General features: G+C 70.6%; 51 protein-coding genes, 1 other RNA gene and 3 pseudogenes (2 of these 55 running past the window's edge). 28 read left to right on the top strand and 27 right to left on the bottom strand.

Features of this window, described 5'->3' with window-relative positions:
• A protein-coding gene (locus ACWD6R_RS06445) for a MauE/DoxX family redox-associated membrane protein (protein WP_451817679.1) crosses the window boundary here: on the top strand, positions 1-493 show its 3' portion. The gene continues 410 nt to the left of window position 1, outside the view; the window shows 493 of its 903 coding nt (coding positions 411-903); its start codon lies off the left edge, out of view; the stop codon is at positions 491-493.
• A 131-nt stretch (positions 494-624) separates the two neighbouring features.
• Here the strand turns inward: ACWD6R_RS06445 and ACWD6R_RS06440 are convergent, their stop codons facing one another.
• The 4 genes and pseudogenes from ACWD6R_RS06440 to ctaD form a co-directional block, all read right to left on the bottom strand.
• On the bottom strand, positions 625-2616 hold the full coding sequence (locus ACWD6R_RS06440) for a glycoside hydrolase domain-containing protein (RefSeq protein WP_451817678.1): 1992 nt from the start codon (positions 2614-2616) through the stop codon (positions 625-627).
• A gap of 1445 nt (positions 2617-4061) precedes the next feature.
• Positions 4062-4217: pseudogene (locus tag ACWD6R_RS06435) on the bottom strand (transcriptional regulator); the annotation flags it as partial.
• Between the two features lie 81 nt (positions 4218-4298).
• Positions 4299-4619: a hypothetical protein gene (locus tag ACWD6R_RS06430; protein ID WP_451817677.1), complete on the bottom strand. Its 321-nt coding sequence runs from the start codon at positions 4617-4619 to the stop codon at positions 4299-4301.
• 53 nt (positions 4620-4672) lie between these two features.
• The gene (gene ctaD / locus ACWD6R_RS06425; RefSeq protein ID WP_451817676.1) at positions 4673-6484 is read right to left on the bottom strand and encodes an aa3-type cytochrome oxidase subunit I; all 1812 of its coding nucleotides are present in this window, start codon (positions 6482-6484) and stop codon (positions 4673-4675) included.
• Positions 6485-7094: 610 nt separating this feature from the next.
• On the opposite strand from ctaD, the pseudogene ACWD6R_RS06420 reads away from it, so the two are divergent.
• Positions 7095-7475: pseudogene (locus tag ACWD6R_RS06420) on the top strand (GAF domain-containing protein); the annotation flags it as partial.
• Positions 7458-7703 (top strand): ATP-binding protein, encoded by a 246-nt coding sequence (locus tag ACWD6R_RS06415; RefSeq protein ID WP_451817721.1) that lies wholly within the window; start codon positions 7458-7460, stop codon positions 7701-7703. The pseudogene ACWD6R_RS06420 and the gene ACWD6R_RS06415, both read left to right, overlap by 18 nt.
• A 14-nt stretch (positions 7704-7717) precedes the next feature.
• Here ACWD6R_RS06415 and ACWD6R_RS06410 read toward each other — a convergent pair whose 3' ends face one another.
• Entirely contained in the window at positions 7718-8356 is a 639-nt protein-coding gene (locus ACWD6R_RS06410; protein ID WP_451817720.1) for a LuxR C-terminal-related transcriptional regulator, read from the bottom strand.
• On the opposite strand from ACWD6R_RS06410, the gene ACWD6R_RS06405 reads away from it, so the two are divergent.
• A complete protein-coding gene (locus tag ACWD6R_RS06405) occupies positions 8336-8767 on the top strand; it encodes a hypothetical protein (RefSeq protein ID WP_451817675.1) in 432 nt (143 codons plus the stop codon). The genes ACWD6R_RS06410 and ACWD6R_RS06405 overlap by 21 nt on opposite strands.
• On the opposite strand, the gene ACWD6R_RS06400 is transcribed toward ACWD6R_RS06405, so the two are convergent.
• Positions 8718-9422, bottom strand: a complete 705-nt coding sequence (locus ACWD6R_RS06400) for a vitamin K epoxide reductase family protein (protein ID WP_451817674.1) — start codon at positions 9420-9422, stop codon at positions 8718-8720. The genes ACWD6R_RS06405 and ACWD6R_RS06400 overlap by 50 nt on opposite strands.
• Complete coding sequence (locus tag ACWD6R_RS06395; RefSeq protein WP_451817673.1) at positions 9419-9898, bottom strand: hypothetical protein; 480 nt, start codon at positions 9896-9898, stop codon at positions 9419-9421. Before ACWD6R_RS06395 ends, ACWD6R_RS06400 begins: the two co-directional genes overlap by 4 nt.
• 241 nt (positions 9899-10139) lie before the next feature.
• Here ACWD6R_RS06395 and ACWD6R_RS06390 point away from each other — a divergent pair, with 241 nt between their 5' ends.
• Positions 10140-10646: a pyridoxamine 5'-phosphate oxidase family protein gene (locus ACWD6R_RS06390; RefSeq protein WP_451817672.1), complete on the top strand. Its 507-nt coding sequence runs from the start codon at positions 10140-10142 to the stop codon at positions 10644-10646.
• A 313-nt stretch (positions 10647-10959) separates the two neighbouring features.
• Here the strand turns inward: ACWD6R_RS06390 and ACWD6R_RS06385 are convergent, their stop codons facing one another.
• Both ACWD6R_RS06385 and ACWD6R_RS06380 read right to left on the bottom strand, forming a co-directional pair.
• Positions 10960-12009 carry an aldo/keto reductase gene (locus ACWD6R_RS06385; protein ID WP_451817719.1) on the bottom strand — a complete coding sequence of 350 codons (1050 nt, stop codon included), beginning with the start codon at positions 12007-12009 and terminating at the stop codon, positions 10960-10962.
• A gap of 120 nt (positions 12010-12129) precedes the next feature.
• Positions 12130-12813 carry an NAD-dependent epimerase/dehydratase family protein gene (locus ACWD6R_RS06380; RefSeq protein ID WP_451817671.1) on the bottom strand — a complete coding sequence of 228 codons (684 nt, stop codon included), beginning with the start codon at positions 12811-12813 and terminating at the stop codon, positions 12130-12132.
• 188 nt (positions 12814-13001) lie between these two features.
• On the opposite strand from ACWD6R_RS06380, the gene ACWD6R_RS06375 reads away from it, so the two are divergent.
• Entirely contained in the window at positions 13002-13598 is a 597-nt protein-coding gene (locus ACWD6R_RS06375; RefSeq protein WP_451817670.1) for an MBL fold metallo-hydrolase, read from the top strand.
• Between the two features lie 38 nt (positions 13599-13636).
• Here the strand turns inward: ACWD6R_RS06375 and ACWD6R_RS06370 are convergent, their stop codons facing one another.
• Positions 13637-14482 carry a hypothetical protein gene (locus ACWD6R_RS06370; RefSeq protein WP_451817669.1) on the bottom strand — a complete coding sequence of 282 codons (846 nt, stop codon included), beginning with the start codon at positions 14480-14482 and terminating at the stop codon, positions 13637-13639.
• A gap of 60 nt (positions 14483-14542) precedes the next feature.
• Here ACWD6R_RS06370 and ACWD6R_RS06365 point away from each other — a divergent pair, with 60 nt between their 5' ends.
• Both ACWD6R_RS06365 and ACWD6R_RS06360 read left to right on the top strand, forming a co-directional pair.
• Complete coding sequence (locus ACWD6R_RS06365) at positions 14543-14968, top strand: hypothetical protein (RefSeq protein ID WP_451817668.1); 426 nt, start codon at positions 14543-14545, stop codon at positions 14966-14968.
• Positions 14969-14997: 29 nt separating this feature from the next.
• Positions 14998-16184: pseudogene (locus ACWD6R_RS06360) on the top strand (dihydrofolate reductase family protein).
• A gap of 156 nt (positions 16185-16340) precedes the next feature.
• Here the strand turns inward: ACWD6R_RS06360 and rnpB are convergent.
• Together rnpB and ACWD6R_RS06350 are read right to left on the bottom strand one after the other, a co-directional pair.
• An RNA gene (rnpB, locus tag ACWD6R_RS06355) (RNase P RNA component class A) lies at positions 16341-16742 on the bottom strand.
• 53 nt (positions 16743-16795) lie between these two features.
• Positions 16796-17365, bottom strand: a complete 570-nt coding sequence (locus ACWD6R_RS06350; RefSeq protein WP_451817718.1) for a Uma2 family endonuclease — start codon at positions 17363-17365, stop codon at positions 16796-16798.
• A 179-nt stretch (positions 17366-17544) separates the two neighbouring features.
• Between ACWD6R_RS06350 and ACWD6R_RS06345 the strand changes: the two genes are divergently transcribed.
• Both ACWD6R_RS06345 and ACWD6R_RS06340 read left to right on the top strand, forming a co-directional pair.
• Positions 17545-18288 (top strand): MerR family transcriptional regulator, encoded by a 744-nt coding sequence (locus ACWD6R_RS06345; RefSeq protein WP_451817667.1) that lies wholly within the window; start codon positions 17545-17547, stop codon positions 18286-18288.
• A complete protein-coding gene (locus ACWD6R_RS06340) occupies positions 18285-19142 on the top strand; it encodes a hypothetical protein (RefSeq protein ID WP_451817666.1) in 858 nt (285 codons plus the stop codon). The genes ACWD6R_RS06345 and ACWD6R_RS06340 overlap by 4 nt, the downstream gene beginning before the upstream one ends.
• Here ACWD6R_RS06340 and ACWD6R_RS06335 read toward each other — a convergent pair.
• On the bottom strand, positions 19093-20535 hold the full coding sequence (locus tag ACWD6R_RS06335; protein WP_451817665.1) for an RNB domain-containing ribonuclease: 1443 nt from the start codon (positions 20533-20535) through the stop codon (positions 19093-19095). The two genes, ACWD6R_RS06340 and ACWD6R_RS06335, sit on opposite strands and share 50 nt — an antisense overlap.
• A 313-nt stretch (positions 20536-20848) precedes the next feature.
• Between ACWD6R_RS06335 and yaaA the strand changes: the two genes are divergently transcribed.
• Complete coding sequence (gene yaaA, locus ACWD6R_RS06330; protein WP_451817664.1) at positions 20849-21649, top strand: peroxide stress protein YaaA; 801 nt, start codon at positions 20849-20851, stop codon at positions 21647-21649.
• A 73-nt stretch (positions 21650-21722) separates the two neighbouring features.
• On the top strand, positions 21723-22346 hold the full coding sequence (gene eda, locus ACWD6R_RS06325) for a bifunctional 4-hydroxy-2-oxoglutarate aldolase/2-dehydro-3-deoxy-phosphogluconate aldolase (protein WP_451817663.1): 624 nt from the start codon (positions 21723-21725) through the stop codon (positions 22344-22346).
• Between the two features lie 313 nt (positions 22347-22659).
• Here eda and ACWD6R_RS06320 read toward each other — a convergent pair whose 3' ends face one another.
• The 4 genes from ACWD6R_RS06320 to ACWD6R_RS06305 form a co-directional block, all read right to left on the bottom strand.
• Positions 22660-23886, bottom strand: coding sequence for a bifunctional RNase H/acid phosphatase (locus ACWD6R_RS06320; RefSeq protein ID WP_451817662.1), 1227 nt, complete (start codon positions 23884-23886; stop codon positions 22660-22662).
• On the bottom strand, positions 23886-24629 hold the full coding sequence (locus ACWD6R_RS06315; RefSeq protein ID WP_451817717.1) for a zinc ribbon domain-containing protein: 744 nt from the start codon (positions 24627-24629) through the stop codon (positions 23886-23888). The genes ACWD6R_RS06320 and ACWD6R_RS06315 overlap by 1 nt, the downstream gene beginning before the upstream one ends.
• Positions 24626-25471, bottom strand: a complete 846-nt coding sequence (locus ACWD6R_RS06310; RefSeq protein WP_451817661.1) for a Nif3-like dinuclear metal center hexameric protein — start codon at positions 25469-25471, stop codon at positions 24626-24628. The genes ACWD6R_RS06315 and ACWD6R_RS06310 overlap by 4 nt, the downstream gene beginning before the upstream one ends.
• A 109-nt stretch (positions 25472-25580) precedes the next feature.
• Entirely contained in the window at positions 25581-26624 is a 1044-nt protein-coding gene (locus tag ACWD6R_RS06305; protein ID WP_451817660.1) for an ABC transporter substrate-binding protein, read from the bottom strand.
• Positions 26625-26828: 204 nt separating this feature from the next.
• On the opposite strand from ACWD6R_RS06305, the gene ACWD6R_RS06300 reads away from it, so the two are divergent.
• Positions 26829-28160 carry a hypothetical protein gene (locus ACWD6R_RS06300; protein WP_451817659.1) on the top strand — a complete coding sequence of 444 codons (1332 nt, stop codon included), beginning with the start codon at positions 26829-26831 and terminating at the stop codon, positions 28158-28160.
• A gap of 401 nt (positions 28161-28561) precedes the next feature.
• On the opposite strand, the gene ACWD6R_RS06295 is transcribed toward ACWD6R_RS06300, so the two are convergent.
• Genes ACWD6R_RS06295 through ACWD6R_RS06285 form a run of 3 tightly spaced genes read right to left on the bottom strand, consistent with a single transcriptional unit; the run spans position 28562 to position 31523 of the window.
• Positions 28562-29509 (bottom strand): 3-oxoacyl-ACP reductase, encoded by a 948-nt coding sequence (locus ACWD6R_RS06295; RefSeq protein ID WP_451817658.1) that lies wholly within the window; start codon positions 29507-29509, stop codon positions 28562-28564.
• A 34-nt stretch (positions 29510-29543) separates the two neighbouring features.
• Positions 29544-30620 carry a Zn-dependent alcohol dehydrogenase gene (locus ACWD6R_RS06290; protein WP_451817657.1) on the bottom strand — a complete coding sequence of 359 codons (1077 nt, stop codon included), beginning with the start codon at positions 30618-30620 and terminating at the stop codon, positions 29544-29546.
• A gap of 30 nt (positions 30621-30650) precedes the next feature.
• On the bottom strand, positions 30651-31523 hold the full coding sequence (locus ACWD6R_RS06285) for a MaoC/PaaZ C-terminal domain-containing protein (protein ID WP_451817656.1): 873 nt from the start codon (positions 31521-31523) through the stop codon (positions 30651-30653).
• 308 nt (positions 31524-31831) lie between these two features.
• Between ACWD6R_RS06285 and ACWD6R_RS06280 the strand changes: the two genes are divergently transcribed.
• From ACWD6R_RS06280 to ACWD6R_RS06265, 4 genes are read left to right on the top strand one after another with little or no spacing between them, the layout of a single operon-like run.
• Positions 31832-32782: an ABC transporter ATP-binding protein gene (locus ACWD6R_RS06280; protein WP_451817655.1), complete on the top strand. Its 951-nt coding sequence runs from the start codon at positions 31832-31834 to the stop codon at positions 32780-32782.
• Positions 32782-33504: an ABC transporter permease gene (locus ACWD6R_RS06275; protein WP_451817654.1), complete on the top strand. Its 723-nt coding sequence runs from the start codon at positions 32782-32784 to the stop codon at positions 33502-33504. Before ACWD6R_RS06280 ends, ACWD6R_RS06275 begins: the two co-directional genes overlap by 1 nt.
• Positions 33501-34736: a sensor histidine kinase gene (locus ACWD6R_RS06270; RefSeq protein WP_451817653.1), complete on the top strand. Its 1236-nt coding sequence runs from the start codon at positions 33501-33503 to the stop codon at positions 34734-34736. Before ACWD6R_RS06275 ends, ACWD6R_RS06270 begins: the two co-directional genes overlap by 4 nt.
• 5 nt (positions 34737-34741) lie before the next feature.
• The gene (locus ACWD6R_RS06265; RefSeq protein ID WP_451817716.1) at positions 34742-35374 is read left to right on the top strand and encodes a response regulator; all 633 of its coding nucleotides are present in this window, start codon (positions 34742-34744) and stop codon (positions 35372-35374) included.
• A 47-nt stretch (positions 35375-35421) separates the two neighbouring features.
• On the opposite strand, the gene ACWD6R_RS06260 is transcribed toward ACWD6R_RS06265, so the two are convergent.
• From ACWD6R_RS06260 to ACWD6R_RS06250, 3 genes are read right to left on the bottom strand one after another with little or no spacing between them, the layout of a single operon-like run.
• Positions 35422-36948 carry an MFS transporter gene (locus tag ACWD6R_RS06260; protein ID WP_451817652.1) on the bottom strand — a complete coding sequence of 509 codons (1527 nt, stop codon included), beginning with the start codon at positions 36946-36948 and terminating at the stop codon, positions 35422-35424.
• Positions 36945-38195 (bottom strand): lipid-transfer protein, encoded by a 1251-nt coding sequence (locus tag ACWD6R_RS06255; RefSeq protein WP_451817651.1) that lies wholly within the window; start codon positions 38193-38195, stop codon positions 36945-36947. The genes ACWD6R_RS06260 and ACWD6R_RS06255 overlap by 4 nt, the downstream gene beginning before the upstream one ends.
• A 17-nt stretch (positions 38196-38212) precedes the next feature.
• Positions 38213-40387, bottom strand: coding sequence for an acyl-CoA dehydrogenase (locus ACWD6R_RS06250; protein WP_451817650.1), 2175 nt, complete (start codon positions 40385-40387; stop codon positions 38213-38215).
• Between the two features lie 520 nt (positions 40388-40907).
• On the opposite strand from ACWD6R_RS06250, the gene ACWD6R_RS06245 reads away from it, so the two are divergent.
• The 4 genes from ACWD6R_RS06245 (at position 40908) to ACWD6R_RS06230 (ending at position 44628) form a co-directional block, all read left to right on the top strand.
• Positions 40908-41495: a class I SAM-dependent methyltransferase gene (locus tag ACWD6R_RS06245; RefSeq protein ID WP_451817715.1), complete on the top strand. Its 588-nt coding sequence runs from the start codon at positions 40908-40910 to the stop codon at positions 41493-41495.
• 21 nt (positions 41496-41516) lie between these two features.
• Positions 41517-42467: an N-acetylmuramoyl-L-alanine amidase gene (locus tag ACWD6R_RS06240; RefSeq protein WP_451817649.1), complete on the top strand. Its 951-nt coding sequence runs from the start codon at positions 41517-41519 to the stop codon at positions 42465-42467.
• 209 nt (positions 42468-42676) lie between these two features.
• A complete protein-coding gene (locus ACWD6R_RS06235; protein ID WP_451817648.1) occupies positions 42677-43498 on the top strand; it encodes a hypothetical protein in 822 nt (273 codons plus the stop codon).
• 116 nt (positions 43499-43614) lie between these two features.
• A complete protein-coding gene (locus tag ACWD6R_RS06230; RefSeq protein WP_451817647.1) occupies positions 43615-44628 on the top strand; it encodes an LLM class F420-dependent oxidoreductase in 1014 nt (337 codons plus the stop codon).
• A gap of 142 nt (positions 44629-44770) precedes the next feature.
• Here ACWD6R_RS06230 and ACWD6R_RS06225 read toward each other — a convergent pair whose 3' ends face one another.
• The 4 genes from ACWD6R_RS06225 to ACWD6R_RS06210 all read right to left on the bottom strand — a co-directional run bounded on the left by ACWD6R_RS06225 (position 44771) and on the right by ACWD6R_RS06210 (position 48782).
• On the bottom strand, positions 44771-45322 hold the full coding sequence (locus ACWD6R_RS06225; protein ID WP_451817646.1) for a hypothetical protein: 552 nt from the start codon (positions 45320-45322) through the stop codon (positions 44771-44773).
• A gap of 205 nt (positions 45323-45527) precedes the next feature.
• Positions 45528-46616 carry a prenyltransferase gene (locus ACWD6R_RS06220; protein WP_451817645.1) on the bottom strand — a complete coding sequence of 363 codons (1089 nt, stop codon included), beginning with the start codon at positions 46614-46616 and terminating at the stop codon, positions 45528-45530.
• Positions 46613-47380 carry a class I SAM-dependent methyltransferase gene (locus tag ACWD6R_RS06215; protein ID WP_451817644.1) on the bottom strand — a complete coding sequence of 256 codons (768 nt, stop codon included), beginning with the start codon at positions 47378-47380 and terminating at the stop codon, positions 46613-46615. The genes ACWD6R_RS06220 and ACWD6R_RS06215 overlap by 4 nt, the downstream gene beginning before the upstream one ends.
• 70 nt (positions 47381-47450) lie before the next feature.
• Positions 47451-48782 carry a glycosyltransferase family 4 protein gene (locus tag ACWD6R_RS06210; RefSeq protein WP_451817643.1) on the bottom strand — a complete coding sequence of 444 codons (1332 nt, stop codon included), beginning with the start codon at positions 48780-48782 and terminating at the stop codon, positions 47451-47453.
• A 228-nt stretch (positions 48783-49010) separates the two neighbouring features.
• On the opposite strand from ACWD6R_RS06210, the gene ACWD6R_RS06205 reads away from it, so the two are divergent.
• From ACWD6R_RS06205 to ACWD6R_RS06175, 7 genes are all read left to right on the top strand, one after another.
• Positions 49011-49619, top strand: a complete 609-nt coding sequence (locus ACWD6R_RS06205; RefSeq protein WP_451817642.1) for a TetR family transcriptional regulator — start codon at positions 49011-49013, stop codon at positions 49617-49619.
• Positions 49620-49930: 311 nt separating this feature from the next.
• A complete protein-coding gene (locus tag ACWD6R_RS06200) occupies positions 49931-51178 on the top strand; it encodes a substrate-binding domain-containing protein (protein ID WP_451817641.1) in 1248 nt (415 codons plus the stop codon).
• A gap of 3 nt (positions 51179-51181) precedes the next feature.
• A complete protein-coding gene (locus tag ACWD6R_RS06195) occupies positions 51182-51973 on the top strand; it encodes an ABC transporter ATP-binding protein (RefSeq protein ID WP_451817640.1) in 792 nt (263 codons plus the stop codon).
• Complete coding sequence (locus ACWD6R_RS06190) at positions 51970-52722, top strand: ABC transporter ATP-binding protein (protein WP_451817639.1); 753 nt, start codon at positions 51970-51972, stop codon at positions 52720-52722. The genes ACWD6R_RS06195 and ACWD6R_RS06190 overlap by 4 nt, the downstream gene beginning before the upstream one ends.
• Complete coding sequence (locus ACWD6R_RS06185; protein WP_451817638.1) at positions 52722-53609, top strand: branched-chain amino acid ABC transporter permease; 888 nt, start codon at positions 52722-52724, stop codon at positions 53607-53609. The genes ACWD6R_RS06190 and ACWD6R_RS06185 overlap by 1 nt, the downstream gene beginning before the upstream one ends.
• Positions 53606-54757: a branched-chain amino acid ABC transporter permease gene (locus ACWD6R_RS06180; protein WP_451817637.1), complete on the top strand. Its 1152-nt coding sequence runs from the start codon at positions 53606-53608 to the stop codon at positions 54755-54757. Before ACWD6R_RS06185 ends, ACWD6R_RS06180 begins: the two co-directional genes overlap by 4 nt.
• On the top strand, positions 54754-55632 hold the 5' portion of the coding sequence (locus tag ACWD6R_RS06175) for an alpha/beta fold hydrolase (protein WP_451817636.1). Its footprint extends 30 nt past the window's final position; only the first 879 of its 909 coding nucleotides appear in the window; the start codon lies at positions 54754-54756; its stop codon lies beyond the right edge, outside the window. The genes ACWD6R_RS06180 and ACWD6R_RS06175 overlap by 4 nt, the downstream gene beginning before the upstream one ends.

The raw sequence follows: 55632 nt of genomic DNA, 5'->3' as shown, positions 1-55632 counted from the left end.
CTGGTGGTCGGCGGTCTCCGAGCGGCCGGCCGGTTCCCTTGCCTTCCTGGCCGGGGCGGCGGCGGTTCTGATCGCCCTCTCGGCCGACCTCGACCGGTGGTGGCTGCTGCCACTGCGCCGGACGAGACTGCGTGTCTTCGGACACCCGCTCCTCGGCACCGCCGCCGGGAATCAGGTGCCGGTCGCGGCGAGTGTCGAACTCCTGGAGGACTCCCTTGCCTGGCAGGCCGCCGCACCGGTGGTCCGGTCCGCCTTGCTGGACCACTGGGAGGACAACGGCTGGCGCATTCTCCAGTACTCGGGTGTGTACGGGGCCCGAGAGAACGCGCGCCCGGTCACGGTGGTGTTCGCACTCGACGCCACGGCCGGCCGCGACACCGGCGGCGACCCGGTCGTCCGTGTCAGCTACGTCGACGCGGACAGCGGGGAGGCGGTGGCCGTGGACGAACTGGGCGCGGTGCCGTCGCGGAAGAGCCTGCCGATGGCGGGCTGACGCGACGGACGAATCACCAGCCCGCGCAGACCTCCGGAACACAGTGCACAGCAGCGCCGGACCGATAGCCGGGTCCGGCGCTGCCTGGTTCGGGACCGCCTCCTGGTTGCCGTTGTCGAGAGGGTGGTCCCTCACCAACCGCCGGAGATTTCGACGCGGGCGTTGAGGCCACCCTTGCCGTTGCCCTGGTAGAGGTAGAGCTTTCCGGTGGCACCCGGCTGGGACTTGATGGCTTCCAGGTCACCCGTACCGTCACCGGTGAAGTCAGCGCCGGCGTAGTCCGAGATCCCGTTCCATCCGCCGGAACCGATCTCCGTACGGGAGGGACCCGCGTCGATCGTGCCGTCGCCGTGGCCCTTGTAGAGGTAGAGCTTCCCGGTGGATTTCTCGGTGGCGACGATGTCGTCCCTGCGGTCCCTGTTCATGTCACCAGGACTGACGATCTTGTCCATGCCGTTCCAGCCACGGGAGCCGATCTCCGTCCGGGAGGAACCTGCGGCGATCGTGCCGTCGCCGTGGCCCCGGTAGAGGTAGAGCGTCCCGGTCGACGTCCCGACACCGCCGAGGTCATCCCTGCCGTCACCCGTGAAGTCGCCGACGAAGGTGTTGCTGATCCCGTTCCAGCCGCCGGAACCGATCTCCTTACGACGTCCCGGACCACTACCGGTACCGGGGTAGAGGTACAGCTTTCCACTCGCGACCTCGGTGCCGACGAGATCGTCCTTGCCGTCCGAGTTGAGGTCACCGACGGCCAGATTCGCCATGCCGTTCCAGCCACCCGTACCGATCAGCACCCGCGAGGTCAGGGTTCCCTTGCCCGTACCGGGGTATAGCCACAGATTGCCCGTCGACACCTCAACGGCCACCAGGTCCTTCCTGCCGTCCCCATTGAAGTCACCGGCCGTCAGATTTGTCATACCCGGGTCGCCCGTGGTCACAGCCGCGCCGACGTCGACGTAGTTCCGGTCGATGTTGATCGTCGTCCCGCTGTACGACTCGGTGACATTGCCCGCGTACTGGTGAACACGCTGGTGCTCGGACCAGTACCCGGCGGGGATGTTCACGTCGGCGGTGTCGGCTTTTCCGTTCCAGTTGCCGGACCAGACCACGTCCGGACGCTCCAGCGTCGTGGACGAGTAGACGGCGGAGAGGTCCTTGATGCCACTGGAGGAGGAGCTGTACACGCCTGACCGGTAGCGCAGTTCGTGCAGACGGTCGGACCAGCCGGAGAGAAAGTTGAGGACGTTGGTGCGGTACCCCGAGGAGTACGCCTCCATGTCGGTGTAGAGCACCGTGCCGGGAACGAATCCGAGCCCTTGTGCCAGATCGACCGCCGCGTCGGCGGCCGACCGTCCCTGGCTGGTCGCGTTTAAGGAGGAGATACTCCCCGCTTGGAGGCCCGCGTAGACGGGGAGCAGATGCCAGCCACGGCCGCTCTGCTCGGCCACCCATGAAGCGGTGAGGTTCGGCTGGGAGCAGGCCCGGCTCGGTCCGCCCATGTAGATGCCCACCCCTCTGTAGGGCGAGGACGCCCAGTCCGCCATGGCGCCCGAGGAGGGTGCCGAGCAGGCATCGAAGGCTTTGCCGGTGTAGCCGGTGCCCGGGATCGCGGAAGCGGCGGCCGCGAAAGCCGGCGCCCGGGGGGCCGGAACTGTCTGTGGCTCGGCCGTGCTGCTGGTGGTGGCGGAGCCCAGGATCTTCTCGATCGCTGCCGTCGACGAGCCGTAGCTGACGGTTGCATAGACGCCGGCGCCCACGAAGGCCAGCCGTACTTCGCGGGACTCGCCGGCCGGGAGGACGCTGGGAGCGGGGGAGCCCGCCGGAACGTTCACGGTGGGCACATCCTCTCGGGGTGCAGCTCCGGTGAACGGCTCCAGCACGATCGCATCGGTCTTCGCCGCGATCAGGTGGCTGGGGCAGAACTGCTCGGCTCCCGGATGCCCCAGGTACACGGCGTGCTGATCGAGTCTTACGCAGGCGTTCGGGTCCGTCTCCAGGTCCACCAGCCTCCACCCGGCCGGAACGTCGATGGAGAGTCCCCGGTACTCGACGTGGGTGAGCCGTTCCGCCGCCGAGGCGGTAGCGGAGTGCTGGAACATGGCGGTCAGTCCGATGGCGGCCATGAAGACACAGGCTGAACGGCACAGATGACGGTTCTTCATTCTCTCTTCCAGAAGTCGGGCCGATGTGGCACGGCCGGCGCGGTCGGGGCGTGGGAGCGCACAGAGGCAGGGCGGAGCCGCAGTGAACTCGGACCCGCCAGGTGGCGTGCCACCAGCCGCCGGTGCCGATGCGGGCGTTGAGGCCGCCCGTGCCGTTGATCTTGTAGGGGTAGGGCTTTCCGGTGGCGCCCGGCTGGGATTCGAGGGGCTGCCAGGTCACCCGTACCGCCACCGGTGAAGTCACCGCCGTCGTAGTCCGAGATCCCGTTCCAGCCACCGGAACCGATCTCCGTACGGGAGGAACCGCCATCGATGGCGCCGTCGCCATGACCCTTGTACAGGTAGAGCGTCCCGATCGACGTCTCGACACCGCTGAGGTCATCCCCACCGTCACCCGTGAAGTCGTTGACGAAGGTGTTGCTGATGCCGTTTCAGCCGCCGAAATCGATCTCCGTAGGACTGCCCTACCCCGCTACCGGTACCGGGGTAGGGATAGAGCTTGCCGCTCTCCACCTCGGTGCCGACGAGATCGTCCTTGCCGTCCCTGTTCACGTCACTGACAGCCAGGTTCACTGTTGTCCGCGCATCCCTTGATCGGCCGGCCGGCCTCACCATGTTCGCAATTCACTCGATAGGCCGGGCCATCTGCGCGCTCTCAGCCGGAAGTCGCGATCGAGGTGATGCTGCGCCGACAGGAGGAGGACCTGGTCCGCCGTCAGCAGGACCTGGCAGCCGCGAAGCCGGCGGCCGTCCGCGCGATCACCGCGCGTGCGGAATTGCGCCTCGCGCCCGCTCGACGAGGAAGCGATGAGCCGCGGAATGACTGTCCTGACTGGCCGGGGGTCCCGCCTGCAGCGCAACTTGGTCTTCGGGTTCATGTCCCAGCAGCAGTGCGTGATGATGTCGGTCGACTCGGTCTTCAGGACGCCCACCCTGCTGCCGACTGCTGTGTTCGACGCAGCCAGGCACCGGTTTCGCAGGGACGGTGATCATTGCACGGGACGCAGCTCTCGACGTGATCGAGGAGTGCCCGGTACGTGGTGCGCTGCGTCTCAGTCGGCATGGGCGCCGCAACCCGGCTCATCGGGTCCGCTCCGGTTCACGGGAAGCGCAGGCGGTGACGTCGGGGCAGGCGCGGGGGAACCACCAGTAAGGGTTGGCACCCTTCGGCTTGTGCCGCCGCTCCCCCAGGTTGACCGCGGTACCGGTGGACAGTCCCGTCCCGCACCATACGCAGCACCAGCCTCGCTGCTGTTGCTCGCTCAGTTCACTGACTGGCGGTAATTCCCTCACGGCCATGGCGTCCCCGGCTTGTCGGTGATCAGGTACGAGACCACCGTGACAGGCGGGGAGGGGCTCAACGCTCACAGATTCGTGAGCGTTGGCAGGTCAGGGCGTGAGCGTGACTACAGACCGATCCAGGCGGCCATGTGCCCGAGGCTGTCCGGGGTGCGGCGCGAGACGTGCACCAGGCCCTTGATGGTCTCCCGGGCGCCAGGGTGGTACCTGGTCTGTTCCGGGGCAGCGTGCCGGGCGTCGATGACGCTACTCAGCGCGGCCTGACCTGGGACTTGCTCAGCCGGGTCACGCTGAGGGACTCGGCGAGCTTCTCCACCCGTCGGGTAAGGGCGCGAACGCGTTGATCAACGGAAGAGCGCGGCCCAGCGGGCCTCCTCTTCACGCTGCTCCTGGCCGTGACGCAGCCGCGCGCGGAAGGCCAGGGACACCGTGGTGGTGGTGCCCGCGACCGCCACCAGCGCGGCCGCGGGCAGGGTGGCCGGCATGAGCATCAGGAGCATCGTGAGGGCCGCCGATCCCCACCCGGCCAGTACAGCGGCCGCAGCCAGCCGGCGGGAGCGCGGCCGGTCCTGTCCGGCACGCAGGTCGATGCAGGCGGGCAGGTACCAGACGTTGCCCGATACGCAGAGCACGGCGACGCCAAGCGCCAGAACACCATGGGACATCGGGCAGCACTCTCCTCAGGGGCGGGGCTTGCGGTGGTGGACGGGGTCAGGGGTCAGTGCGGTACGGCAGGGTCGAGTGCGGCGATCTCCGGATGGTGCAGATCGAAGGCCGGGGACTCGCTGCGGATTCGGGGCAGTGCGGTGAAGTTGTGCCGGGGAGGAGGACACGACGTGGCCCATTCCAGGGAGCGGCCATAACCCCATGGGTCGTCGACGGTTGTCTTCTTGCCGTACTGAGCGGTCTTCCAGATGTTGTAGAAGAAGGGGAGGAACGACAGCCCGAGCAGGAATGAGCCGATGGTGGACAGGGTGTTGAGGGCGGTGAAACCGTCGGCGGCGAGATAGTCCGCGTATCGGCGGGGCATTCCCTCCGCACCGAGCCAGTGCTGCACCAGGAACGTGAGGTGGAAGCCGGCCGTCAGCACCCAGAAGTTGATCTTCCCCAGACGCTCGTCGAGCATCTTGCCGGTGAACTTCGGCCACCAGAAGTGAAATCCGGCGAACATCGCGTAGACGACCGTACCGAAGAGTGTGTAGTGGAAGTGGGCGACCACGAAGTACGAGTCGGTGACGTGGAAGTCCAGTGGTGGTGAGGCCAGGATGACTCCGGTCAGTCCACCGAAGACGAAGGTGATCAGAAATCCGGTGGCCCATAGCATCGGCGTCTCGAAAGACAGCGATCCCTTCCACATCGTGCCGATCCAGTTGAAGAACTTCACTCCGGTCGGTACGGCGATCAGGAAGGTCATGAAGGAGAAGAAGGGCAGCAGCACACCACCGGTGGCATACATGTGGTGGGCCCAGACGGTGACGGACAACCCGGCAATGGCTATCGTCGCGGCAATGAGACCGACATAGCCGAACATCGGCTTTCGGGAGAAGACCGGAATGATCTCGGAGACGATGCCGAAGAACGGCAGAGCCAGCACATAGACCTCCGGGTGCCCGAAGAACCAGAACAGGTGCTGCCACAGAAGTGCACCCCCGTTGGCGGCGTCGAAGATGTGCGAGCCGAACTTCCGGTCCATCTCCAGCGCCAAGAGTGCTGCGGCGAGGACCGGGAAGACCAGGAGAATGAGTAGGGCGGTCAGCAGTACGTTCCAGGTGAAGATCGACATCCGGAACATGGTCATTCCCGGGGCACGCATGCAGATGATGGTGGTGATGAAGTTCACCGCTCCGAGAATGGAACCGAAGCCGGACAGTGCCACGCCCATGATCCACATATCGGCACCGATGCCCGGCGAGTGGACGGCGTCGGAAAGCGGGGCATAGGCGAACCAGCCGAAGTCGGCGGCACCTTGAGGGGTGAGAAACCCTCCCGCGGCGATCAGTGAACCGAAGAGGAACAACCAGTAGGCCAGCATGTTCAGCCGCGGAAAGGCCACATCGGGTGCGCCTATCTGGAGCGGCATGAGCCAGTTGGCGAATCCCGTGAACAGCGGCATGGCGAACAGCAGCAGCATCACCGAGCCATGCATCGTGAATGCCTGGTTGAACTGCTCGTTGGACATTATCTGCGTCCCGGGACGCGCGAGTTCGGCGCGCATCACCAGCGCCATCGCCCCACCGATCAGGAAGAAGACGAACGCGGTGACGAGATAGAGCGTGCCGATCTGCTTGTGGTCGGTCGTCGTGAGCCACGAGACGACGATCCGGCCGCGCGAGGAACGGCCCGGCAGATCGGTGCCGGGCTGCGTCCTGCCGGACTGAGTCGTGCCCGCCCGAGTGGGCCGGCGACCGGCCGGGGTGCCCTCCGCGTCGACGGTGACGGCCCGTGCGTCGGCGGGGTCGGCCCCGGGGCCGGGGGGCTTGGGGCCATATGCAGGGGCGGCCTGATTGCCCTGCGATTCCATTGCGTCCACCGGACCGTGTCCTCCAGCTCTGGCAGTTCTCCGAACGCGCCCCGGCCGCACGCGGACGGCTCCAGGGAGCGGTCGGGAAGGTCCGGCGGATCACGAGGGGACGGACCGGACCTTCCCGACCGCACCATGCTGGTCGCGAGCGGCGACGCTCCCCCAGGGACCGACGGGCACCTTCCACGGGGCCGACCGGCCCTACTTCCGTGCGCATTCGGCAGCCGACCGGCCCTACTTCCCTACGCATTCGGCAGCCGACCGGCCCCGCCCGCGCCGGCCTTCGAGACCACACACCGCCGGGCCCTCGGCACCTGGGCTGTCGTAGGCTGACCGCCCGTGGACCGGTCCCAGCCCCGGTGATGCGGTGAGCAGATACCCGGCATACGGCACACGGCACACGGCCTCAGAGAACGGCACCCCAGTGGCAGAGACAGCACCTCCCGAGCCCGGCCCCCACTTCGAAGTCCCCTCCCCCGGCCCCTCCTCGCCCGCACTCGGCTCGCCCGGACCCTCTTGCCCCGGTCCGGCCGCGTGGCCGCAGCCCAGCCGGCCGGACCGGATGCACAGTCTGCTGGATGCCGTGATGAGTCTGGGACGGGGCCTGGAACTCCCGTAGGTGCTGCGCGGCATCGTGGAGGCAGCGGTGACGCTGACCGACGCGGAGTACGGAGCACTTGGCATTGTCGGGGACGGGCAGAAGCTCCTGGAGTTCCTGCCGGTGGGTCTGTCGGACCAACTCGCCGCCAGGATCGGGCAGTCACCGTGCGGCCGCGGAATCCTCGGCGAGCTGATCCGTCATCCGGAACCGCTGCGGCTCACCGATCTCAGCAGCCACCCGCGCAGCTTCGGGTTTCCGCCTCATCATCCGCCGATGCGCACCTTCCTCGGCGTACCGGTGCGGGTGCGCGACGAGGTGTTCGGCAACCTCTATCTCACCGAGAAGCGGGGCGGGGTGAGCTTCGACGCCGACGACGAGGCGGTGCTGACCACCGTCACGGACAACGGCATCGGCATCCCGGACGGTGACACGACCGCTCCCGGAACGCGGACAGCGATCGATGGCGGAACGGGGACAGCGATCAATAACGGCGATCAGCCGGCCAGGCGCGTCGGTGGGCTGGACAATATGCGTACGCGGGCGGAGCTGTGCGGCGGCACACTCGCCATCGAACGGCCGACGGACGGCGGCACCCGGATCACGTGGCGCGTCCCGCTCCACGACTGACGCCTGAGCACCTGTCAGCTTTGCCGGACCAGGGCTTGCCCCTGGCGGTCCTTGATCCGGCCGACGAGCATCGCGGCCTGAATCCGGCGGCCGACGCCCAGTTTGGCGAGGATCGAGGAGATGCGGTTCTTGACGGTCTTCTCGGCCAGGAAAAGACGTTCCGCGATTTCGCGGTTGGTGAGGCCCTCGCCGATGAGGTCCAGGATCTGGCGCTCCCTGGTCGTGAGCTGGTCCAGTTCCGATGCCTCCGACTCCTCGGCGGGGGTCCGCTGGGGGCCCCGCAGACGTGCCATCACACGAGCGGTCGTCCGTGGATCGAGCATCGAGGTACCGGACGCGACCGTGCGTACGGCGGCGATCAGATCGGCTCCGTTGATCTGCTTCAGTACGTAGCCGGCCGCGCCCGCCATGATGGCGTCGAACAGTGCCTCGTCGTCATCGAACGACGTCAGCATCAGACATGCCAGCTCGGGCATCAGGGCACGCAGTTCCCGGCACACCTCGATACCGGCGTGGTCACCGCGGGGGTCGTCGCCGAGCCGTACGTCCAGTACGGCGACCTGTGGCCTGCTGGCCGGTACGCGGGCCAGCGCCTCCCGGGCGTTGGACGCCTCGGTACCGGATGGGCCGCGATGAAGGCGCTGCTCCAGCAGATCGACGCCGAACGGTCCCGTGCGCACCGGGTGCGGCTGCTGCTGGATGCAAGGGTGGGTGAGGGCATGTACGACGCGGCGTATCTGGAGGCGTTCCGGCGCAAACGCCCCTGGCTGACCGTCCTCACAGCCGGTCAGGCCGGGCCCGCCGATCCGGCCGGTCTCTCCGCAGATCCCGGTCTGCGGGCCCTGGACGGAATACTGGCGCAGCGTCCCGGGGCCGCCGCCCGGCAGCACGTCTATCTGGCCCTGGCACCCGAGGCATCCACGACAGACTCCGCGCGGGCCGTCGCCGCCCGGCCGGCCGCCGCCGGAGTCCCGGCCATGCACACCCATCGCGACAGCACCGGCATCGTACAGGTCACAGAAACGTCTGCCAGTACGACCAGAACCGGGTTGCTATCAGCATGACGATGACCAGGCACCAGGTAACCGGTACCACAAGGGGGAACTCCAGCACCGCCGCGACGAGAGCGCGTGGGGCGGGCAGAACGCCATGGCGCAGATTGTGCACGGTGGTGTGCCAGAACATGAAGATGGTGGCCACCCACACGAGTACGCACCACAGGCAGAGCGCGCCGATGTCGTACAGCGCCTGCGTCATCAGCCACATGCAGAAGCCGACGCCGAACAAGGTACCCAGGTTCAGCCCCAGCCAGTACCACCGCCGGTAGCGCGCACCTGCGAGCAGGCCCGCGCCGGTCCCCATCACCACCCCAAAGGCGATCAGTCCGATGAGCGGATTGGGGAAGCCGAACACCGACGCCTGTTCGCTGCGCATCACATCCGTGCAGGACACCACGGGGCTCAGCGAGCAGGCAGGTACGAAGCCGGGGTCGGCGAGCAGTTCGAACTTGTCGTTGGTGATCACGAAGGAGCCCAGCAGCCCGAGGACGGCGGTGATCACCAACAGCCATGCGAATCCCTGGCACGCCCCGGTCCGCTCCCGTTCGTCGCTCGTCCCCGAAGCACCGTCGTTCGCCCTGTCCTGCGAGGAGCGGACCTCCCGGTCATCGGCCTCGGGGGCTCCCGCTACCAGCTCCGACTCACGCGCCGACGCGCTCATGCCCGCCCCCGCACGGAGCCGTCCGGCCAGACGACCTCCACCCGGATTCCACGCGCCCGGGCGAAGGCAACCAGATGTGCAGTGGCGTCCCGGCCGTCCGACGGCGAACCGTCCCACACGGCGAGCACGGTCCGGCACGTCTCCACCAGACGTTCATCGGCGCTGACACAAGCGTTGCGGTCGGCCGGATCAAAAGCCAGCAACCGTACGTTCTCGGCCAGGACCAGCAGTTCCCCTGCGGCCCGCCGGTCCCCCTCGGGCAGCACGGCGGGCACCGCGCCCTGGGCCGGCAGCAGTACCGTCAGCTTCCGTCCAGCCTCCCGGGCGGCGCGCCCGAACACCAGCGGCAGCCCCGCCCCGACCCGTACGAGAGCGGCTACGCCCTCTGCCAGGCAGTCCAGCCGCGCTCTCAGTTCAGCCTCCACCAGCGCCAGAGTTCTGTTGTTGAGGTCTCTGTGTCCGACGACCGCGATCAACGCGTTCTCCTCCTGTACACATCCGCACCGCCCGCTCCGGCCGAACGCTCCACAAGCCACGGCCCGGCCTCCGGAGCCGCCGTTGGCCCGGCCCGCAGCATGCGGTCCACCGCAGTGAACCCATCGGGGGTCCGACGCCGCTAGGGCCGTTCGGCCCTGGGCCGTTCGGCCCTGGCGTGGGGATGGCAGCACGCGATGTACTCGTGCGGCAGGCGAGCAGATCAGGAGACAAGGCCGCCCTATGAGCCACGCAGGTCATCAGTCGCCCCAGCCGTCCGTGCCCGCGGCCGGGCCCACGCCGTCGGCCTCGGCCCCGGCGCACAACCCGGCAGCCACCGGACCACGCCGCACGGTCGAGTTGACGGGCGCTCAGGCGCTGAGCCTGCTCGGCGGGGCGTCGCTCGGGCGGATCGTCTTCACCCAGCACGCGCTGCCCGCAATCCGGCCGGTGAACCATCTGCTGGACCGCGGTCAGATCGTCATCCGGACCCATCAGGACTCGGACCTGTTCGCCCAGGCCCGGCACCATGGCGACCGGGGAGTCGTGGTCGCCTACCAGGCGGATGACATCGATCCGCTGACCCATCTGGGCTGGAGCGTCGTCGCGACGGGTTACTGTCGCCCCGTGACCGATCCGGATGCTCTGATGCACTACCAACGGCTGATCAGGCCCTGGTCGGACCGGGTGATGGACTGTGCGGTCCGCATCCGTCCGCATCTGGTCACCGGGATCCGGCTGACGGCCTGATGCAGCGTCTCCGTGCGGGTGCGCCTGGGTTCGCGAACTCGATGCCGCGCCCACCAAGGGCGTGTGGATCGTTCAAACCGCCCGGCCCAAGACACGCCTCGCCTCTTCACCCCAGGGACTTTTCAGGGACTTTCGGCGCTCTCCGAGGGACTTCGGAGGGACTTTTCGCGGCCCGAAGCGGCAAGCTGCTCCTGGTCGGTCAGTCTGCTCACCCGCACAGGCTCGGCCACCACACCTCCAGCGATCGGCACGGACGTCACCACCCATCCAACCGCTCCAACCGCCGACCCGGCGAACCTACGCGGTCACAGCACTAGCCGGCCGACCGGTCGCCGAGCGGACGCCGTCGCTGCGCGAGGTCCGTGAGGGACGGCCGGCGCCAGGCCCCGTCCGGGTGGTAGAGATTCGTACCGGGCGCCACGATCTCGTCGATGCGGTGGAGCGCCTCGTCGTCGAGGGTCACAGCGGCGCCCTTGATCAGCAGCTGGAGCTGCTCCATGGTCCGCGGCCCGATGATCACCGAGGTGACTGCGGGATGAGCGGCGGCGAAGGCGACCGCCAGCTCGGGCAGCGTGCACCCGATGGACTCGGCGAGTGCGACCAACTGCTCGACCGCCTCCAGCTTTGCGAGGTTGCCGGGGATCGACGGATCGAAGCGCGCGGGCGTCAGCGCCGCCCGGCCCGAGGCCAGGTCGACGGGTCGGCCCAGCCGATACTTCCCGCTGAGGAAGCCCGAGGCGAGCGGACTCCAGGTGAGCACGCCCATCCCGTACCTCCGCGCGACCGGCAGCACATCGGCCTCGATGCCGCGCGCAAGGATCGAGTACGGCGGCTGCTCGGTCCGAAACCGCCCCAACGCCCGCCGCTCGGCGGCATGATGGGCCTCGACGATCTCCTCGGCGGGGAAGGTCGAGCAGCCGAAGGCCCGGATCTTCCCCGCCCGCACCAGGTCGTCCAGAACGGACAGTGTCTCCTCGACATCCGTCGACTGGTCCGGGCGGTGCACCTGGTAGAGGTCGATCCAGTCGGTTCCGAGCCGCCGCAGGCTCTCCTCCACCGCCTGGACGATCCACCGCCGCGAGTTGCCGCTGCGGTTGCGCCCCTCGCCCATCTGGAAGTGCACCTTGGTGGCCAGTACGACGTCGTCGCGCCGACCCTTGAGCGCCTTTCCGACGATCTCCTCGGACTCCCCCGCGGAGTACATGTCGGCGGTGTCGACGAAGTTGATGCCCTGGTCGAGTGCGGCATGCACGATCCGCGCACAGTCGTTGTGGTCCGTGTTTCCCACAGCCCCGAACATCATCGTGCCGAGGCAGTGCACGCTCACCTCTATGCCGGTACGGCCGAGGCTTCGGTATCGCATAGTCATACCGCCGCACTCTAGGAGCTGGAGCGCACTCCAGCGCAAGGGCCCACGGCGTGCAGAACTCGGCCGCCGACATGCCGTTGAGGCGGTACGGCTCCCACAGAGGCCAGTCGCCATTCAGGCGCTCGTGGCCGTCGTGCGCGGCCGCCGACGGCACGTGGCAACGGATCCTGGCCGCCAAAATCCTGGCCGCGGCGGACGCCGGCGACGACATCGCCCGGACGGTGGCGGTCGACTCCACCGTCTGCCGGGCTCACCAGCACGCCGCCGCAGCACGCGAAACTGGGCACCAGGCCGGGCGAACCCGCCGATCACGCCCTCGGACGCTCCCGCGGCGGACTGATCGGCTTCGACGCTCGCGCCGCCGTCGGTCGGCCCGTAGACGCTGGAGGAGGAGGCAACAACCAGGCGCTGGACGCCGATGCGCGTACAGGCTTCCTGGACCCGATGGGTGGCCAGGACGTTGGCCGCGAGGTAGTCGATGAACTGCGGCCCCCAGTAAGGCCGTACGCCGGGAACTCCGGCGAGGTGGAAGACCGCGTCCGCGTCAAGCAGAAGGGGATCGATTGCGCAGTTGAGGAGGTCGGCGGTGACGTGCACGTACCCCGGCAGGCCGTGCAGAGCGCTGAGGTTGGCGGCGGCCGGGGCGTCGGTGGACGGGTCGCGGCGGTCGACGCCGATGACGGTGGTGCCGGCCTGGACGAGGGCATGTGTGAGGTGGGAGCCGATGAAGCCGGCTGAGCCGGTCACCACGGCCCGGCGGGGGGCTGCGGTGGTCGGGTGCTGCTCGTGCTGCGGCACGGGTCACGGTCATGTAGTTCTTGGTGGCTGGCTCGTGATCGGCCGGGGCGAGTTCTCACACATCGAGTTCCAGGACTTGCAGGTACCGGGCCGGGACGGCCCAGTCTCGGTGCGCTCGGCGGGGCCGTACGTGTGCAGCCTTGGATCAGGGGGCGCAGAGTGGCGCAGCCGCAGTACGATTGGACGCCATGCGGATCACGAAATACACCCACGCTTGCGTACGGCTGGAACACGAGGGCCGGGTGCTGGTCATCGATCCCGGTGTGTGGAGCGAGCCGGCTGCCTTGACCGGTGCGGACGCTGTGCTGGTGACTCACGAACACGCCGATCACATCGATGTCCTCCGTCTGGCGGGGCTCGGCGTGCCGGTCTACGCCCCTGCCGACGCGGATATTCCAGGGCTGGGGGTCATCGGGGTGCCCTCCGGCGCGGAGTTCACCGTCGCTGACTTCCGCGTACGGGCGGTTGGCGGGCGTCATGCGTTCATCTACGGCGGCCAACCGGACTGTGCGAACCTCGGCTACATCCTCGACGAGGCGATCTACCATCCCGGTGACTCGCTGCACGTGCCCGATCAGCCGATCGAGACGCTCCTGGTTCCGGCACAAGGATCGTGGATGAAGACGGCGGAGGCGATCGACTTCGTCAAGGCGATCAAACCACAGCGGGCGTTCGCAATTCACGATGCCCAGATCAACGATCGCGGCCTCAGCAGCGTTAACGGCTGGCTCGCCGAGGAGACCGACAACGGCTACCGATATCTGAGGCCCGGCGAATCGGTCTGAGGAGTCCGCAGGTCCCCGGCGGCGAGTTGTGCGTAGGTTCATGGGTTGTCTCCGAGGGGCAGAAGGTCCTGGATGCTCAGGCTGCTGGCCTTGAATTTGTCCGCGTCGACCGCGTTAGCGAGGCGATTCGCCAGCGTCGTGAGGATGTCCAGCAGCGGGCGATGCCGCCGGTGCGGTTTGACGTAGCGGAAGTTCCGGAGAGTTTGGTGGATCAGATGTAGCTGTCCGCCCTGGGCGATCCAGGGTGAGAACTCCCGCTCGCCTTGGGTCACGCGGCACCAGACGAACGTCGAGGCGGCCGGCCGTTCCCGGGCGATGTAGGTTCCGCCGCCGCGACCAGGCGGTGGCAGGCAGCGTCCGATTGCTTCCCAATCCGGGTCCTTCAACTGCCAGTTGCGCAAGCGGGCTCGCCGCCTCTGGTAGTCGATGAGGTGCTCGTCTGCTTCGAGTTCGGCGGTCAGGCCGGCGAGGGCCTTGTCGGAGGGTTCCGGGCTCTTTGTGTTTCGCAGCCATCGGCCGAGGGCGTGCGCGGCTCCGGTCGTGAAGTTGGGGCGGTGATGTCCGAAGAATTCGGTGGCGCTGGTTGCGGGCTGGCCGGTGGCTTCCTGATAGAGGCGGACGGAAATGGCTCGGCGGAAGACCCGCGGGCTGATGCCGGTGATGTCCAGGTGGCGGAAGTGCCGGTCGTACCAGTCTTGAGGAATGGTGGCGGGGATGTGCTCGGGGCCGTACTTGCGTCGGCGGGCGATGGTCTGCCGTCGGGTGAGGCTGGTGGGCTTGATGAGGATCAGAGGATCAAGGGCCAGCCGGAGCCTGTGCCGGACGGGTGGCTGGTCCAGGAGGTAGCGGCGGCCCCAGATGGTCTTCCACCCGAGGTCGCCCATGCTGAAGAGAACGGGGCGGAGGAGCGCGATGGCCTCCGCCGGGTTGGTCTGGTCGGTGATGTGTACTGCGGCTTCGAAGAATCCCGCGCAGGCGCGGGATTCGAGCGCGGCGCCGACGGCGTCTGGGGTTCCTGGCTCGATACGGCGTACATCAGCACCGCCCGAGCCCGCTCCCTCGCGGCACTCGGCGACTATGAGCAGGCCTCAGCCGGCTTTGACAGCGCCATCGCAGTGCTTCCGCCCACATACCGCCGGGATCGCGGTGTCTACCTCGCTCGTGCTGCCCGGGCCCATGCGGGCACAGGCAACATGACCCTGGCTGCCCGAATCGGTGGGCAGGCCGTAGGGATCGCCGCCGAGACCGGATCCGCACGGATCTTCGGCCAGCTTGACCGGCTCGACCAGGCACTGGCCCCCGCAGCCGGCGAGGACAGCGTCGCAGAGTTCCGAGCCTCACTCGACCGCATCGTCCTGCATCCCGCCTGACCCACCTGTGCACACCCTCTGGAGATAGCGTGTCTCGCCCGTACGTCCTGCTGTCCGCAGCTGTATCGATCGACGGCCACCTCGACACTCGCCCGGGCGAGGACCGGCTCCTGCTGTCCAACAAGGAGGACTTCGAGCGCGTCGACGCCGTACGAGCCGGTGTCGACGCCATCCTCGTCGGCGCCGGAACACTCCGCGCCGACAACCCCCGCCTCCTCGTCAACTCGGGAGAACGCAGGGCGTCCCGGATCGCCGCCGGTCAGCCGGAGTATCCGCTGAAGGTCACCATTACCGGAACGGGCGATCTCGACCCCGGCTGGCGGTTCTGGCACCACGGCGGGGACAAACTCGTCCTGGCCGTCGGCGACGCGGCCACCATGAAGGCTCGCGCCAACCTCGGTGACCTGGCCACCGTTCAAGGCATCCCTGCCGAGGCCGTATGGCTGGCCGCGCTCGACATCCTCGGCGACGTATACGCCGTCAAGCGGCTCATGGTCGAAGGCGGCGGCACCATCCACACACAACTCCTTGAAGCAGCTCTTGCCGACGAACTCCAGCTCGTCATCGCCCCGCTCCTGGTCGGCCAGCCGGATGCGGTACGGATGCTGGGCCCAGCGGGCTACCCCGGCGGCCCCGCCGCCCGCCTCCGACTTCTGGAGGCCCGCCAGATCGGCGACGTGGTACTCCTGAGGTACGCCCCCAAGGACACCTCGACGGAGCCCCGATGAGCACCACCCCTTCAGCCGGTGCACCAGGCGTCGGCCGCAAGCCCAACACCGCAGACCGGGACTGGCTCGCCCTCGCCTGCGAGCTGGCCGCCCTCTGCCCGCCTTCGACGACCGCTTTCAGCGTGGGGGCGGTCATCGTCGCGGCCGACGGGACCGAGCTCGCCCGCGGCTACTCCCGCGAGAGCAATCCCCACGACCACGCCGAGGAAGGTGCCCTCGCCAAGCTCCCCGCCGAGGATGCCCGGCTCGCCACCGCCACGATCTACAGCTCCCTGGAACCCTGCGCCAAGCGGGCATCCCGCCCTCGCTCCTGCGCCCAGCTCATCCAGGACACCAGTCTCCGCCGCGTCGTCACCGCCTGGAGCGAGCCTGACACCTTCGTCGCCGGCGCCGCAGGCACCGAGATCCTCGAAGACGTCGGAGTAACGGTCGTTGAACTGCCTGAGTACGCGAACGCCGCACAGGCCCCCAACCTGCACCTGCTCTGAACCTCAGTCCCCCAGGGACTTTTCAGGGACTTTCAGCGCTGTCCGAGGGACTTCCGAGGGACTTTTCGCCGCCTAACGCGGCAAGCCCCTGAAAGCCCAGAAAGGACCTCCGACGCAAGTCGGAGGCCCTTCCGAAGGCAAAACCGCAGGTGGCGGCAGACGAGTCGGGCTGTACGCCGGGTTCTGTCACCCGGTCGCCTCGCGGCGGCCGGGGAGACGGCCATCCATCTAGGACCGGCATTGCTGCCGGTCTCGTGCGGTCTACCCGCGAACTCGGGCGGGCAGCCCTCGGACGTTCGCGCAGGGCCGTCTTGCGACGGCCCCTCTTGACCTTGCTCCGGGTGGGGTTTACCTAGCCGCCTGAGTCACCTCAGGCGCTGGTGGTCTCTTACACCACCGTTTCACCCTTACCGAGGACCGAAGTCCCTGGCGGTTTGTTTTCTGTGGCACTGTCCCGCGGGTCACCCCGGGTGGCTGTTAGCCACCACCCTGCCCTGTGGAGCCCGGACGTTCCTCGGGAGGATCCGAAAATCCCCACGCGGCCGTCCGCCCGGCTCGTCTGCCGTGTCGACCATGCTACCCGCCTGGCGGGGACCGCCGGACGGGACGGCTCAGACGAATGCCTCGGTCTCCAGGTCGAAGGCGAACGGCGCGGGGAGACCGAGTGTCTTGCCGAGCGGGACCGTGCAGTGCTGACGGTAGTCGTCCCCTTCCGGCTCGCTGAACAGCGTCACCGAGGACTCCTCGCGGTCGACCAGGAGGTAGAGCGGGATGGGTCCGCGGGCATAGCAGTGGCGCTTGTCCGTGCGGTCGGCCCAGGGCTTGGCCGAGGTGACCTCGACGACGAGGGCCACCCCCTCGCACGGCATCCAGGGTTCGGCTCCCCGGCACAGCCGCAGCTCGGTGGGGGCGAAGGTGCCGTCGGGGATGACGTGGTTCCTGGGGCAGCGTCCGCCGCTATTCAGCTTCAGCCCCTTGTTCCCGGAGAAGTCCATGTCGGTCCGGGCGAGCCTGATCACCTGCCTCAGAATCAGGCTGATGCAGTCCTCGTGGTCCCCGTCCGGCGGCGGCGTCACGACAATCTCCCCCTCGATCAGCTCGGCCCGGAAGCCCTCCGGCGTATCCAGCGCCAGGAAGCCCTCCAGCAGGACGTCCGCCTGCGTGAGCGGTTCGTGCGGCATGGCAGTCATGTCACGCCCCTCCCTCGGTCGCTCGCCAGATTGGGGCATCGATGGATCCGCCGTCCGTGAGATGGGAGTGCTTCCCTCGATCGTGGCACAGGAGGGAGCGGAGCTGTCAGATGCGGACGGGTGGGGTGCGCGCTTGACCCTGCCGCGGCGTCAACGTTTCTACTGGTCTCATGCGCATCGGAGAAATCGCCGCGCTCGTCGGGGTCACCTCGCGGACGATCCGGCATTACCACCACATCGGTCTGCTTCCCGAGCCCGGCCGTCGGGCCAACGGCTATCGCACCTACAGCGTGCGCGACGCCGTGGTGCTGGCCCGGATCCGGCGGCTCACCGAGCTCGGGCTCGGTCTGGACGAGGTGCGGGACGTGCTCGCCGACGACGCCGGGCACGAACTCGTCGACGTACTCGTCGAGTTGGACGCCGATCTGGCCCAGCAGGAGAGCGAGATCCGGGAGCGGCGGCGTCGGCTGGCCCGGTTGCTGGACGGGCCGGTGAGCGCCGAGGAGCCCGTATCGCCCGCGCTGGCCGAACTGCTGGGCACGGCTCCGGCCACCGGCTCGCCGATGGCCGCCAAGGACCGCGAGCACCTGGTGCTGCTGGACACGGCGGGTGTCGGCAGCGAGGTCTACGCCGCACTGCGGCCACTGGCCGAGGACCCGGCCGTGCACGCGCTGTACGAACGGCTGGACGCGCTGGCTGCGGCGCCCGCGGACGATCCGCGGATCGCTCCGCTCGCCGCCGATCTGGCCGCCGCCGTGCCGGACGAGGCACTGGCGGCGATCCCCTCCGGCGGGCCGGTAATGACGGGGTTCGGTCAGGCCCTGCTCGACGACTACGCGCCCGCGCAGGCCGAGGTGGTGCGCCGGGTGATGGCGGCCATGACAGTACGCATGGCGGAGAGGGAGACGGGATGAGCATGCGGATTGCGCGGTATGCCGTGGGGGCTGTGCTGACTGTCGAGTTCGGTCTGGGGGGCTGCCTGCTGGCGGGGGTCCGGATACCGGGTGCGGTTCTGCTCGGCGCCGAGGCCCTGGTGGTCGCCGCGCTCGGGTTCGAGGGCGTGGTCCTGTGGCGGCTCTGGCTCGTGGGCCGGCGCGCGGGTGCCGGGCGGCGGGAGGCGATGGGTGCGGCGCTCCGTACCGTCGTGCCGGAGAAGGTGCGCCGCCTCGTCGCGCACGAGGTGCGCGCCCTGCACGGTCTCGGGCTGTGGGTGCTGCGGCGGCGTCATGCCGTGCCGGAGGGTGCCCTTGCCGTCCCGTACACCGGGCCGCAGACCGCCATGATGTACGGCCTGGTCTTCGTCTCTCTGGTCGAGACGGTGATGCTGGCCCTGCTGGTCCCGTGGCCGGTCGTGCACAGGGTTCTGCTCGTACTCGATGTGTACGGGGTGGTCCTGGTGCTCGCCCTCCATGCCGCGTGTGTGACCCGGCCGCATGTAGTGGACGCCGACGGGGCGCTGCGGCTTCGCTACGGCGGGCTGTTCGATCTGCGGGTTCCCGCCGGGGCGGTCGCCGGTGCGCGGGTCGAGCGGCGTTTTCCCGAGGGCGGGCCGGTGCGGGCGAGTGCGGACGGGGTGCTCGACCTCGTCGTGGGCGGTCAGACGACGGTGACCGTGGAGCTGGTCGGTCCGGTGCCGTTCGTGCGGCCGCTGGGGAAGCGCGGGTGGGCGCGGACGGTGCGGTTCCATGCGGATGATCCAGGTGCCGCCGTCGCCGCTCTCACGCGGGGGCGAAGAGGACCTTCGCCGAGCCAGGATCCGCCTGGGTGAGGCGGACCCGGAGCCGTTCGCCCAGGGGGAGCCTCGTCGTGCCGCCGTCGATGCGGGCCACGATGGCGGGGTGCTCGATGCGGACCGTGCCGATGGTGGGTTCCTGGTCCTGTACGTCGACCACGTACGCGTCGAAGACCTCGCCCACCCGGTCGCTGAGGAGTGCCGCCTCGACCAGGTCGACGCACTCGCGTTCCACCGTGTTGGCGCGGCGGGTCCCTTCGGCCATTTCCTTCGGGAGGCCGGGGAGCGCGGCCGTCACCCACTCGGGCGGCTCCTGGTCCGCGACTGCCGCGACGCACAGTTCGGCCGCGTACCGGTCGACGAGGCGGCGCAGCGGCGCGGTGCAGTGCGTGTAGAGGTCGGCCACGGCGGCGTGGACGGCCGGGGTGGGGAGTTCGCCGTGGTCGAAGGCCGTGTAGCCGGCGCCGCGCAGCAAGGTGGTGCACTCCTGCAGGAACGCGGCGTGGCTCGCCCTTTTCGGGTCGAGCGACCGGACGACCTGGGCGTACGGGACGTGGTGCGGCCAGTCGATGTGCAGGGCCTCGGCCGAGCGGCGCAGCCGGGCGACGGCGCCGTCCGGGGCGACGGGGAGCGTACGGAGGATGCCGGTGCCCGCCTCGGTCATCAGATGGGCGGCGGTCATGCCGGTGAGGAGGGAGATCTGGGCGTTCCAGCCGTAGGCGGGCAGCGGGGCGCGGTACTCCAGGCCGTATGCGCCGTCACGCTGGACGATCTCCTGCTCGGGCACGTCGAGCGAAATCCCGCCGCGGGCGACCTCCTGCTCCTCGCGGAGCCGGCCGATGTCCTTCAGCAGGGCGAGGGGTTCCTCGGCGGTGCCCTCGTCGATCTGCCGCTGGACGCCCGCGTAGTCCAGCTTGGCCCGGCTGCGGACCAGGGCCCGGCGTACGTCGGCGGCGCCCGCGCGGCCCTCCGCGTCGAGGTCGATCCGCCAGAGCAGGGCGGGGCGGGTCTGCCCGGGGAGGAGGCTGGCTGCGCCCTCGGAGAGCGGGGTGGGGTGCAGGGGCACCTTGCCGTCGGGGAAATAGAGGGTCGTCACCCGGCGGTGGGCCTCGGTGTCGAGTGCGCCGCCGGGGCGGACGAAGGCGGCGACGTCGGCGATGGCGTAGTGGACCCGGAAGCCGTGCGGGCGGCGTTCGAGGTGCATCGCCTGGTCGAGGTCGATGGAGGTGGGCGGGTCGATGGTGAAGAGGGGGAGGTCCGTCGCGTCCTGGTGTCCTGTCAGGACGAGAGACTTCGCCACCTGCGCCGCCTCCGCGAGGACCTCGCGCGAAAAATCGGCGGGCAGTCCGAGCGTGGTGCGCAGTTCGCGCAGGGCCGCCCGCAGCGGGGTGTCGGCTGCGCCGGTCATGTGGAGATGGCGGCGGGGCATGGACCGAGCGTATGGCGGCGCGGGGCGACCGGCATCCCGGGCGCGGGCAGCCCTGCGGTCCGGGACGGGTGGACCTGCGGTCCGGGACGGGTGGACCTGCAGTCCGGGACGGGTGGACCTGCAGTCCGGGACGGGTGGACCTGCAGTCCGGGACGGGTGGACCTGCGGTCCGGGACGGGTGGACCTGCGGTCCGGGACGGGTGGACCTGCGGTCCGGGTGCTGGGCCGGGCGGTCCGGGCGTCCCCTTACGCTGGCAGGCAGGCCTTGGGCAGTCGTGGGGCCGCTTCCCTGTTCGTACGAAGGAGAACCGCCGTGCTCGTGCTGTTGCCGCCCTCCGAAGGAAAGGCCGCCTCGGGTCGCGGAGCACCCCTGAAGCCGGAGTCGCTGTCGCTGCCGGGGCTTGCCGGGGCCCGGGCCGCGGTCCTCGACGAGCTGGTCGAGCTGTGCGTGGCGGACGAGGAGAAGGCCCGCGAGGTGCTCGGTCTGAGCGAGGGGCTGCGTGGCGAGATCGCGAAGAACGTCGAGCTGCGGACGGCGGGGACGCGGCCCGCCGGGGAGATCTACACCGGGGTGCTGTACGACGCTCTGGACCTGGCGTCCCTGGACACGGCGGCCCGGCGGCGGGCCGGGAAGTCGCTGCTGGTCTTCTCCGGGCTGTGGGGCGCGGTGCGGGTGGGCGACCGGATTCCGTCGTACCGCTGCTCGATGGGGGTGAAGCTGCCGGGGCTCGGCGCCTTGGGCGCGTACTGGCGGGCGCCGATGGCCGAGGTGATGCCGGAGGCGGCCGGGGACGGGCTCGTACTGGATCTGCGGTCGTCGGCGTACACGGCGGCGTGGAAGCCGAAGGGGGCGGTGGCGGAGCGCACGGCGAGCGTGCGGGTGCTGCACTCCCAGATGGTGGACGGGGTGGAGAAGCGGTCGGTGGTCAGCCACTTCAACAAGGCGACGAAGGGGCGGATGGTCCGCGACCTGCTGCAGTCGGGGGACCGGCCGAAGGGTCCCGCGGAGCTGGTGGACGCGTTGCGGGAGCTGGGGTACGTGGTGGAGGCGGAGGCTCCGGGGCGGGCGGGGCGGCCGTGGGCGCTCGATGTGGTCGTGACGGAGATCCACTGACGCCGGACAAACGCTGTTGCAACATGTGCAACGCTCGTTGCGTACTGTGCGGTGGGCGCGGCAGGATGAGGCCATGACCTCCTCCTCTGTGCTGGACCTCGCCCCCGTAGTCCCCGTAGTCGTCCTGGAGGACGCCGCCGACGCGGTGCCGCTCGCCCGGGCCCTGGTCGCGGGCGGGCTCCCGGCCATCGAGGTGACGCTGCGGACGGCGGCGGCACCGGACGCGATCAAGGCGATCGCGGCGGAGGTACCGGATGCGGTGGTGGGCGCGGGCACGGTGATCTCCGCGCAGAACGTCGCCGACACGGTGGCGGCCGGGGCCCGGTTCCTGGTCAGCCCAGGCTGGACGGATGTGCTGCTGGACGCGATGAAGGGGTCGGGGGTGCCGTTCCTGCCGGGCGTCTCGACGACGTCCGAGGTCGTGGCGCTGCTGGAGCGCGGGGTCACCGAGATGAAGTTCTTCCCGGCGGAGGCGGCGGGTGGCACGGCGTACCTCAAGGCGCTGTCCGCACCGCTCCCCCAGGCCCGGTTCTGTCCGACGGGCGGCATCTCGCTCGCGTCGGCTCCGTCGTATCTGGCACTGCCGAACGTCGGATGCGTGGGCGGCAGTTGGATGGTGCCGGGGGATGCGGTGGCTGCGAGGGACTGGGCGCGGGTGGAGCGGCTGGCGGGCGAGGCGGCGGCGCTGCGCGGCTGATTCCCCTCCCCGCCCCTTCCCGAACCGGGGCTCCGCCCCGGACGCCCGTAGGTGCTGACGGGGGTCCGGAGTACCCCGTACCCCGGGGAAGCGGCGGCTTCGCGCCGCGGGGAACCGCTCCGTCGCCCCCGGCGAGAGCGGCACCGCACGCTGCGCGGGGCCGCCCCCTGCTGGAGCGGGAGCCCGCAGCCTGCTTCGCGCAGCGGCAGCTTCGCACCACGCGGGAACCACCCCTGCGGCAGCGACAGCCTCGCGCCGTTCCCCGGGGCGCCACCACCAGGGGCGGCAGAATCCGGGGCGCGGCTTCCGCTTTCTACCGGAGGTGCGACGTGTCGTTCAGCAGCCGCAGTGACGCATTGCCGTCCGCGTAGTACGCCACCGCCGACAGCGACGCCGCCGAGAGTTCCATGCGGAACAGGGACTCCGGTGGGGCGCCCAGGGCCAGGCGGACCAGGGTCTTGATCGGGGTCACGTGCGTGACCAGGAGCACCGTGCGGCCCGCGTAGCGGGTGGTCAGGCGGTCGCGGGTGGACGAGACCCGGCGGGCCACCTCGGCGAAGCTCTCGCCGCCGCCCGTGGGGGGCGTCCTCGTGGAGGCGAGCCAGGCGTCCAGGTCGGGGCCGTACCGTTCACGGACCTCGGCGAACGTCAGGCCTTCCCAGGCACCGAAGTCCGTCTCGCGCAGGCCTTCCTCGATCTCGACGGTCAGGCCCAGGCGCGCGGCCACCGTCGCCGCCGTTTCGCGGCAGCGGCGCAGGGGTGAGCTGACGATCTCCTGGATGGTGCCGCGGGCCGCGAGGGACTCGGCCACGCGCTCCGCCTGGTGGCGGCCGGCCGCCGAGAGTTCGGGGTCGGTGCCGCCACTGCCGGAGAACCGTTTCTCGGGGGTGAGGGCGGTCTCGCCGTGGCGGAGCAGGACGAACGTCGCGGGCGCAGCCATGTCGGGGGTGGCGCCCCAGCCGACCTGTGGGGTGGCCGCGGGTTCACGGCGGGTGGACATCGCCGCCCGTGCCTTCGCGGCGCCTGCCGCCGCGTCCCCGGGAGGACCGGAGACCGGGGGCAGGTCGAGTGCGGCCGTCGACGCCGACGGCTCCCACTGCTTGCCTCGCTTGCCCGCGTCCATCGCCTCGTTGGCGAGCCGGTCCGCGTGCTTGTTCTTCTCGCGCGGGATCCACTCGTACGTGACGGCGGACGCCGGAAGGATCCGGGCCGCCTCCGCCGCGAGCGGCTTCATGTCGGGGTGCTTGATCTTCCAGCGGCCCGACATCTGTTCCACGACCAGCTTGGAGTCCATCCGGACGCGCACCCGCAGCGCACCGTCCGCCGACGCGTCCGGCACCAGCGCCTTCGCGGCCTTCAGACCCGCGATGAGGCCCTTGTACTCGGCCACGTTGTTCGTCGCGATGCCGATGTACTCGGCGGCCTCGGCGAGCGTCTCCCCCGTGACCGCGTCGATCACGACCGCGCCGTACCCGGCGGGCCCCGGGTTTCCCCGGGAGCCGCCGTCGGCCTCGATGACGAACTGGCGCGGCTCCGTCATTACAGGCCCGATTCCGCCGTACGGACCAGGATGCGGTGGCAGTTCTCGCAGCGCAGCACCGTGTCCGGGGACGCCGCCTTCACGTCGTTGACCTCGGTGATGTTCAGCTCCAGCCGGCAGCCCTCGCAACGGCGCTGGTAGAGCCGGGCGGCGCCGACCCCGCCCGACTGGGCGCGGAGCTTGTCGTAGAGCTTGAGGAGGTCGGCCGGTACGGAGGCGGCGACGAGTTCGCGCTGCTTCGTGACGGTCGCGGCCTCCTCGTCGAGCTCCCGCGTCGCGGTGTCCCGGCGGGCGGTCGCGTCGTCGACCTTGGCCTGGACGGCGGAGACCCGTGCGGTCAGCTCGGTGACGCGCTCCTGTGCGGACTCGCGGCGCTCCATGACTTCGAGGACGACGTCCTCCAGGTCACCCTGGCGCTTGGCCAGCGAGGTGATCTCACGCTGCAGGCTCTCCAGGTCCTTCGGCGAGGCGACCGCGCCGGAGTCCAGGCGCTGCTGGTCGCGGACGGCGCGCTGGCGCACCAGGTCGACGTCCTGCTCCGCCTTGGTCTGCTCGCGGGCGGTGTCGCTCTCCTCGGTCTGCGAGGCGACCAGCAGGTCACGCAGTTGTGCGAGGTCGGCGGTGAGCGAGTCGATCTCGGTGTGCTCGGGCAGCGACTTGCGCTTGTGGGCGAGCTGCGACAGCCGTACGTCCAGGGCCTGGACGTCGAGAAGTCGGATCTGGTCGGCGGGCGCGGCGTTCAGTTGGGGGCTCCAGAAGAGTGGTGGGTGGTCCAGGGGTCGGTGACCTGCTTCGAGACATGGACCCGCAGGCCCCATCCGTGGCGGTCGGAAATCGCGTCGAGCTGCGCCGCGGCCTGCTCGCACCAGGGCCATTCGGTGGCCCAGTGCGCGGCGTCGATCAGGCCGATCGGAGACTGCTGAACGGCCTCGGAGGCCGGGTGGTGGCGCAGATCGGCGGTGAGGAAGGCGTCGACACCCGCGGCGCGCACGGCGTCAAAAAGGCCGTCGCCGGAGCCACCGCTGACCGCGACGGTACGCACGAGCGCGTCCGGGTCGCCGGCCATGCGGATGCCCTGCGCGGTGGCGGGCAGCCGGGCGGCGGCGCGGGCGGCGAAGTCGCGGAGGGTCTCGGGGTGGTCGAGTTCGCAGATCCGGCCGAGGCCGCGATGGCCCTTGGAATCGGTCGGGTCGGGTACGAGGGGCCCGGTGACCCGCAGGTCGAGGGCGCCGGCGAGGGCGTCGGAGACCCCTGGGTCGGCGGTGTCGGCGTTGGTGTGCGCGACGTGCAGGGCGATGTCGTGCTTGATGAGGGTGTGCACGACCCGGCCCTTGAAGGTGTCGGCCGCGACCGTCGTCGTACCCCGCAGATAGAGGGGGTGGTGGGTGACGATCAGCTGGGCTCCGAGTCCGACCGCCTCGTCGGCGACCTCCTGGACCGGGTCGACGGCGAAGAGCACGCGGTCGACTTCGGCGGCCGGGTTGTCCACGTCTCCGCAGACCGTTCCGACCGCGTCCCATCCTTCGGCCCGCTCGGGAGGCCAGAGGGCGTCGAGCGCGGTGAGGACTTCAGACAGACGGGGCACGGAGGAAAGGCTACCTTCCGTCCGTGCCCCGTTGCCCATGGCTGAGGCGACCCGTGAGGGCCGGGCGACAGCCGGTTACGTATCGTTACGCGCAGTTCTGCCCGGCCGGCTACTTGACCAGGTCGGCGCGGAGGTCGTCGAGGACCAGGTTCGCCGCGGTGACGCCGAGGCCGAGGTACCAGGTCTCGTCCGGGACGTCCTTCGCCCGGCCCTCCTTGACCGCCTTCAGGTTCTTCCACAGCGGGTTGGACTGTGCGGTGTCGCGCTTGGTCGCCTTCGCGTCGCCGTAGACGCCGGTGAAGATCCAGTCGGCGTCCGCCTCGTCGATCTTCTCGGGGCTGATCTCGGCGGCGAGGTCGTCGATCTGCTGGTTCTTGGGCCGCGGCAGACCTGCGTCCTCAAGGATCGTGCCGATGAACGACGCCTTCGCGTAGAGGCGGATGCGGTCCGGCAGGTAGCGGACCATGGAGATGGTCGGCTTGTCGGGGCCGATGTCCTCGCCGAGCTTGGCGGCCTTCTTCTCGTACGCGTCGAGCTGGCTCTTCGCCTTGGCCGTCTTGTCCAGCGCCGCGGCGTTGAGAAGGTAGTTCTCCTTCCAGGTGAAGCCCGGACGGATGGAGAACACGGTCGGCGCGATCCTGGAGAGCTGGTCGTACTTGTCGGCGGCGCGCAGCTGGCTGCCGAGGATCAGGTCCGGCTTCAGGCCCGCGATCGCCTCGAGGTTGAGGTTGTTGATCGTGCCGACGCTCGATGGGCTGCCCGCGTCCTTTTTCAGGTACGAGGGAATGGCCTCGTCGCCCTCGGAGGGGGCGTAGCCGACGGGCTTCACACCCAGCGAGACGACGTTGTCGAACTCGCCGACGTCCAGCACGACGACCCGCTTCGGGGCGGACTTCAGCTCGGTCTTGCCCATGGCGTGGGTGAGGGTCCGGGGGAACTGGCCCGCCGCGGCATCCGTCCCGTACCCGGCCGTCTTCTTCGCCGCGTCGCCGAAGTCCTTGCCGCCCGTCGCCACGGCCGCCTTCTTGTCGCCGCCGGCGGACGTGGCCGAGTCGCCCGCCTTTCCGCTGTCGTCGCTGCCGCAGGCGGAGAGAGCGAGGGCGGCGGCCACTGCCAGGCCGACCGCTGCGGTGCTGCGGCGTCGTATGGACATCACGTGGTCACTTACTCCAGTTGAGAGACTCACAGGATTACTTAGGGATGCCTAACCTTAGCTAGACGCTCCATCAGGAGCACAACCGCCCCCTCACTCTCAGGTGAATCCGGGCATCACCACCCTTATGTGTGAAGTGGTGGTTCTCGTGTTGTTCGGCAGGAAGTGCGAAAACTAGCTTCGGTTGCCGGAGGTGACGAGTCGATGACTGCCTGTGCCATCGAGGGTGAGACGGTCGGGGCCGCCGCGACGGCGGATCCCGCGTCCGGAGAAGCGGAAGACCCCGGGGGCCCGGACGAGCCGGAGCAGCGGGGCGGGCTCATCGAGCCCGGCGAGCGGGGCGAGTCCGGCGAGCCGGGTATCCCCGACGGACCCGGCAATTCCGTCGGGCCGGGCGGAGCTGCTGCCGCCGGGGCCGGCACGTTCACCATCACCGCCGACGGCTCGTACGCGGCGCGGCTCACGCTCGCCGGGCAGGCGCCTGACGCCGCCTGGTTCCCCGAGCGCTGGACGCTCGACGGGCACGAGCCGTACGCCGTGCCGCTCCCCCTCAACCAGCCCGAGGAGCCGGACTCCGACGTGCTGCCGCTCGCCGACGGCCGGGTGTTGATCCGGCGGCGGGTGGCGGACCGGCACGCCTTCTCCTTGCTCTACCCGACGGGCCCCGGCACCGGCGAACTGCCCCTCGGCGCCCTTGAGTACACCGACGACACCCCCCTGACCCTGTTGCCGCCGTCGCCGGACGGTGCGAGCGCGTACGCACTGTCGGCCGGTGAACGCTCCACCGCTGTCTGGCTGGTGGCGGGCGGGGCGTTCGGGCCGGAACAGGTAGCCGAGGTACCGGGACGATGCTCCGGCGGGGTCTGGCTGGACCGGGCGGGGCGGATGCTGGCCCTGGACCGGGAGCCCGTGGGCGGCGGTCCGGTGAAGGCGGTCGCCGTGGATCTGGACCGGGGCGGCGAGGTGTCGCCGCTGCTGCAGATCACACCGGACAGCAACGACCGTCTGCTGCTCGCCGATGCGGACAGCGGGCTGCTGCTGATCCGTTCCGATGCGCCGGGCCACGACCGGCTCGGCTGGGGGGTGCTCGGCAGCTGCCTGCCGGTGCGCTTCCCGGAGTGTCTGCGTCCGGCGGATGTCGCGGTGACGCCGTTCGCCGTACAGCCCGGGCAGATGCTGATGCCGGAGAGTTGTGCGGTGGCGCTGCGGATCGACGGGGCGGCCGGCAGCTGGGTCGGGGTGTGGCGTCCGGCGGGGCGCAGGCTGCACCAACTCGCCGCCCCGGAAGGATGGTTGGCCGGGTCCGGGTTGTGGACCCGGGACGGCTTCCTCAAGCTCCCGTACGCCGGCCGGGACGCGCCGTGCGGGGTGGCCCTGTTGCAGGCGCCGGAGGACGGGGAACGCGGCGCCGGGCCTGCGTGGACGGCGGTCGCGGAAAGCGGTATGCAACCGTCCGCGGCTGCCACGCCTCTTCCCGTGTGCAAGCCGGTTCCACTGGGCCAGGCGCCTCTCGTGGGGCGCACGGCACCTGGTTAAATTCTGGGCAGGGGCCAGGGGGCACCCCTACTAGCCGATGGGCGCGGTTGCCGACGGTGACCGTGTCGGGTGGTGGTGGCGCGATGGTCCCGGTGACACACACGTAAGCGATCACAACGGGGGACTTCCCACATGTCTGAAGCCCGAACCGACACGACCCAGAAGCGCCCGCCGGGGGCGGACGCCGCACGGGCCGACGCCGACGGCTCCGGAAAGCACCGAGGGGGTGTGTCGATGGAGAGCACGGGCGGGCAGCCGCACGGTCGCCACCGGCGCCCCGCCGAGGGGGGCAGCAGAGCGGCCTGACCGCAACGGAAATCAACGAGGGAACGAGTGAAGGAAGGGCCTCCGCAGCGCTGTTCGGCTGCGGAGGCCCTTCCTTGTGTGCTGCCACCCGGAGGTCAGCCCCGCTTCAGTCCCAGTACCTCCGCCGCCGCGAACGTCTCGTTCGGCGGACGCTCCGCGTAGTACGGGGAGATCAGTTCGTCCAGCTCGTCGAAGGAGAACGTCTCCTTGGACGAGTCGAACTTCGCGGCCACCCGGGGACGTTCGACGACCGCGACCATCCCGCCGTGCACCACGAGCAGCTGGCCGTTGACCTTGGCGGCCGCCGGCGAGGCCAGATAGCCGACCAGCGGGGAGACGTGTTCGGGGGCCAGCGCGTCGAGCCGGCCGTCCGCCGGCTCCTCGAATCCCGCGAAGACGTCCTCCGTCATCCGGGTGCGGGCCCGCGGGCAGATGGCGTTGGCGGTGACGCCGTACCTGGCCAGGGCCAGGGCCGTCGAGGTGGTGAGGCCGACGATGCCGCCCTTGGCCGCCGCATAGTTCGGCTGGCCCGCCGAGCCCGCCAGGAACGCTTCCGACGAGGTGTTGATGATCCGGCCGTAGACCGGGCCGCCGGACTCCTTGGAGCGCGCGCGCCAGTGGGCCGCGGCGAAGTGCGTGGTGTTGAAGTGGCCCTTGAGATGCACCCGGATGACGGAGTCCCACTCGTCCTCGGTCATCGAGAAGACCATCCGGTCGCGCAGGATGCCCGCGTTGTTGACCAGGATGTCGAGCGTGCCGTACGTGCTGACGGCCAGCTCCACCAGGGCGCGGGCCTGCTCGTGGTCGGAGACGTCGCCGAGGTGGGCGACGGCCCTGCCGCCCGCCGCGCGGATCTCCTCGGCGACCTCCTCGGCGGGGGTCGCGGATGCCTCGCCGGAGCCGTCGCGGCCCGGCTGCCCGTAGTCGTTGACGACGACGGCCGCGCCGAGCCCCGCCAGTTCCAGCGCTTCGGCGCGCCCGAGGCCGCGGCCCGCGCCCGTGACGATCGCGGACAGCCCGTCCAGGGGAAGGGGTTGTGACATCGGAATCCCGGAGTCCTCTCGGAAGCGGCGGCGGTCAGAGTTCGATGCAGGTACGGAGGGACTCGCCGGTCCTCATCTGGCCGAGGGCGTCGTTGATCCCGGCCAGCTGCACCCGGTGGGTGATCATCGATTCGAGGTCGATCCGGCCCGCCCGCCAGAGCGCGATGGCCCGTTCGTAGGAGCGGAGCACGTCCCCTCCCCCGTACATCGAGGGCAGGATCCGCTTCTCGTCGAAGAACAGCTCGAACATGTTGACCTGGAAGTTGTCGTCCATCGCGCCTGCGCCGACGATGCAGAGCGTGCCGCCTCGCCGGGTGTTCTCGTACGCCGTGCGGGCCGTCGCCGACTTGCCGACGACCTCGAAGACGTAGTCGAAGCCCTCGCCGCCGGTGATCCGCTGCTTGGCGTCGGCGAGCTCGTCGGGCGAGACCGCCTCGGTCGCGCCGAACCGGAGTGCCGCCTCGCGCCGGGACGCGACCGGGTCGACGGCGACGATCTGAGCGGCGCCCTGGACCCTGGCCCCCTGGATGGTGGAGATACCGACGCCGCCGCAGCCGATCACAGCGACCGACGAACCTGCCTGCACCTGCGCGGTGTTGATCGCGGCGCCGAGTCCGGTGGTCACCCCGCAGCCGATCAGTGCGGCGATCTCGAACGGCACGTCGTCGGGGATCGGCACCGCGCAGCCCGCGTCGACGACGACCTCCTCGGTGAAGGTGCCGGTCCCGGCGAAGCCGAACACATCGCCGCCCGGGCGCTTGAAGTTGGGTGTGCCCGCGTTCATGAACCCGGCCAGGCAGAGCTGTGTCTGGCCGCGTCGGCAGGCGGGACACGCCCCGCAGGCGGGCAGCCAGCAGACCAGCACCCGGTCCCCCGCGCTCAGTCCGGTCACGCCGTCGCCGATGTCGAGGACCTCACCGGCGCCCTCGTGGCCCGGGATGAAGGGGGCGGGCTGCGGCAGCACGCCGCTCATCGCCGAGACGTCGGAGTGGCACAGCCCGGTGGCCCGGATGCGGAGCTTGACCTTGCCCGGGCCGAAGCCCACCGCCTCGACGTCGTCGAGGACTTCCAGTTTGTCCTGACCTATCTCGTGCAGTACGGCTGCGCGCATGGTGCGGCTCCCCTCAGGTCGTTGCGTGATTCAGAAGTGTTCGACGAGCGTGTCGGCCAGGACCGGCGCGTCGTCCCGCTCGGCGGCGGTCACGGCCACCTGGAGGCGGCCGTCCCCGGCCCACATCCGGATGCGGAGGGTTTCGCCGGGGAAGACCACCCCGGCGAAACGGGTGCTGTATGCGCCGATCCGGGCCACGTCACCGTCGAGCAGCGTGTCGGCCACGGCCTTGAGCGTCATGCCGTAGGTGCACAGACCGTGCAGGATCGGCCGGTCGAAGCCGGCCAGCTCGGCGAACTCGGGGTCGGCGTGCAGCGGGTTCCAGTCCCCGGAGAGCCGGTAGAGCAGCGCCTGGTCCTTCCGGATAGTCCGCTCGACCACCCGGTCGGGTGCCCGGTCGGGGAGCGCGAGCCGCTCGGACGGGCCGCGCTCGCCGCCGAAGCCGCCCTCGCCGCGGACGAAGATCTGGGCGTCGTTGGTCCACAGCGGGCCGTCGTCGTCGGCGGCCTCGGTGCGCAGGACGAGGACGGCCGCCTTGCCCTTGTCGTACACGGCGGCGACCTTCGATGTCTGCACGGCCCTGCCCTTCACCGGGATCGGCCGGTGCACCCGTACGGTCTGTCCGCCATGGAGCACGGCGGCGAGGTCGACGTCGATCCCGGGCGAGGACAGTCCGCCGACAACACCCATGCCGGCGCCTGCGACGGTGGCGAAGCTGGGCAGGACATGGAGCCGGGACTCCAGGGTGTAGCGCAGCTCGTCGGGGTCGGTGGCGGGGCTGTGTCTGTCCGGGTTCGTGGCCGCGCCGAGTCCGAGGTGGTAGAGCTGGATGTCCTTGTGGTCCCAGCCGATCTCTGCGGTCCGGGGGGCGGCGGCGATCGCCTTTGCGGCATCAATGGGCATGGGGGAGCTGCTCCTTGATGGTGGGAAGACCTCGGCGCGGCCGTCCGCACCGTCGGCCGCACCGAGGTCGTGCGGGACCGGCCGCCACGCCTGTTCTAGAACGCGTTCTAGCCGGTTGGCCCTATGTATAACGCAGCTCCCAGTAGTTGTGAAGACTGCTGACGTCTCGTCAGATTCAGTTCCTGGCAGGCGATCAGGCGCCCGCCGGGGGCCGTTCAGGCGCCCACCCGGGCCATGACATTTGTCATCGCGGAGTCCGTACAAGCGCCTCTGCCGGGGTGCGGGCCCGGCTCCGTACCGTCAATGTCATGGAAAAGACAACGGGGAGCGGGCCCGCGGTGGTCTTCACCGGGGCAGTCAAGACCTTCGGCCGGGCGGAGCGGACCGTGCGGGCCGTCGACGGGATCGATCTGACCGTCGAGCGCGGCGAAACCGTCGCACTGCTCGGCCGCAACGGCGCGGGCAAGTCCACCGCCATCAGTCTGCTGCTCGGTCTGAACGAGCCGGACTCCGGAGGTGTGCAGCTGCTCGGCTCCACCCCCGAGCAGGCGGTACGGGCCGGCCGGGTCGGCGCCATGCTGCAGGACGGGCGGCCGATCCCCCGGGTCACCGTCCGCGAACTGATCAGGTTCGTCGCCTCCACCTACCCCAGCCCGATGCCGGTCCCCGAATCGCTGGCCCTGGCGGGCGTCTCCGCGTACGCCGACCGGCGCATCGACAAGCTCTCCGGCGGGCAGATCCAGCGCGTCCGGTTCGCCGTCGCACTCGCCGGCAACCCGGAGCTGGTCGTCCTGGACGAGCCGACCGCCGCCCTGGACGTCGAGGCCCGGCGGGCGTTCTGGAACTCCATGCGCGCCTACGCCCGGCGCGGCAACACGGTCCTCTTCTCCACGCACTACCTGGAGGAGGCCGACGAGAACGCCGACCGGATCGTCGTCATCGACCACGGCCGGATCGTCGCGGACGGGAGCGCCGACACGATCAGGGGCTCGGCCAGCAGCAGTCTCGTCTCCTTCGACCTGGCGGGCCGGCCGACCGAGGGCCTGGAGCTGCTGCCCGGCGTCGTCACCGTCGAGGTGTCCGGGGACCGGGCGCTGCTGCACACCGACGATTCGGACGCCACCGTCATGGAGTTGGCCCGCCTCGGCACGATCCGTGGCCTCCAGGTCTCCCGGGCCACGCTGGAGGACGCGTTCCTCGCCCTCACCGCACCGGCCGCCGCAGCACCCGCAACCGATTCCGAGAGGGAGACCGTGTGATGTTCCGCTACATCGTGCTCGAAGTGCGCAGGACCCTGCGTGACGGCTTCTTCCTGATCTTCGGGACCGGGATGCCGGTAGTGATGTATCTGCTCTTCACCAACATCGGCGGGGGCGATGGCGTCGACGGCTGGAAGACGGCGTCGATGGTCGGCATGGCCGCGTACGGTGCGCTGGGCTCCGCCATGTCGATCGGTACGGGGGTCGCCTCCGACAAGACGCTCGGCTGGCTTCAACAGCTGCGGGTCACCCCGCTCGCCCCTTCCCGGGCGGTCGTGGGCCGGGCGATCAGCGGTTCGGTGACCGTCCTGCCGACGATCGTGACGGTGCTGCTGGCCGGCGGACTGCTCAACGGGGTGCGGCTGGACGCCTGGCAGTGGATCGCACTGGCACTGCTGCTGTGGATCGGTGCGCTGCCGTTCACCCTGCTCGGCCTCGGCAACGGCTACCGGCTCACCCCGCAGGGCACCGGAGTCGTCAACGTGGCCTGTCTGATGGGCTTCGCGATCGTCGGCGGGCTGTGGTTCCCGCTGGACCTGCTTCCCGAATGGCTGCGTTCCATCGGCAGGTTCACGCCCGCCAACCGGTTCGCCGACCTGGGCTGGGCGACCACGGACGGCCACGCGCCCTCCGCCGGAACGATCGCCGTGCTCGCCGGGTGGCTCCTGCTGTTCGGTGCGTACGCCGTCGTCTCGTACCGTCGGTCCGCGAGGACCGTGTGACAGGAGCGAGCACGTCCCGGAACGGATCAGGAACGTGGCGGGAACGCCGCAGGCGGCACCGCGAGGAGGGGCGCCCCGGCCCGCCCGGACCGTACTCGCTGCTGCCCTGGCTGCTGATGGGACTCGGCGCCTTCTCCAACCTCTTCCAGGGGAGGGCCCCGAACCCCTGGATCGGCGGTCTCGGGCTGCTTGTCTTCAACTCCCTCTACATCTCCGTGGTGTTCCGGGGGTTCGACAAGAAGAAGCGCGAGAGCCCCGTGTCGTACGTGCTGCTCGCCGTGATGGCCGTGGTCACGTTCGGGCTGGCGATCGGGTACGGCGGCAGCTGGCTGCTGTTCTTCCCCCTGCTCTCGTTGGCCTGCGGCGTCATCCTGCGCCACCGGCAGCTGATACTCAGCCTGTTGGGCCTCGCGGCCGTCGCCGGCCTCGTCGCCGTCTGGCGCGGGGACAACGCCTCGGACCCGTGGACCATCGGATACGGCACCTTCATCTCGGGCGCGGTGACCGCCGCGATCCTCACCCTGTCGGAGACCGTGATGGAACTGCAGGCCACCCGGCAGGAACTGGCCCGCACCGCCGTGGAGAAGGAACGGCTCCGCTTCTCCCGCGATCTGCACGATCTGCTGGGACACACGCTCTCGGTGATCGTCGTCAAGTCGGAGGCCGCGCGCCGGATCGCGCCGCGCGACATGGACGCGGCGCTCCTCCAGGTCGCGGACATCGAGTCTGTCGGCCGCCAGGCCCTCACCGAGATCCGTGAGGCCGTCACCGGCTACCGCGAGGGGAGCCTCGCCACCGAACTGGACCGGGCCCGGTCCGCACTGACCGCCGCCGCGATCGAACCGGTGCTCCGCCGCTCGGGACCGCCGCTCGCACCGCAGACCGAGGCGCTGCTCGGCTGGGTGGTACGGGAGGCCGTCACCAATGTCATACGCCACTCCAACGCCACCACCTGCTCGTTCGTCGTCGACGGCACACCCGAACGGGTCCGGCTGACGGTCACGGACGACGGCTGCGGACCGGCCCCGGACGCACCGGCCACGCCCGGCATCGGCGGCACCGGACTGACCGGCCTGACCGAGCGCCTCGCCGCGGCGGGCGGTTCGCTCCGGGCGGGCCCGGGGCCGGAGCGCGGCTTCGTGCTCACCGCGGAACTGCCGGTGGACGGGCCGGATCCGGCGGACGAGGATGCGGCCGCCGGATCCGCCCCGAGCCATACGCTGGGCCTGTGAACGAGATGCCGCAGGATCACCGTCCGACCAAGTCCGTACGCGTTCTGCTCGCCGAGGACCAGGGCATGATGCGCGGCGCGCTCGCCCTGCTGCTCGGGCTCGAACCGGACATCGAGGTCGTGGCCCAGGTGGCCGCCGGGGACGAGATCGTGGACGCCGCGCTGCTGTCCCGTCCCGATGTGGCACTCCTCGACATCGAACTCCCGGGCCGCAGCGGACTGGACGCCGCCGCCGACCTGCGCGAGGAGGTACCGGACTGCCGGGTGGTGATCCTCACCACCTTCGGGCGTCCCGGCTATCTGCGCCGCGCGATGGAGGCCGGCGCGGCGGGGTTCCTGGTCAAGGACGGCCCGGTCGAGGAGCTCGCGGTGGCGATCCGCCGGGTGCTGACCGGCGAGACCGTCATCGACCCCGCCCTCGCCGCGGCCGCCCTGAGCGCGGGCCCCAGCCCGCTCACGGCACGGGAACGGGACGCGCTGAACGCGTCGGTGGACGGGGCGACGGTCTCTGACATCGCGGCGAAGCTGCATCTGTCCGAGTCGACGGTACGTAACTACCTGTCGTCGGCGATCGGGAAGACAGGGACGCGGAACCGCATGGAGGCGGTGCGGGCGGCGCGGCAGCAGGGCTGGCTGTAGGAGGTGTTCGCAGGAGGGGCGCCGGGCGTGGCCGGCGCCCCCTGCCCTCAATCGCCGGACGGGCTCGACATGCCCGACGGGCTCGACGCGCGGGACGGAGTCGACGGGCTCGACGGGCTTGACGTGGCCGACGGGCCGGATCTTCCGGAGTGCGACGAGCGGTGGCGCGGCAGCCACAGGGCCATCAGCAGCAGTCCGCCCAGCAGGACCGTGCCGGCGGTCCGGAACGCCAGCGCGAACCCTGCGGTCAGCTCCTCCGCCCCGGTGCCGCCCCCGGTCCGTGCCGCCGCGAGCGTGGAGAGCACGGCGAGACCCAGCGCACCGCCCATCGTGCGCGAGGTGTTGACCAGCCCGGAGACCAGACCGGCGTCCCCGGGCGCCGCGCCCGAGGTGGCGAGGGAGGCGAGTGGGGTGGACGCGAACCCCGCACCTGCCATCATCAGGATGCCGGGCCCGCAGATCGACGTGAGGTACGAGCCGTCCGCGCCCATCGTGGACTGCCAGCCGAAGCCCGTGGCGGTGATCGCCAGACCGATCAGGACGAGGTTCTTCGCGCCGACCCGTGCCATGATCCGCGGCGCGAACGTCGAGCCGAGCACGACCGCCAACGAGGTGGGCAACAGGGCCAATCCGGCCTGCATCGGCGTGTAGTCCAGCACCGACTGCGCGTACACGGTCATGAAGTACCACATCGAGAACGTCGCGGACCCCATCACGATCATCGCCACGTTCGCCGCCGCCACCGCCCGCGTGCCCAGCACCCGGAGCGGCATCAGCGGCACCGCCGTCCGCGCCTCCACCAGGACGAAGAGGGCCAGCAGCGCCACCCCGCCGAGCAGCGGCACCAGGGTGGCCGCAGCCGTCCAGCCCTCCTGCTCGGTCTGCCCGATGCCGTACGAGACCGTGGCCAGCCCCACCGTGACGAGCACCGCGCCCAGCAGGTCGATACGGTGCCGCCCGCCCGCCCGGCTCTCGGCGAGCCAGACGGTGGCGCCGATCAGGACGAGCACGCCGAACGGCACATTGATCAGCAGGACCCAGCGCCAGGAGAAGAGGTCGGTGAGCACCCCGCCGACCAGTCCGCCGGCCGCGCCGCCTCCGGCGCCGACGGCCATCCATGTGCCGATCGCCCTGGTCCTGGCCGGGCCCTCGGGAACTGCGGCGGTGAGAAGCGTGAGGGTCGCGGGAGACAGCACGGCCGCACCGAGCCCCTGCACGGCGCGGGCGGCGAGCAGCTGCCAGCCCTCCTGGGCGAACCCGCCGGCGAGCGAGGCGGCGGTGAACAGGCCGAGCCCGACCAGGAACATCCGCTTGCGGCCGTATATGTCGGCGGCGCGCCCGCCGAGGAGCATGAACCCGGCGAACGCGATCGCGTACGCGTTGAGGACCCACTGCAACTGACTGGCACTCAGCCCCAGGTCGGACCGCATGGACGGCAGCGCCACATTGACGACGGCCACGTCGAGAATGACGAGGAACTGGCCGATGCAGGCGGCGAGCACCACCGCCCAGGTGCGGAATTTCTGCCGGATCTGCAGGGGCGTGGGCGCCGTGACGTCAACCATGAGGGTCATACTCGCAGGCGCCCTGCGCCCCGTACATCGGTATACGGCCGGGCACCCGGCTCCGCCTGTCGGCGCAGGAGCGTGACGACCGCCGCGCCGCCGAGCCCGATGTTGTGGGCGAGTCCGACCCGGGCACCGGGCACCTGCCGGTCGCCCGCCTCGCCGCGCAGCTGCCAGGTGAGTTCGGCGGCCTGGGCGATGCCGGTGGCGCCGAGCGGGTGGCCCTTGGAGATCAGGCCGCCGGACGGGTTGACCACCCAGCGGCCGCCGTAGGTGGTGGCCCCGGACTCGACGAGCTTGCCGGACTCGCCCTCGCCGCACAGGCCGAGCGCCTCGTAGGTGAGGAGTTCGTTGATGGAGAAGCAGTCGTGCAGCTCGATGACGTCGAGGTCCGCGGCCGAGAGCCCCGAGGTGTCGTACACCTGCCGGGCGGCGGCGCGTGACATGGGCAGTCCGACGGCGTCGATGCAGGTGCCGGAGGCGAAGGACTCTCCGGTGTCGGTCGTCATGGCCTGGGCGGCGATCTCGACCGCCCTGTCCTCCAGCCCGTGGCTCCCGACGAAGCGTTCCGACACGACGACGGCTGCGGCCGCCCCGTCGGAGGTGGGCGAGCACTGGAGTTTGGTCAGCGGGCGGTGGATGGTCCTGGCGGCGAGGATCTCGTCGACCGTGTACGCGTCCTGGAACTGGGCGTACGGGTTGTTCACCGAGTGCCGGTGGTTCTTGGCGCCGACCGCCGCGAGCTGCGCCTCGGTCGTCCCGTACCGCTCCATGTGTTCGCGGGCCGCGTTGCCGAAGATCTGGGCGGTGGGAGGGGACATCTCGAAGCCGTGGGCGGCGGCCATGATCCCGTAGTGCCGGGCGACGGGCGAGGTCCTGAAGTCCGCTCCGCCGTCGGACCCGCTCCCCAGCGACCCGCGCGTCATCTTCTCGAAGCCGAGCGCGAGGACGCAGTCGCTGATGCCGCCCTCGACGAACTGCCGGGCCAGCATCAGCGCGGTGGAGCCGGTGGCGCAGTTGTTGTTGACGTTGTAGACGGGTACGCCGGTCAGTCCGAGCTCGTACGCGGCGCGCTGGCCGGCCGTGGAGGCCTGGAAGCAGTAGCCGACAGGGACCTGCTGCACCTCCTCGTAGGCGACCGAGGCGTCGGCGAGCGCGGCGTTCCCCGCCTCCTTCGCCATGTCCCAGTACTGCCAGTCGCGTGTCTCCGGCTTCTCGAACTTCGTCATCCCGACACCGACGATGTACGCCTTCATGGAGAGGTCACGTCCCTTCAGTCACGCGGGAGGCCGAGCATGCGCTCGGCGACGACATTGAGCTGAACCTGGGTGGTGCCACCCGCGATGGTCAGACAGCGGGACATCAGAAATCCGTGCAGGGCCCGGTCCCCGGGACCTTCCGCGGTCGCGCCCGCCGGTCCGAGCAGTTCCAGGGCGAGTTCGGCGACCTTCTGCTGGTGGGTGGTCTGGACGAGCTTGCGTACCGAGGCTCCGGCGCCCGGCTCCAGTCCGGACACCTGCTGCAGGGTGGTCCGCAGTCCGATGCAGGCGAGCGCGTGTGCCTCGGCGGCGAGGGCGCCGATCCGTGCCCGGTAGGTGCCGTCGAGCTCGCCGGAGCGGGCGATGAGCGCTTCCAGTCCGGTGTCGAAGGTCATCTGGTCGGCCATGTGGACGCGTTCGTTGCCGAGGGTGTTGCGGGCGACCCGCCAGCCGTCGCCCACGTCGCCGACGACGGCGTCGGCGGGCAGCAGGACGTCGTCGAAGTACACCTCGTTGAAGAGGCAGTCGCCGGTGATCTCCTTCAGCGGGCGGATGTCGATGCCTTCGGTGTTCTTCATGTCGACGAGGAAGTAGCCGATCCCCTGGTGCTTGGGGGCGTCCGGGTCGGTCCTGGCGAGCAGGATGCCGTGATCGGCCCACTGGGCGGCGCTCGTCCATACCTTCTGGCCGTTGATCCGCCACCCCTCGGCGGTCCGCTCGGCCTTCGTGCGGAGCGAGGCGAGGTCGGAGCCGGCGCCGGGCTCGGAGAACAACTGACACCAGAGGAGTTCGCCGCGCAGGGTGGGCATGAGGTAGCGGTCCTGCTGGTCCGGTGTCCCGTACGCGAGGAGCGACGGCACCACCCAGGTGGCGATCCCCAGATCACTCACCTTTACTCCCTGCTCCTTCAACTCCTGCTGCACGGCGAGCTGGTGGAGAGGTCCGGCGTCCAGACCGTAGGGGGCGGGCAGATGCGGGGCGGCGTAGCCGGTCGGGGCGAGGACCCTGCGGGCGGCCTTCGGGTCGAGCCCCTGGGCGGCGGCGACGGCCTCGCGCGCCTCGGCGCGGTGGCGGTCGGCCTCGGCGGGGAGTTCGAGGGCGAGTTCGCGGCGCGCTCCGCCCTCGGCCATCCGGAGGGCCCGCAGCCGGTGGGCGTCCCCCGCCCCCAGCAACTGCCGTGCCACGAGCGCCCGGCGCAGATGGAGGTGGGCGTCGTGCTCCCAGGTGAAGCCGATGCCGCCGAGGACCTGGATGCAGTCCTTGGCGCAGCTGTACGCGGCGTCGAGCGCGGTGCCCGCGGCGAGGGCGGCGACCAGTCCCCGTACCTCCGGGGCTTCGTCCGCCGCGCGGGCGGCGTCCCACACCAGGGCGCGGGCCTGTTCGACGCGGACGAGCATGTCGGCGCAGAGATGCTTGATGCCCTGGAACTGCCCGATGGGACGGCCGAACTGTTCGCGGACCCTGGCATACGCGGCGGCGGTGTCCAGCGCCCGGGATGCGGTGCCGCACGCCTCGGCGGCGAGGAGGACGGCGGCGAGATCACGGACGGCCGCGGAGTCGATCCGTACGGCACGGTCCACGGGTACGAGTACGCCGTCGGCCCGGACCTCGGCGGTGGGGCGGGTCGGGTCGGCGCCGCGGTGCGGGCGTACGGTGAGCCCCTCGGCGGCGGTGTCGACGGCGAACCAGAGGGTGCCGACGGCCGATTCGGCGGGGAGCAGGAGCAGGTCGGCGTCGGCACCGGAGAGCACGGGTGGAGCCGTGCCGTCGAGAAGGTGACCGTCCTCGCCCTCCACGACGGTGAGGGTGCCGGGGCCGAGGGCGACGGCGCCGATGCGGGTACCGGCGGCGAGGGCGCCCAGCAGGTCGCTTCCGCCCGCCTCGCCCAGCACCGCCGAGGCGAGCGCGTTCGCCAGGTACGGGCCGGGGAGCGCGGCCCGTCCCGCCTCCTCCAGAACCACGGCGAGGTCGAGGAGTGTGCCGCCTGCTCCGCCGTGCTCCTCGGGCAGATGGATGCCGAGCAGCCCCTGCTCGCCGAGACCGCCCCAGTAGCCGGGGCGCACGCCGGGTGCTGAAGGAGCGCTCGCGTCGAGGATCTTGCGAATCTCGTCCGGGGGTACGGCGCGCGCCAGCCACCCCCGTACGGCCTGCGCCAACTCCCGCTGCTCCTGGGTGATTCCGATGCCCATGTACGGATCCTCGCCGGTCGCGCCACTGGAACGGCGCAAGAGTAGAACACGTTCCAATCTGACGGAAGGTCAGATGGCCGCACGGTTCCGGCCAAGTACCGCACCTTGTCCTGTTCGTACCGCGTTCACCGGAATCCCTCGGACCTCCGGAAGCGTTCAACGTGCACACACTTGGCGGTCAGTGCTGCCCGCCGCCGGACCCGCTGGTCGATCTGCGGACCTCGGCCGAGACGGGTGCGGCCAACGGTCCGAACATCCTGATGCGGTCGATCGGTACGTCGGCTGACGTTCACCCGCTGACGCGCCGGAACACCCTTGGAGCGGCGGGCCGGCGGGCCCACCGCTCCTGCGGCCGCACCGGGTGTCGACCCTGTCGGCGCAAGCCACCCCCGCCGACACCGCCGACCTGCCCATACGGCACGATGAGGCGCCGTTTCATTCCCGTACGACCAGGAGGAACCCCGTGGCCGCCGAGCCCGAGCCGGAGATTCTCGCTGCCTTCCAGGCGGCCAAGGGCTTCATGCCGGTGGTCGAGGGGCTCGCCCTCCACGCGGCCGCCACCGACGCCGCCGCGCTCGGTCTGCCGCTGCTGGAGGTCGGGACGTACTGCGGGCGGTCCACGATCCTGCTCGCCGACGTCGCCCGGGCGGCCGGTGTGACCGCACTCACCGTCGACCATCACCGGGGCAGCGAGGAGCAGCAGCCCGGCTGGGAGTACCACGACCCGACCGTCGTGGACCCGGAGGTCGACCGGATGGACACGCTGCCGACCTTCCGCCGCACGCTGCACGCGGCGGGCCTCGAAGACCACGTCGTGGCGCTCGTCGGGCGGTCCCCGCAGGTCGCGGCCGTCTGGGGCGGGCAGCTCGGCTTCGTCTTCATCGACGGCGGGCACACCGACGAGCATGCGAACGGTGACTACGAGGGCTGGGCGCCGCATGTCGCCGAGGGCGGGCTGCTCGTGATCCACGACGTGTTCCCCGATCCCGCGCACGGTGGTCAGGCGCCGTACCGGGTGTATCTGCGGGCGCTGGAGTCCGGGGCGTTCACCGAGGTGTCGGTCACGGACTCGCTGCGCGTCCTGCGCCGTACCGGAACGGGGATCTGAGCCGCCGGATAGCATCGCGACGTGCCGTACGACACCAGCGTTCCTCCCACCGCGCGCCCTGCACGGCGCCGCCGGACCCTGCTCGCCGCTGCCGCGCTGGGCTGCGTGTGCCTGATCGCGGGCTGCGGCGGTGGTGGTGGTGGTGGTGGAGCGGCAGCGCAGCCGCGCGAGGGCGGTGGTGGCACGTCGTCCCCGCCGTCCCTGTCGCCTTCGCCTTCGCCCGCGAAGAGCAGTCCGGCGGCGAGGACGACCTCGGTGCCGCCCTCCCCGTCGAAGTCCGCGAGCCGCACGGTGTCCGGGCCGCTGTCGGGGAAGACGGTCGTGATCGACCCCGGGCACAACCCGCGCAACCACGAGCACACCCGCGAGATCGGCCGCCAGGTGGACATCGGCACCACGCACAAGGAGTGCGACACCACCGGTACGTCCACCGACTCGGGTTACGCCGAGGCCGAGTTCACCCTCGACGTGTCGCACCGGCTGCGGGCGCTCCTGCAGGCGCAGGGCGCCGATGTGGTCCTCACGTACGACAACGACCGCCCCTACGGGCCGTGTGTCGACGAGCGGGCCCGGATCGGCAACAACGCCCGGGCCGATGCGGTCGTGTCGGTGCACGCGGACGGTTCCGCGGTCGGCAACCGCGGCTTCCATGTGATCCTTCCCGCACTCGTGCGCGGCGGGGCGGCGGACACCTCGAAAATCGTCGAACCGTCGCGCGATCTCGGCACCCGGATCGCCGGTCTCTTCGTCCGCGCTACCGGAAGTGCGCCTTCCAATTACGTGGGCGGCAATACGGGGCTGGACACCCGCAAGGATCTGGGCGGACTCAATTTGTCCACGGTGCCCAAGGTGTTCATCGAGTGCGGCAATATGCGTGACCCGAAGGACGCCGCCCTGCTCACCAGCGCGGGCTGGCGCCAGAAGGCCGCACAGGGCATTGCGGATGGCATCAGTTCCTACCTGCGCGGGTAAGCACATGTAGTTATGCGGTGGTTGTGCGGTGGTTATGCAGGGTTATTCGGGGGGATGACCGTCCAAGGTCCGGGCCAGGACACAACCCGCCCGGGCAGACGATAGATTCATCCGTACGATGCGGAGCCGCCCCCGAGCTTCGCGCCGTGCCCGCCGCACCGGCGGCAGCGACGACCGCCCCGACGAGACGACCGACTAAGGACCTTCACGTGAATATCCGCTCGCTCACTAGAGGCGATGGCGTGGTGATCGGAGCAGCAGTGGTGCTGTTCATCGCCTCTTTCCTCGATTTCTTCTCCTACAAGGGCCTCGTCGACGCGCCGAACGCCTGGGACTCGCTGGGCAATGCGATCGGCGTCTACCTGGTCGGGGTGATCGGTGCGGCACTGATCGTGCTCTCCCATTCGCAGCCCCAGCCCCGCAAGGTCGTCGGCCTGGAACTCGGCCAGTTCGGTGTCGCGGCCACGGTCTTCACCGCGTGGAACATCTTCTGGACGATCATCGACCTCGGCCAGGTCGACGCCGGTGCCGGTCTCGTCCTCGGTCTGATCGCCTCGCTCGTGCTGGCCGGCGGCGCGGTCGCCGCCCCGCTGGTTCCCGCGCTGAAGGCACCCCTGATGAGTGCCCCGCGCCCGCAGGCCGCGCAGGCGCCGTACGGCGGCCAGCCGCAGCCCGGCCAGGGGTACGGCTACCCGGGTGCCCAGCAGCAGCAGCCGTACGGTGCGCAGCCGGGTCAGCCCCAGCCGTACGGTGCCCAGCCGCAGCCCGGTCAGCCCGACCCCAGCCAGGCGCCGGCGCAGCAGGCCCCGCAGGGCGGCGCCGCGCCGGCCGGTGACTTCACGCCGTTCTGGTTCGCCGTTCCGGTGGCCCGCGCGCTGTACGGCGAGGACGGTTCACCGAGCCCGATCGCCGAACTGGCGCCGGGCACCTGGTACCTCGCGGTCGAGCAGCGCGGTCCGGGCCTCATCGCCCAGACCCAGGACGGCCGTCGTGGCGTTCTGCAGGACACCACGGGCATCCAGCGCGGCTGACAGCACTTCCGCTCCGCGGCCCCTCGCCCCTTCCGGGCGGGGGGCCGCTGCCGTACTCTCCGTCCGTACAAAGTGATCTGACGTATCGTCAGTTCGATATGGCTGGAGGGACCGGTATGCGGCTCGGACTCGCTCTCGGCTACTGGGGCCGCGGCCCGGACCCCGCCCACCTGGAGCTCGCCCGCGAGGCGGAACGGCTGGGCTACGACTCGGTGTGGACGGCGGAGGCCTGGGGCTCCGACGCCTTCACCCCGCTGACCTGGATCGCGGCGCACACCTCCCGCATCCGGCTGGGCACCGGCATCGCGCAGATGGCGGCGCGCACCCCTACCGCGACAGCCATGCACGCACTGACGCTCGACCATCTCTCCGGCGGCCGCATGATGCTCGGGCTCGGACTGTCAGGGCCCCAGGTGGTGGAGGGCTGGTACGGGCGCCCGTTCCCGAAGAGCCCGCTGACCGCCACCCGCGAGTACGTCGAGGTCATCCGGCAAGTACTGAGGCGGGAGTCCCCTGTTGAGCTGGACGGGCGGTTCCACTCCCATCCGTACACCGGTCCGGACGCGACCGGGCTCGGCAAACCGCTGAAGTCGATCACCCATCCGCTGCGGGCCAAGATGCCCGTACTGCTGGGTGCCGAAGGCCCGAAGAACATCGCACAGACGACCCGGATCGCGGACGGCTGGCTGCCGCTGTACTGGTCGCCGCTGCGGACCGATGTGTACGAGGCGTCGCTGACCGAGCTCCCCGACGGCTTCATGATCGCGCCGATGGCCCGCGCGCACGTCTGTGACGACGTCACGGAAGGCCTGCTGCCGGTGAAGGCAATGCTCGGCTTCTACATCGGCGGGATGGGACACGCCGCCCGTAACTTCCACGCCGACCTGATGGCACGGATGGGCTTCGCGGAGGAGGCGCGGCGGATCCAGCAGCTGTTCCTCCAAGGCCGCAAGGAGGAGGCGGTGCTGGCCGTGCCGGACGCGTTCGCCGATGAGATCTCGCTCGTCGGACCGCGTGAACGGATCGCGGAGCGGCTGGAGTTGTGGCGCAAGGGCCCGGTGACCGACCTGCTGGTCGCGGCGCCGGACCCACACACCCTGCGCGTACTGGCAGACCTCAACAGCGCCTGAGCGCCCGCCTCAGCGGAACGTCGCACGCTCCAGCCAGAAGTCGATCAACTCCCGGTGCCGGACGATTTCGTCGCAGTAGCGATCATGTGCCAGAAGTGTCATGGCGGCACCCTAGTGCGGCCGTCCCTCTGCTCACATCCGGCTATCCGCCGAGCTGGGAGGCGGACGGCACCTTGTCCTTCACCTCGGCGCCCGCGCTCTTGCCCGCGTCCTTGATGCCGTTGATGACGTTCTCGAAGGCACCGACGTCCCCCGCGCCCGCCTCGCCCGTGCGGAGCTTGTTCCCGAGCCCCTTGAGCGACTCGATGCCCGCCGTCAGCGGCGCGACCGCCTTCGACAGCAGCGGGTCGCCCTTGGCGTTCTCCGCCGCCGCCTTGAGCCGGCTGTAGGCGAACCCGCCCGCGAGCCCCGCCTTGACCAGTGCGAACTTCCGCCCGTCGGCGCCCTTCTTGAACGTGCCCGCACGGTACGGCTTCACGATCCACTGATACGTGGCCCCCGCCGCGAGCCCCGCATTGGCGACGAACCGCGTCTTCGCGAGCTTCTGCTTCTCCGGCGACGCCGTACCGCTCGGGGCCGGGGAGGAGCTCGCACTTTTGCCGGAGCCGTTGCCGCACGCGGTGGCGCCCACCAGCACGGTGCAGGACAGCAGCAACGCCACGAACAGACGGCGGAGCGGTACGGAACTGGGCACAGCGGGCCTCCCTGGACGGGCACACGGCGAGTTCTGCGGAGAGTGACGCGGTTTGGCACTCCCGGCCAGGCTCGCCCCGGCCCGGGTGCCGCGCCACTCAGGAGGCGCCGTCCGGGTTTCAGGCCGCAGAAAGCGGCAACCCGGTGTTCACATCCGCCGCTATTGACCCGCCGGTGAGGGCGCGCTCAGTGGTCCACGCGGACCATCAGGTGCGCGAAGCGTCATCGCAGCAGTCCGGCTCCAGCCCCTTCGGCAGCCGTTCGCCGCTGAAGACCGCTGTGGTCGCCTCGTCGCCCCCCAGAGCGGCCACCGCGAGCAGCAGCGAGCCGGCGGTCCACGTGGTGTGCTCCTCCGGCCAGAACGCCCGGTTGCCCTCGAAGACGTAACCGGTCCAGTACATGCCGCCCTCGGCGCGCAGGTGATGAATGGACTGGAGAATCTCCAGCGCCCGGTCGGACTCGCCCATCACCCAGAGCGTCAGGGCGAGTTCGCAGCTCTCGCCGCCCGTCACCCAGGGGTTGGGCAGCACACAGCGCACCCCGAGGCCGGGGACGACGAAGCGGTCCCAGGCTTCCTCGATCCGTTCCTTGGCGGCCGTTCCGGTGAGCGCGCCGCCGAGGACCGGGTAGTACCAGTCCATCGAGTAGTGGCTCTTGTCGAGGAAGCGCTCGGGGTGGTTGCGGATCGCGTGCGCGAGCGCACCGGTCGCCAGCTCCCAGTCGGGCTGCGGCTCTTCACGCTGTTCGGCGATGGCGAGTGCACAGCGCAGCGCCTGGTGGATGGAGGAGCAGCCGGTCAGCAGGGCGTCGTCGACCGGGGTGCCGTCGGGTTCACGCTTCCAGCCGATCTGCCCGCCGGGCTGCTGGAGCCGCAGGACGAATTCGACGGCCGCGTAGACGGTCGGCCACATCCGGTCGATGAACGCGTCGTCGCCGGTGGCGAGGTAGTGGTGCCAGACGCCGACCGCCACGTACGCGCAGAAGTTGGACTCCAGGCCCCGGTCGGTCGGCCGGTCCGGGTCGCCGTCGTGGTAGGCGGCGTACCAGGAGCCGTCCTCGTTCTGGTGCCGGGCCAGCCACTCGTAGGCGCGTTCTGCCGCGGCGTGCTCACCCGCGGCGTCGAGGGCCATGGCGGCCTCGGTGTGATCCCACGGGTCGAGGTGGTGACCGCGGAACCAGGGCAGCGCGCCGTCCTCGCACTGCACGGCGAGCAGCGCGGCGACGGTCTCGGTGGCCTGCTCGGCGGTGAGCACTCCGGGCAGCACGAGGTGTTCGGTCTGCTCGGGAGTGGTCACGCCTCAGCCTTCGAAAGGTCGTCCGCGGCGGCGGCCCTGGGCAGGTGCGGCTTGGTGGCGTAGGCGACAAAGCTCTTGCCGACGACCGGGTTGAGCAGTTGCTCGGCGACCCGGGTAACGGCCGGCTTCTTCATGATGTCCCAGACCAGCAGCTTGTGGTACGCGCGGACCGGGAGCGCTGCGTCCTTGCCGTCGCGGCCGACTCCGAACGCGCACTTCAGCCACCAGTACGGCGAGTGCAGGGCGTGGGCGTGGTGGGTGCCGTACGGCTTGAGACCGGCGCCGCGGATCTTGCCCAGGAGTTCATCGGCCCGGTAGATGCGGATGTGGCCGCCCTCGACCTCGTGGTACGCGTCGGAGAGCGTCCAGCAGATCTTCTCGGGGCCGTACCGCGGCACGGTGATGGCGATCCGGCCGCCGGGCTTGAGGACCCGGACCATCTCGGCGAGCACGCCCTTGTCGTTTGGGATGTGCTCCATCACCTCGGAGATGATGACGACGTCGAAGGACTCGTCGGGGAACGGCAGGTTGAGCGCGTCGCCCTCCATCGCGGTGGCGGTGGCACCCTCGGGGGCCTCGCCGGCCTCCTTCATCGCCGCGAACCACTTCGCGACCTCGCGGATCTCCTCGCCGTTCTGGTCGAGTGCCACCACCTGGGCGCCGCGCCGGTAGCACTCGAAGGCGTGGCGTCCGGCGCCGCAGCCCAGATCGAGCACTCGGTCGCCTGCGGCGAGCGGGAAGCGGGTGAAGTCCACGGTCAGCACGAATGCCTGCTTTCGCGGTCGGGGGTCGAGGGGGGTCAGGGAGCCGGGACGGCGAGGACGGGCGTCGGGGTCACCGACGGCTGCCGGAGTGCGTGGTGGCGGCGCGGGCGGCGATCGCCTGCCGGTGGAGCTCCGCGGTGCCGATGGCCGCCTGCTTCCAGGTGAACCGGGACAGCACCCGTTCGCGGCCCGCGGCGCCGAGCCGGGCCCGCAGTTCCGGGTCGCCCAGCAGCCGGGCGAGTGCGGCGGCCAGCGCCCCGGCGTCGGCGGGCGGCACGGCCAGGCAGGTCTCGCCGTCCGGGCCGGCCACCTCGGGGATCGCACCGCCGGTGGTGGCGACGAGCGGGGTGCCGGTGGCCATGGCCTCGGCGGCGGGCAGCGAGAACCCCTCGTACAACGAGGGGACACAGGCGATCTCGGCGCTCCGCACCAGGTCGACGAGTTCGGCGTCGCTGATGCCCTTGACGAACTCGACGGCGCCCTGGAGTCCGTACCGCTCGATGGCCTGCGCGACCGGTCCGTCCTCGGCCCGCTTGCCGACGACCACGAGGTGCGCCTGCGGGTTCTCGGTACGGAGCTCGGCGAGCGCCTCGACGAGGTGGACTAGGCCCTTCAGCGGGACGTCGGCACTGGAGGTGGTGACGATCCGGCCCGGCACCTCGGCGATCTTCGGGTCGGGCGACCACAGGTCGGTGTCCGCACCGATGTGCACGACGTGGATCCGGTCCTGCCGCACCCCGAGGTGGTCGACGATCTCCTGCTTGGAGGAGCCGGAGACGGTGAGGACCGACGGCAGCCGGCGCGCGACCCGCTTCTGCATGCGGGTGAAGGCGTACCAGCGGCGCACGGAGGCGCGGCGGCGACGGCTGCCCGCGGCGTCCAGCTCCAGCTGCCGGTCGACGGTGATGGGGTGGTGGATCGTGGTGACGAGGGGTGCGCCGAGATCCGCCAACAGCCCGTATCCGAGGGTCTGGTTGTCGTGAATGACGTCGAACTCGCCCCGGCGGGCGGCGAGATGGCGGCGGGCGCGGAGGCTGAAGGTGAGCGGTTCCGGGAAACCGCCGGTCCACATGGTGGCGAGCTCGGCGGCGTCGATCCAGTCCCGGTACTCGCCGCGCCCGGGGGTGCGGAACGGGTCGGGCTGGCGGTAGAGGTCCAGGCTCGGCAACTCGGTGAGCGGGACGCCCTCGTCGAGTACGGGATAGGGCTGGGCGCCGATCACTTCGACGCTGTGGCCGAGGCGGGCGAGCTCGCGGCCGAGGTGGCGTACGTACACACCCTGACCACCGCAGAACGGGTTGCCCTTGTAGGTGAGAAGTGCGATGCGCAGGGGTCGCCCGTCGGTGCTGCCCGACGAGTGGCCGCCCACGCGGGGGCCCGCTTCTATGGCCTCAGCGGTCACACTCGGCCCCCTTCTCACTGCGTGTCCGCCGGAGCGTAACCGCTCACGCTAATCTAGAACAAGTTTCAGACTGGATCGTTCAATGAGCTACGAATCTACCGGCAGGTAGCGTCGACGCAACGGCCGGATCAGGTGATTCGCGCCACCACCGGGCACCCTGGCATGCTGTGCGCCGCCGGGGCCCAGACGCCTCCCCCGGTCGCGGACAGAAGCCATGGATGGGGACACATGACAGCGGAAGCCAAGCCGGCATCGCCGCCCCTGACGGAACGGCAGGAGGCCCGCCGTCGTCGCATTCTGCACGCCAGCGCCCAGCTCGCCAGCAGGGGCGGTTTCGAGGCGGTGCAGATGCGTGAGGTGGCGGAGGCCGCCGGGGTCGCCCTGGGCACGCTGTACCGGTACTTCCCCTCCAAGATCCACCTCCTGGTCGCCACCATGCAGGACCAGCTCCAGCACATGCACGGGACGCTGCGCAAGCGCCCCCCGGCCGGGGACGACGCGGCGGCGCGCGTCGCCGACACCCTGATGCGGGCGTTCCGCGCGATGCAGCGCGAACCGCATCTGGCGGATGCGATGGTGCGTGCGCTGACCTTCGCGGACCGCAGCGTCAGTCCCGAAGTGGACACCGTCTCGCGGATCACGACGGCCATCATCCTGGACTCGATGGGGCTCCAGCACCCGACGCTGGAGCAGCTGTCCGCGGTCCGGGTCATCGAGCACACCTGGCACTCGGCGCTGATCACCTGGCTGTCGGGGCGGGCGTCGATCGCGCAGGTGAAGACAGACATCGAGACGGTGTGCCGGCTGATCGACGTGACGACGCCGGACGCCCCCTGAGGGCCGGTCCGTCATCCCTGCCGGGCGCACGACGACGGCCACGGCACCTCGCCGCGGACAGCCCCTGGCGAACACGCATACCCCTCACATCTCTGTGCCGGGTGCCCTGACGGACAGCCGCCCGGACGGATGACGGGGCGGTGACGGAGCGCGGTCCCCCCGGGCCGCGCCACCCTGCCCCCGGCTCCGGCCCATGTGCGGCCCCCACATGTACACCGCCTCAGGTGGGGGCTCCTGCACCATGTCGACGGCGGCGCGGGGTTCATACGGTTCGGCGACATCACAGGAATCCCGCCGAGGAGCCGGTCACCATGCGTCGCAGAACCACAGGCACCGTCCACCACCGCAGATCCCTCTCCGCACTCGCCACACTGGCCGCCGCCGGCCTCCTGCTGACCGGCTGCACCGCCGCCGGCAAGGCGGGCGAGACGGACACCGCGTCCGGAAAGGGCGCGAAGGACCAGACCGTCGACGTGGGGCTGGTCTACTCCCGGACCGGGCTGCTCGCGGCCTACGGGAAGCAGTACCGCGACGGCTTCATGGCGGGTCTGGACTACGCGACGAAGGGCACCGGCAAGGTGGCCGGGCACCGCATCGAGGTCACCGAGCAGGACGACGCGGGCGACCCCGGCAAGGCGGTCGCCGCGGCGAAGAACCTGATCGGCAAGGGCTACAAGGTACTGGCCGGGACCACGGACTCCGGGGTCGCCCTGCAGATGGCGCCACTCGCCGCGCAGAACAAAGTGCTGTACGTCAGCGGGCCCGCCGCCACCGACGCCGTGACCGGGATCAACGCCTACACGTTCCGCTCCGGCCGGCAGTCCTACCAGGACATCCTCACCGCCGGGGCGATGCTCGGCGGGGCCGAGGGCAAGAAGGTCACCGTGCTGGCCCAGGACTCCACGTTCGGCCAGGCCAACGTCGCCGCGGTGAAGGCCGTACTCGGCGGCCAGGGCGCGAAGGTGGGTTCCGTGCTGGCCCCGCCGAGCGCCACGGACCTGACCCCGTTCGCCCGGCAGGTGAAGGCCGCCGGTCCCGATCTGGTCTTCGTCGCCTGGGCCGGTTCCACCGCCCCCGCGCTGTGGACCGCCCTGGACCAGCAGGGGGTGCCGAGCGCCTCCAAGGTGGTCACCGGGCTGGCCGGGACCGCCTCGTACCCGGTCTTCGGTGCGGCAGGCTCCAAGGTCTCGTTCCTGGCGCACTACTTCCCCGGCGCGGGCGGCGGCAACGCCGTGGAGAAGGCCATGCTGGAATCGGTGGCCAAGGCGGGCGGCACCCCCGACCTGTTCACCCCCGACGGCTTCACCGCGGCCCAGATGATCGTGCACGCCGTGGAGAAGGGCAGCGCCGCCGATCCCGCCGCCATGGCGAAGGCCCTGGAGGGCTGGAGCTTCGACGGGGTGAAGGGCAAGGAGCAGATCCGGGCCGAGGACCACGCGCTGCTGCAGCCGATGTTCGTGGCGAAGCTGACCGGGAAGGGTGCCACCGCGAAGCCGGAGCTGGTGACCACCGAGCCGATGGACAAGGTGGCGCCGCCCGCGAAGCCCTCGGCGGGCTGACCGGTGGCAGCACCTGACATCACGACGGATCACGGGAGCGCGGCGCACTCCACCGCCCCCGTGCTTCAACTGGCCGGACTGGGCTGGGGCGTCGGTGGGGCGACCATCGTCGAGGACATCACCCTGGATGTCCGCGAGGGCGAGTTCCTGGCCTTCATCGGCCCCAATGGGGCCGGCAAGACCTCGCTGTTCAATCTGATCAGCGGGCTGACGACGGCCACCTCGGGCACCATCGCGCTGGACGGTACGGACCTGACCGGCCGTCCCGCGCACGTCCGGGCCCGGCGCGGCATCGGCCGGACGTTCCAGACGTCCAGCCTCTGGCCGGGAATGAGCGTGGCCGACCACGTCCGGCTGGCCGCCCAGGCCGCCGGGGGCGGCTCGTACCGCGTGTGGCGGCGCGCCTCCCCGTACACCGACGAGGTGCGCGGCGTACTGGAGCGCACCGGACTCGGCCACCGCGCACGGGCGCTGGCGTCCGAGCTGTCGCACGGCGAGAAGCGGAAGCTGGAGCTGGCGGTGCTGCTCGTGGGCGAGCCGCGGCTGATGCTGCTCGACGAACCGATGGCCGGGGTGAGCGCGGAGGAGGTCCCCGCGCTCACCGAACTGATCCGCACCCTGCACCGGGACGAGGGCCGCACCGTCCTCATGGTCGAGCACCACATGGACGTACTGCTGGGACTGGCCGACCGGCTGGCCGTGATGCACCACGGCCGGCTGCTGGCGCTGGACACCCCCGAGGCCGTGACCGCCGACCCGACCGTGCAGCAGGCCTATCTCGGGGAGGGCCTGTGACGACGGAAACCCTGCTCGTCGTACGGGACCTGCGGGTTCTCATCGGCGGACGGCACATCCTGCACGGCGTGGACCTCGATGTCGCCCGCCACGGGGTGACCGCGCTCCTCGGCCGGAACGGCGCCGGGAAGACCACGACCGTGCGCGGCGTCCTCGGCCTCGTCCCGCGCACCGGAAGCGTCCGGCTCGACGGTGAGGAGACCGTGGCACTGCCCACCCACACGCTGGTGCGGCGGGGCATCGGTTACGCCCCCGAGGACCGCGGCATCTTCGCCGGACTGACCGTGGCGGAGAACCTGCGGCTGGCCGAGCGGCGCGGGGCGGGCGCACCCGCGTACCCCCTCGTCCATGAGCTCTTCCCCGAACTGAAACGCCGGGAGCGCCAGTTGGCCGGGACGCTGTCCGGCGGGCAGCAGCAGATGGTCGCCATCGGGCGCACCCTGCTGGGCGGAAACCGGCTGATCATCGCGGACGAACCCACCAAGGGTCTGGCGCCCAAGGTGGTCACCGAGGTCGCCGAGGTGCTGGAGCGGGCCGCCGAGGCGGTGCCGGTGCTGCTCGTGGAGCAGAACCTCGCCGTCGTACGGCGCCTCGCCGCGCACTGCACAGTGCTCGCCGACGGCCGGACCGCCCATCAGGGACCGGCCGGTGAGCTGCTGGGCGACGCGGAGGCGGCGCGCCGGCTGCTGGGCGTGGGGCACGGCCCGGCCGCCCCCGTCCCTTCCCGGAACGCGGAGGAGGATTCCTGATGTCCACCCTTGTGCTGCTCACCATGACCGGACTCGGTCTGGGGGCGCTCTACTTCCTGATCGCGTCGGGGCTTTCGCTGATCTTCGGGCTGATGGACGTGCTCAACTTCGCGCACGGGGCGCTGCTCTCCATCGGCGCGTACGGCACCTGGTGGGCGGCGTCCGGCAATCTGCCGGGCGCGGGCCCCGGCGGTGCGGGCTTCGTCCTCGCGGTCCTGTTCGGTACGGCTGTGGGCACCGCCGCCGCGGTGCTGCTGGAACTCACCGTCGTCCGCCCGCTCTACACCCGGCCGCGCGAGCAGGTGCTCGCCACGGTCGGGGTGGGGCTCGCCGTCCCGGCGCTGCTGTCGGGCATCTGGGGCTCGGACGCCCGGACCTTCCCCGGGCCCGAGGCGCTGTCCGGCACATTCTCCCTGCTGGGCGCGGAGGTCCCGGTCAACCGGCTGGTGCTGATCGCGGCGGCGGTCGTGGTGCTGATCGCGCTGCGGCTCTTCCTCGGACGGACCCGGCACGGACTGGTCGTACGGGCGGGGGTCGAGGACCGGGCGATGGTGACCGCGCTCGGCATCGACGTCCGCAAGGCGTTCACCCTCGTCTTCGCGATCGGCGGCTCGGCCGCCGCGCTCGGCGGGGCGCTCGGCGGGCTGTACTTCGGCTCGGTCGACCCCCGGCAGGGCACCTCGCTGCTGATCTTCGCGTTCGTCGTGGTCGTCACCGGGGGCATGGGCTCGGTGACCGGCGCCGCCGTGGCGTCCGTCGTGATCGGCCTGGTCCAACAGTTCGCCAACTACTACACCGCAGCGGGCCTCGGCGACCTGGCCGTCGTCGTCCTGCTCGCCGCGCTGCTGCTCGTACGGCCGCGCGGACTGACCGGGAGGCTCGCGTGAGCACCGTGACCGGGACACCCGACCGCACGAGCGGAACGCCCGCGGCACCGTCCGACGCACCGGTGCGCGCGAACACGGCCCGGCTGCTGCGCTGGTGGCCGGCCGTCGTGCTGGTGCTGCTGATCGTCGCTCCGTACAGCGCCCTGCCGTTGCCGGGACTGCTCGACGGCCCGCTGGGCAGTCCGGGCAGCCTGCAACTCCTCGCCACCTGCCTGTTGTTCGGCGCCCTGGCCACCGGCTACGACCTGCTGCTCGGCCGGACCGGGCTGCTCTCCTTCGGGCATGCCCTGTACTTCGCGGCGGGCAGCTACGCCACCAACACCATCATGCTGGAGGCCGGACTGCCGTTCGCCGTCTCCGCGCCGGTCGGCGTCTGCTTCGGGATCGCGCTCGCACTGGTGCTGGGATCGGTGAGCCTGCGCGTCACCGGCATCGGCTTCTCCATGGTGACGCTGGCCTTCGCCCAGGCGGGCTCGATCCTCGTCTCCCGCAACCCCGGCGGCTTCACCGGCGGCGAGGAGGGCCGGGCCGCGCCCGCCGAGCTGCTGCCGTCCGGGCTCGTGGGCATCGAGCACACGGCAAACCTGTACTGGGTCGCGCTCGGCTATCTCGTCCTCACCCTGGCCGTCGTCCACTGGGCGGTCCGCTCCCCGACGGGGCGCGTCTGGGAGGGCATCAAGGAGAACGAGCGCCGGGTGGAGGTGCTGGGGCTGAAGCCGTACGGGTTCAAGCTGACGGCGTTCGTCCTGGCCGGTGCGCTGGCCGCGCTCGGCGGGCTCGTCCATCTGCTGCTCACCGGCGGCTCCACCCCCCAGACGACGACGTCGGACTTCACGCTGTCGCTGCTCGTGATGGTGGTGCTGGGTGGCTCGGGCACCCGCTGGGGGCCGATGGCCGGCGGCATCCTCTACACGTGGGCCGACCACCGGCTCGGCGATCTCGCCGGATCGGGTGCGGTCGCCGACCTTCCCGCGGTGCTGCGGGTACCGCTCTCCCAGCCGCTGTTCCTGCTCGGCGTGCTGTTCGTGGCCGTCGTACACCTGCTGCCCGGCGGCCTGGCCCGGCTGCCGTCCCGGCTGGTGCCGCGCCGCGGCCCCGCCGACGAAACACCCCCGAAGCGCGCCCGGAAGGAGAACGGACAGCCGTGATTCCGTACGAAGAGATTCAGGTCCCCGTGAACGGCGGCGAGTTGGCGGTACTGAGGTGGCCGGCCCGGGAGCCGGACGCCCCGGTCGTCGTCGCCCTGCACGGCATCACGGCCAACGCACTGTCCTGGGGCCCGGTGGCCGGGCTACTCGCCGGCCACGTCACCCTGATCGCCCCGGATCTGCGTGGCAGGGCCGGGAGTTCCGCCCTGCCGGGGCCATACGGGATCGCCCAGCACGCCGATGACGTCGCCGCGCTGACGGAGGCCCTGGGCCTGGGCCTGGGCCGGGTTGTGCTGGCGGGCCATTCTATGGGCGCGTTCGTGACGGCGCTGGCCGCCGTACGGCACCCGGAGCGGTTCGGGCCGCTGCTGCTGGTCGACGGCGGCATCGGCTTCCCCGCCCCCACGCATCTCTCCCCGGACGAGCTGCTGACCGCCGTGATCGGCCCGGCCATGGACCGGCTGTCGATGACCTTCCCGGACCGGGCCGCGTACCGCTCCTTCTGGCAGGCGCACCCCGCGTTCGCGGATGCCTGGTCGGCCGAGGTGGACGCGTACATCCAGCGCGATCTGACCGGGGCCGAACCCGCCATGCACTCCACCTGCCGGATCGAGGCCGTACGCGCCGACGGCATCGGCCTCTTCGACGAGGAGGCGCTGACGGCGGTACGGAAGCTACCGGTCCCGGCGACGCTGCTGTGGGCGCAGCGGGGCCTGATGAACGAGGAGCAGGGCCTGTACGACGAGACCCGCCTGGCGGCGGCGGACCTCGGGGGGACCGGGGTGACGCCGGTACCGGTACGGAACGTCAACCACTACACACTGCTGACGGGAGAAGCGGGCGGCAACGAGATCGCCGGCCACTTGCTGACGATG

Source organism: Streptomyces sp. NPDC005151 (assembly GCF_053599875.1).
Note: the sequence above shows the minus strand (reverse complement) of the source record. Positions and strands in the feature narration are given on the sequence as shown.

What these genes read in the sequence shown, in the direction of transcription:
- ACWD6R_RS06440 (WP_451817678.1), bottom strand. Translation starts at nt 2,616, where the DNA reads ATGGCCGCCATCGGACTGACCGCCATGTTCCAGCACTCCGCTACCGCC.
- ACWD6R_RS06430 (WP_451817677.1), bottom strand. Translation starts at nt 4,619, where the DNA reads ATGTCCCATGGTGTTCTGGCGCTTGGCGTCGCCGTGCTCTGCGTATCG.
- ACWD6R_RS06405 (WP_451817675.1), top strand. Translation starts at nt 8,336, where the DNA reads ATGAAGGCGCTGCTCCAGCAGATCGACGCCGAACGGTCCCGTGCGCAC.
- ACWD6R_RS06400 (WP_451817674.1), bottom strand. Translation starts at nt 9,422, where the DNA reads ATGAGCGCGTCGGCGCGTGAGTCGGAGCTGGTAGCGGGAGCCCCCGAG.
- ACWD6R_RS06390 (WP_451817672.1), top strand. Translation starts at nt 10,140, where the DNA reads ATGAGCCACGCAGGTCATCAGTCGCCCCAGCCGTCCGTGCCCGCGGCC.
- ACWD6R_RS06385 (WP_451817719.1), bottom strand. Translation starts at nt 12,009, where the DNA reads ATGCGATACCGAAGCCTCGGCCGTACCGGCATAGAGGTGAGCGTGCAC.
- ACWD6R_RS06375 (WP_451817670.1), top strand. Translation starts at nt 13,002, where the DNA reads ATGCGGATCACGAAATACACCCACGCTTGCGTACGGCTGGAACACGAG.
- ACWD6R_RS06370 (WP_451817669.1), bottom strand. Translation starts at nt 14,482, where the DNA reads ATGGGCGACCTCGGGTGGAAGACCATCTGGGGCCGCCGCTACCTCCTG.
- ACWD6R_RS06350 (WP_451817718.1), bottom strand. Translation starts at nt 17,365, where the DNA reads ATGCCGCACGAACCGCTCACGCAGGCGGACGTCCTGCTGGAGGGCTTC.
- ACWD6R_RS06345 (WP_451817667.1), top strand. Translation starts at nt 17,545, where the DNA reads ATGCGCATCGGAGAAATCGCCGCGCTCGTCGGGGTCACCTCGCGGACG.
- ACWD6R_RS06340 (WP_451817666.1), top strand. Translation starts at nt 18,285, where the DNA reads ATGAGCATGCGGATTGCGCGGTATGCCGTGGGGGCTGTGCTGACTGTC.
- ACWD6R_RS06335 (WP_451817665.1), bottom strand. Translation starts at nt 20,535, where the DNA reads ATGCCCCGCCGCCATCTCCACATGACCGGCGCAGCCGACACCCCGCTG.
- eda (WP_451817663.1), top strand. Translation starts at nt 21,723, where the DNA reads ATGACCTCCTCCTCTGTGCTGGACCTCGCCCCCGTAGTCCCCGTAGTC.
- ACWD6R_RS06320 (WP_451817662.1), bottom strand. Translation starts at nt 23,886, where the DNA reads ATGACGGAGCCGCGCCAGTTCGTCATCGAGGCCGACGGCGGCTCCCGG.
- ACWD6R_RS06305 (WP_451817660.1), bottom strand. Translation starts at nt 26,624, where the DNA reads ATGTCCATACGACGCCGCAGCACCGCAGCGGTCGGCCTGGCAGTGGCC.
- ACWD6R_RS06300 (WP_451817659.1), top strand. Translation starts at nt 26,829, where the DNA reads ATGACTGCCTGTGCCATCGAGGGTGAGACGGTCGGGGCCGCCGCGACG.
- ACWD6R_RS06295 (WP_451817658.1), bottom strand. Translation starts at nt 29,509, where the DNA reads ATGTCACAACCCCTTCCCCTGGACGGGCTGTCCGCGATCGTCACGGGC.
- ACWD6R_RS06290 (WP_451817657.1), bottom strand. Translation starts at nt 30,620, where the DNA reads ATGCGCGCAGCCGTACTGCACGAGATAGGTCAGGACAAACTGGAAGTC.
- ACWD6R_RS06285 (WP_451817656.1), bottom strand. Translation starts at nt 31,523, where the DNA reads ATGCCCATTGATGCCGCAAAGGCGATCGCCGCCGCCCCCCGGACCGCA.
- ACWD6R_RS06280 (WP_451817655.1), top strand. Translation starts at nt 31,832, where the DNA reads ATGGAAAAGACAACGGGGAGCGGGCCCGCGGTGGTCTTCACCGGGGCA.
- ACWD6R_RS06275 (WP_451817654.1), top strand. Translation starts at nt 32,782, where the DNA reads ATGTTCCGCTACATCGTGCTCGAAGTGCGCAGGACCCTGCGTGACGGC.
- ACWD6R_RS06265 (WP_451817716.1), top strand. Translation starts at nt 34,742, where the DNA reads ATGCCGCAGGATCACCGTCCGACCAAGTCCGTACGCGTTCTGCTCGCC.
- ACWD6R_RS06260 (WP_451817652.1), bottom strand. Translation starts at nt 36,948, where the DNA reads ATGACCCTCATGGTTGACGTCACGGCGCCCACGCCCCTGCAGATCCGG.
- ACWD6R_RS06255 (WP_451817651.1), bottom strand. Translation starts at nt 38,195, where the DNA reads ATGAAGGCGTACATCGTCGGTGTCGGGATGACGAAGTTCGAGAAGCCG.
- ACWD6R_RS06250 (WP_451817650.1), bottom strand. Translation starts at nt 40,387, where the DNA reads ATGGGCATCGGAATCACCCAGGAGCAGCGGGAGTTGGCGCAGGCCGTA.
- ACWD6R_RS06245 (WP_451817715.1), top strand. Translation starts at nt 40,908, where the DNA reads ATGCCGGTGGTCGAGGGGCTCGCCCTCCACGCGGCCGCCACCGACGCC.
- ACWD6R_RS06230 (WP_451817647.1), top strand. Translation starts at nt 43,615, where the DNA reads ATGCGGCTCGGACTCGCTCTCGGCTACTGGGGCCGCGGCCCGGACCCC.
- ACWD6R_RS06205 (WP_451817642.1), top strand. Translation starts at nt 49,011, where the DNA reads ATGACAGCGGAAGCCAAGCCGGCATCGCCGCCCCTGACGGAACGGCAG.
- ACWD6R_RS06200 (WP_451817641.1), top strand. Translation starts at nt 49,931, where the DNA reads ATGCGTCGCAGAACCACAGGCACCGTCCACCACCGCAGATCCCTCTCC.
- ACWD6R_RS06185 (WP_451817638.1), top strand. Translation starts at nt 52,722, where the DNA reads ATGTCCACCCTTGTGCTGCTCACCATGACCGGACTCGGTCTGGGGGCG.